This window comes from Aeromonas sp. QDB30 (assembly GCF_027707645.1).
Taxonomy (GTDB): Bacteria; Pseudomonadota; Gammaproteobacteria; order Enterobacterales; family Aeromonadaceae; genus Aeromonas; species Aeromonas caviae.
On the sequence record NZ_JAPCIY010000004.1, the window covers coordinates 1 to 56,416 of the forward strand.

General features: G+C 60.8%; 55 protein-coding genes, 2 tRNA genes and 1 pseudogene (1 of these 58 cut by a window edge). 35 read left to right on the top strand and 23 right to left on the bottom strand.

The window, feature by feature from the left end; translation table 11 throughout:
* Positions 1 to 155 precede the first annotated feature (155 nt).
* The 3 genes from PG896_RS01930 to PG896_RS01940 form a co-directional block, all read right to left on the bottom strand.
* The gene (locus tag PG896_RS01930; RefSeq protein ID WP_010675413.1) at positions 156 to 704 is read right to left on the bottom strand and encodes a sugar O-acetyltransferase; all 549 of its coding nucleotides are present in this window, start codon (positions 702 to 704) and stop codon (positions 156 to 158) included.
* A 422-nt stretch (positions 705 to 1,126) separates the two neighbouring features.
* Entirely contained in the window at positions 1,127 to 2,005 is an 879-nt protein-coding gene (prmA, locus tag PG896_RS01935; RefSeq protein ID WP_270835332.1) for a 50S ribosomal protein L11 methyltransferase, read from the bottom strand.
* 531 nt (positions 2,006 to 2,536) lie between these two features.
* The gene (locus tag PG896_RS01940; protein WP_270835333.1) at positions 2,537 to 3,553 is read right to left on the bottom strand and encodes a zinc-binding alcohol dehydrogenase family protein; all 1,017 of its coding nucleotides are present in this window, start codon (positions 3,551 to 3,553) and stop codon (positions 2,537 to 2,539) included.
* 100 nt (positions 3,554 to 3,653) lie between these two features.
* Here PG896_RS01940 and PG896_RS01945 point away from each other — a divergent pair, with 100 nt between their 5' ends.
* A complete protein-coding gene (locus PG896_RS01945) occupies positions 3,654 to 4,526 on the top strand; it encodes a LysR family transcriptional regulator (RefSeq protein WP_270835334.1) in 873 nt (290 codons plus the stop codon).
* On the opposite strand, the gene PG896_RS01950 is transcribed toward PG896_RS01945, so the two are convergent.
* The 11 genes from PG896_RS01950 to PG896_RS02000 form a co-directional block, all read right to left on the bottom strand.
* On the bottom strand, positions 4,527 to 5,951 hold the full coding sequence (locus tag PG896_RS01950) for a PTS transporter subunit EIIC (RefSeq protein WP_262000101.1): 1,425 nt from the start codon (positions 5,949 to 5,951) through the stop codon (positions 4,527 to 4,529). It lies immediately after the preceding gene.
* Between the two features lie 87 nt (positions 5,952 to 6,038).
* On the bottom strand, positions 6,039 to 7,496 hold the full coding sequence (gene panF / locus PG896_RS01955) for a sodium/pantothenate symporter (RefSeq protein ID WP_043153258.1): 1,458 nt from the start codon (positions 7,494 to 7,496) through the stop codon (positions 6,039 to 6,041).
* The gene (locus tag PG896_RS01960; protein WP_039040309.1) at positions 7,486 to 7,734 is read right to left on the bottom strand and encodes a YhdT family protein; all 249 of its coding nucleotides are present in this window, start codon (positions 7,732 to 7,734) and stop codon (positions 7,486 to 7,488) included. The genes panF and PG896_RS01960 overlap by 11 nt, the downstream gene beginning before the upstream one ends.
* A gap of 266 nt (positions 7,735 to 8,000) precedes the next feature.
* Entirely contained in the window at positions 8,001 to 9,341 is a 1,341-nt protein-coding gene (accC, locus tag PG896_RS01965; RefSeq protein ID WP_010675406.1) for an acetyl-CoA carboxylase biotin carboxylase subunit, read from the bottom strand.
* Positions 9,342 to 9,356: 15 nt separating this feature from the next.
* Entirely contained in the window at positions 9,357 to 9,818 is a 462-nt protein-coding gene (gene accB / locus PG896_RS01970; protein ID WP_201872017.1) for an acetyl-CoA carboxylase biotin carboxyl carrier protein, read from the bottom strand.
* A gap of 36 nt (positions 9,819 to 9,854) precedes the next feature.
* Positions 9,855 to 10,304 carry a type II 3-dehydroquinate dehydratase gene (aroQ, locus tag PG896_RS01975; RefSeq protein WP_039040307.1) on the bottom strand — a complete coding sequence of 150 codons (450 nt, stop codon included), beginning with the start codon at positions 10,302 to 10,304 and terminating at the stop codon, positions 9,855 to 9,857.
* Between the two features lie 283 nt (positions 10,305 to 10,587).
* Complete coding sequence (gene acs, locus PG896_RS01980) at positions 10,588 to 12,534, bottom strand: acetate--CoA ligase (protein ID WP_039040306.1); 1,947 nt, start codon at positions 12,532 to 12,534, stop codon at positions 10,588 to 10,590.
* Between the two features lie 175 nt (positions 12,535 to 12,709).
* On the bottom strand, positions 12,710 to 14,497 hold the full coding sequence (locus PG896_RS01985) for an EAL domain-containing protein (protein ID WP_223920453.1): 1,788 nt from the start codon (positions 14,495 to 14,497) through the stop codon (positions 12,710 to 12,712).
* A gap of 106 nt (positions 14,498 to 14,603) precedes the next feature.
* Positions 14,604 to 14,972, bottom strand: coding sequence for a hypothetical protein (locus tag PG896_RS01990; RefSeq protein ID WP_223920452.1), 369 nt, complete (start codon positions 14,970 to 14,972; stop codon positions 14,604 to 14,606).
* 7 nt (positions 14,973 to 14,979) lie between these two features.
* On the bottom strand, positions 14,980 to 15,648 hold the full coding sequence (gene torD, locus PG896_RS01995; RefSeq protein WP_104452429.1) for a molecular chaperone TorD: 669 nt from the start codon (positions 15,646 to 15,648) through the stop codon (positions 14,980 to 14,982).
* A 150-nt stretch (positions 15,649 to 15,798) separates the two neighbouring features.
* On the bottom strand, positions 15,799 to 16,086 hold the full coding sequence (locus tag PG896_RS02000) for a hypothetical protein (protein ID WP_069652090.1): 288 nt from the start codon (positions 16,084 to 16,086) through the stop codon (positions 15,799 to 15,801).
* Positions 16,087 to 16,427: 341 nt separating this feature from the next.
* On the opposite strand from PG896_RS02000, the gene glyA reads away from it, so the two are divergent.
* From glyA to PG896_RS02070, 14 genes are all read left to right on the top strand, one after another.
* Complete coding sequence (gene glyA / locus PG896_RS02005) at positions 16,428 to 17,681, top strand: serine hydroxymethyltransferase (protein ID WP_010675397.1); 1,254 nt, start codon at positions 16,428 to 16,430, stop codon at positions 17,679 to 17,681.
* Between the two features lie 87 nt (positions 17,682 to 17,768).
* Positions 17,769 to 18,203, top strand: a complete 435-nt coding sequence (locus PG896_RS02010) for a hypothetical protein (protein WP_052224829.1) — start codon at positions 17,769 to 17,771, stop codon at positions 18,201 to 18,203.
* A 134-nt stretch (positions 18,204 to 18,337) separates the two neighbouring features.
* Positions 18,338 to 18,787 carry a transcriptional regulator NrdR gene (nrdR, locus tag PG896_RS02015; protein ID WP_010675395.1) on the top strand — a complete coding sequence of 150 codons (450 nt, stop codon included), beginning with the start codon at positions 18,338 to 18,340 and terminating at the stop codon, positions 18,785 to 18,787.
* Positions 18,788 to 19,064: 277 nt separating this feature from the next.
* Entirely contained in the window at positions 19,065 to 20,174 is a 1,110-nt protein-coding gene (ribD, locus tag PG896_RS02020; RefSeq protein ID WP_270835335.1) for a bifunctional diaminohydroxyphosphoribosylaminopyrimidine deaminase/5-amino-6-(5-phosphoribosylamino)uracil reductase RibD, read from the top strand.
* Positions 20,175 to 20,229: 55 nt separating this feature from the next.
* Positions 20,230 to 20,883, top strand: coding sequence for a riboflavin synthase (locus PG896_RS02025; RefSeq protein ID WP_039040359.1), 654 nt, complete (start codon positions 20,230 to 20,232; stop codon positions 20,881 to 20,883).
* A gap of 137 nt (positions 20,884 to 21,020) precedes the next feature.
* Positions 21,021 to 22,130: a bifunctional 3,4-dihydroxy-2-butanone-4-phosphate synthase/GTP cyclohydrolase II gene (gene ribBA, locus PG896_RS02030; RefSeq protein WP_039040299.1), complete on the top strand. Its 1,110-nt coding sequence runs from the start codon at positions 21,021 to 21,023 to the stop codon at positions 22,128 to 22,130.
* A 133-nt stretch (positions 22,131 to 22,263) separates the two neighbouring features.
* The gene (gene ribH / locus PG896_RS02035; protein ID WP_010675391.1) at positions 22,264 to 22,734 is read left to right on the top strand and encodes a 6,7-dimethyl-8-ribityllumazine synthase; all 471 of its coding nucleotides are present in this window, start codon (positions 22,264 to 22,266) and stop codon (positions 22,732 to 22,734) included.
* Between the two features lie 14 nt (positions 22,735 to 22,748).
* Positions 22,749 to 23,162: a transcription antitermination factor NusB gene (nusB, locus tag PG896_RS02040; RefSeq protein WP_010675390.1), complete on the top strand. Its 414-nt coding sequence runs from the start codon at positions 22,749 to 22,751 to the stop codon at positions 23,160 to 23,162.
* A gap of 57 nt (positions 23,163 to 23,219) precedes the next feature.
* Positions 23,220 to 24,179, top strand: coding sequence for a thiamine-phosphate kinase (thiL, locus tag PG896_RS02045; protein WP_043153245.1), 960 nt, complete (start codon positions 23,220 to 23,222; stop codon positions 24,177 to 24,179).
* Entirely contained in the window at positions 24,176 to 24,664 is a 489-nt protein-coding gene (locus PG896_RS02050) for a phosphatidylglycerophosphatase A family protein (RefSeq protein ID WP_171864898.1), read from the top strand. The genes thiL and PG896_RS02050 overlap by 4 nt, the downstream gene beginning before the upstream one ends.
* Before the next feature lie 647 nt (positions 24,665 to 25,311).
* Positions 25,312 to 27,036, top strand: coding sequence for a dipeptide ABC transporter ATP-binding protein (locus tag PG896_RS02055; protein WP_010675387.1), 1,725 nt, complete (start codon positions 25,312 to 25,314; stop codon positions 27,034 to 27,036).
* A 58-nt stretch (positions 27,037 to 27,094) separates the two neighbouring features.
* Complete coding sequence (locus PG896_RS02060) at positions 27,095 to 28,651, top strand: ABC transporter substrate-binding protein (RefSeq protein ID WP_161469848.1); 1,557 nt, start codon at positions 27,095 to 27,097, stop codon at positions 28,649 to 28,651.
* A gap of 96 nt (positions 28,652 to 28,747) precedes the next feature.
* A complete protein-coding gene (locus PG896_RS02065) occupies positions 28,748 to 29,722 on the top strand; it encodes an ABC transporter permease (RefSeq protein ID WP_039040297.1) in 975 nt (324 codons plus the stop codon).
* Positions 29,723 to 29,725: 3 nt separating this feature from the next.
* On the top strand, positions 29,726 to 30,667 hold the full coding sequence (locus tag PG896_RS02070; protein WP_029314771.1) for an ABC transporter permease: 942 nt from the start codon (positions 29,726 to 29,728) through the stop codon (positions 30,665 to 30,667).
* A gap of 221 nt (positions 30,668 to 30,888) precedes the next feature.
* Here PG896_RS02070 and dxs read toward each other — a convergent pair whose 3' ends face one another.
* The 3 genes from dxs to xseB are packed head-to-tail and all read right to left on the bottom strand — an operon-like array spanning position 30,889 to position 33,918.
* Complete coding sequence (gene dxs, locus PG896_RS02075; RefSeq protein WP_270835336.1) at positions 30,889 to 32,754, bottom strand: 1-deoxy-D-xylulose-5-phosphate synthase; 1,866 nt, start codon at positions 32,752 to 32,754, stop codon at positions 30,889 to 30,891.
* Positions 32,755 to 32,775: 21 nt separating this feature from the next.
* Positions 32,776 to 33,666 (bottom strand): (2E,6E)-farnesyl diphosphate synthase, encoded by an 891-nt coding sequence (ispA, locus tag PG896_RS02080; RefSeq protein ID WP_041215676.1) that lies wholly within the window; start codon positions 33,664 to 33,666, stop codon positions 32,776 to 32,778.
* The gene (gene xseB / locus PG896_RS02085) at positions 33,667 to 33,918 is read right to left on the bottom strand and encodes an exodeoxyribonuclease VII small subunit (protein ID WP_010675381.1); all 252 of its coding nucleotides are present in this window, start codon (positions 33,916 to 33,918) and stop codon (positions 33,667 to 33,669) included.
* A gap of 234 nt (positions 33,919 to 34,152) precedes the next feature.
* Between xseB and pomA the strand changes: the two genes are divergently transcribed.
* The 3 genes from pomA to greA all read left to right on the top strand — a co-directional run bounded on the left by pomA (position 34,153) and on the right by greA (position 36,437).
* The gene (gene pomA / locus PG896_RS02090; protein WP_029314770.1) at positions 34,153 to 34,911 is read left to right on the top strand and encodes a flagellar motor protein PomA; all 759 of its coding nucleotides are present in this window, start codon (positions 34,153 to 34,155) and stop codon (positions 34,909 to 34,911) included.
* A 10-nt stretch (positions 34,912 to 34,921) separates the two neighbouring features.
* Positions 34,922 to 35,815, top strand: a complete 894-nt coding sequence (locus tag PG896_RS02095; RefSeq protein WP_042878323.1) for a flagellar motor protein MotB — start codon at positions 34,922 to 34,924, stop codon at positions 35,813 to 35,815.
* A gap of 145 nt (positions 35,816 to 35,960) precedes the next feature.
* Positions 35,961 to 36,437, top strand: a complete 477-nt coding sequence (gene greA / locus PG896_RS02100; protein ID WP_010675378.1) for a transcription elongation factor GreA — start codon at positions 35,961 to 35,963, stop codon at positions 36,435 to 36,437.
* Positions 36,438 to 36,484: 47 nt separating this feature from the next.
* Here greA and PG896_RS02105 read toward each other — a convergent pair whose 3' ends face one another.
* Both PG896_RS02105 and yhbY read right to left on the bottom strand, forming a co-directional pair.
* Positions 36,485 to 37,078, bottom strand: a complete 594-nt coding sequence (locus PG896_RS02105; RefSeq protein ID WP_161469850.1) for a PilZ domain-containing protein — start codon at positions 37,076 to 37,078, stop codon at positions 36,485 to 36,487.
* Positions 37,079 to 37,183: 105 nt separating this feature from the next.
* Complete coding sequence (gene yhbY / locus PG896_RS02110; protein ID WP_010675376.1) at positions 37,184 to 37,480, bottom strand: ribosome assembly RNA-binding protein YhbY; 297 nt, start codon at positions 37,478 to 37,480, stop codon at positions 37,184 to 37,186.
* 97 nt (positions 37,481 to 37,577) lie between these two features.
* Between yhbY and rlmE the strand changes: the two genes are divergently transcribed.
* The 16 genes from rlmE (at position 37,578) to PG896_RS02190 (ending at position 54,575) form a co-directional block, all read left to right on the top strand.
* Positions 37,578 to 38,207, top strand: coding sequence for a 23S rRNA (uridine(2552)-2'-O)-methyltransferase RlmE (gene rlmE / locus PG896_RS02115; protein WP_010675375.1), 630 nt, complete (start codon positions 37,578 to 37,580; stop codon positions 38,205 to 38,207).
* Positions 38,208 to 38,252: 45 nt separating this feature from the next.
* Entirely contained in the window at positions 38,253 to 40,205 is a 1,953-nt protein-coding gene (gene ftsH, locus PG896_RS02120; RefSeq protein WP_039040290.1) for an ATP-dependent zinc metalloprotease FtsH, read from the top strand.
* A gap of 84 nt (positions 40,206 to 40,289) precedes the next feature.
* Positions 40,290 to 41,135: a dihydropteroate synthase gene (gene folP, locus PG896_RS02125; protein WP_161469851.1), complete on the top strand. Its 846-nt coding sequence runs from the start codon at positions 40,290 to 40,292 to the stop codon at positions 41,133 to 41,135.
* Positions 41,136 to 41,153: 18 nt separating this feature from the next.
* The gene (gene glmM, locus PG896_RS02130; RefSeq protein ID WP_069652095.1) at positions 41,154 to 42,488 is read left to right on the top strand and encodes a phosphoglucosamine mutase; all 1,335 of its coding nucleotides are present in this window, start codon (positions 41,154 to 41,156) and stop codon (positions 42,486 to 42,488) included.
* Between the two features lie 131 nt (positions 42,489 to 42,619).
* Positions 42,620 to 43,384, top strand: a complete 765-nt coding sequence (gene tpiA, locus PG896_RS02135; protein ID WP_227263461.1) for a triose-phosphate isomerase — start codon at positions 42,620 to 42,622, stop codon at positions 43,382 to 43,384.
* The gene (gene secG / locus PG896_RS02140) at positions 43,385 to 43,711 is read left to right on the top strand and encodes a preprotein translocase subunit SecG (RefSeq protein WP_010633113.1); all 327 of its coding nucleotides are present in this window, start codon (positions 43,385 to 43,387) and stop codon (positions 43,709 to 43,711) included.
* Positions 43,712 to 43,718: 7 nt separating this feature from the next.
* Positions 43,719 to 43,803 (top strand) — tRNA-Leu (locus tag PG896_RS02145).
* A 91-nt stretch (positions 43,804 to 43,894) separates the two neighbouring features.
* Positions 43,895 to 43,971 (top strand) — tRNA-Met (locus PG896_RS02150).
* Positions 43,972 to 44,137: 166 nt separating this feature from the next.
* A complete protein-coding gene (gene rimP, locus PG896_RS02155) occupies positions 44,138 to 44,596 on the top strand; it encodes a ribosome maturation factor RimP (RefSeq protein WP_010675370.1) in 459 nt (152 codons plus the stop codon).
* Between the two features lie 14 nt (positions 44,597 to 44,610).
* Positions 44,611 to 46,113: a transcription termination factor NusA gene (gene nusA, locus PG896_RS02160; protein WP_010675369.1), complete on the top strand. Its 1,503-nt coding sequence runs from the start codon at positions 44,611 to 44,613 to the stop codon at positions 46,111 to 46,113.
* Positions 46,114 to 46,133: 20 nt separating this feature from the next.
* Positions 46,134 to 48,836, top strand: a complete 2,703-nt coding sequence (infB, locus tag PG896_RS02165; RefSeq protein ID WP_029314767.1) for a translation initiation factor IF-2 — start codon at positions 46,134 to 46,136, stop codon at positions 48,834 to 48,836.
* A gap of 55 nt (positions 48,837 to 48,891) precedes the next feature.
* On the top strand, positions 48,892 to 49,326 hold the full coding sequence (gene rbfA / locus PG896_RS02170) for a 30S ribosome-binding factor RbfA (RefSeq protein ID WP_010675366.1): 435 nt from the start codon (positions 48,892 to 48,894) through the stop codon (positions 49,324 to 49,326).
* Position 49,327: 1 nt separating this feature from the next.
* Positions 49,328 to 50,278 (top strand): tRNA pseudouridine(55) synthase TruB, encoded by a 951-nt coding sequence (gene truB, locus PG896_RS02175; protein WP_010675365.1) that lies wholly within the window; start codon positions 49,328 to 49,330, stop codon positions 50,276 to 50,278.
* 135 nt (positions 50,279 to 50,413) lie between these two features.
* Positions 50,414 to 50,683 (top strand): 30S ribosomal protein S15, encoded by a 270-nt coding sequence (gene rpsO, locus PG896_RS02180; RefSeq protein ID WP_010675364.1) that lies wholly within the window; start codon positions 50,414 to 50,416, stop codon positions 50,681 to 50,683.
* Between the two features lie 180 nt (positions 50,684 to 50,863).
* On the top strand, positions 50,864 to 53,002 hold the full coding sequence (gene pnp, locus PG896_RS02185; protein WP_029314766.1) for a polyribonucleotide nucleotidyltransferase: 2,139 nt from the start codon (positions 50,864 to 50,866) through the stop codon (positions 53,000 to 53,002).
* 361 nt (positions 53,003 to 53,363) lie between these two features.
* The gene (locus PG896_RS02190) at positions 53,364 to 54,575 is read left to right on the top strand and encodes an MDR family MFS transporter (protein WP_201955643.1); all 1,212 of its coding nucleotides are present in this window, start codon (positions 53,364 to 53,366) and stop codon (positions 54,573 to 54,575) included.
* Positions 54,576 to 54,578: 3 nt separating this feature from the next.
* Here PG896_RS02190 and PG896_RS02195 read toward each other — a convergent pair whose 3' ends face one another.
* Positions 54,579 to 54,932 carry a DsrE/DsrF/TusD sulfur relay family protein gene (locus PG896_RS02195; RefSeq protein ID WP_010675361.1) on the bottom strand — a complete coding sequence of 118 codons (354 nt, stop codon included), beginning with the start codon at positions 54,930 to 54,932 and terminating at the stop codon, positions 54,579 to 54,581.
* Positions 54,933 to 55,092: 160 nt separating this feature from the next.
* On the opposite strand from PG896_RS02195, the gene PG896_RS02200 reads away from it, so the two are divergent.
* Positions 55,093 to 55,485 (top strand): DUF1090 domain-containing protein, encoded by a 393-nt coding sequence (locus tag PG896_RS02200; protein WP_039041125.1) that lies wholly within the window; start codon positions 55,093 to 55,095, stop codon positions 55,483 to 55,485.
* Between the two features lie 85 nt (positions 55,486 to 55,570).
* Here PG896_RS02200 and PG896_RS21130 read toward each other — a convergent pair.
* The 3 genes and pseudogenes from PG896_RS21130 to trhP all read right to left on the bottom strand — a co-directional run.
* Positions 55,571 to 55,674 (bottom strand): annotated as a pseudogene (locus PG896_RS21130) (YfhL family 4Fe-4S dicluster ferredoxin); the annotation flags it as partial.
* Between the two features lie 249 nt (positions 55,675 to 55,923).
* A complete protein-coding gene (locus tag PG896_RS02205) occupies positions 55,924 to 56,172 on the bottom strand; it encodes a YfhL family 4Fe-4S dicluster ferredoxin (RefSeq protein WP_041212510.1) in 249 nt (82 codons plus the stop codon).
* A 1-nt stretch (position 56,173) separates the two neighbouring features.
* Positions 56,174 to 56,416, bottom strand: the end of a protein-coding gene (gene trhP, locus PG896_RS02210; RefSeq protein ID WP_010675357.1) for a prephenate-dependent tRNA uridine(34) hydroxylase TrhP. It continues 1,122 nt past the right edge of the window; only the last 243 of its 1,365 coding nucleotides appear in the window; the start codon falls outside the window, past its right edge; its stop codon occupies positions 56,174 to 56,176.

The following is a 56,416-nucleotide window of genomic DNA, read 5'->3' on the forward strand; positions in this document are numbered from 1 at the left end:
CTGCGCGAGCAGCTATCACCCAGTAATGGGAATCCCCCTCCTGTGACGCGAAGCGCTAAGGTGGGGGAGGATGTCAAGGAAAACGCCAGCATGCAGGTGGTGCACTGCATCGACCGCTTGCTGGAAAGCGCCTGAGCGAGCCTCTGGCCTTCCGCTCAACCTTTGACTGGCAGCAGCCGTGCCGGGTTGCCTGCCACCCTGGCACCGGCCGGTACATCTCTGGTCACGACCGAGCCCGCACCCACGACGGCTTCCCGCCCTATGGTGACGCCGGGAAGCAGAATGGCGCCGCCGCCTATCCAGACCCTGTCTTCGATGGTGACCGGCAGCGCCGTCTCAACCCCCTGAATGCGCTCATCGGCGTCCAGCGCATGGGCGGCGGTGTAGATCTGCACGTTCGGCCCAATCATCACCTCGGCACCGATGTGAATGGGGGCATTGTCCAGCAGGGTGGCCCCCATGTTGATGTAGCTGCCCTTGCCAAGGTGGATGTGGCGGCCATAGGTGCAGTAGAGGGGCGGGCAGATGAAGGCACCCTGGGCCAGCTCGCCGACGATCTGCTGCAGCAGTGCCAGTTGTTCATCCTCCTCGTCGCTGCGATTGAAGCGGCGGTACAGGAGGGCCGTCTCCCGGCGCAACAGATCCAGCTCTGGTGCCATGCAGTTGTAAGGCTGGCTGGCGATCATCTTCTCGTATTCGGTCATGACTGGGCCTCGATGGGGTGGAGGAAGAGAGGATAAGCCATCGGGGGGGCAGAGAAGCGTGAGGCTCTCCCCAGAGTGGGCAGAAGGAGAACGGGCGTCCGGAAACGACAAGGGCACCCTGGGGTGCCCTTGTCGTTCAACGACCTAAGTGTTGCCGCTGTGGCCTGTCAGCCGAGTGTGTGGCCAATGGGTTGGCAACTGCCGTGGCTTGTTGTTTATCAGCCGAGTGTGCGGCCGATGGGTTGGCAGCCACCGTGGCTTGTTGCTTATCAGCCGAGTATGCGGCCGATGGGTTGGCAACTGCCGTGGCTTGTTGTTTATCAGCCGAGTTTGCGGCCGATGGGTTGGCAACAGCCATGGCTTGTTGCTTATCAGCCGAGTGTGCGGCTGATGGGTTGGCAACTGCCGTGGCTTGTTGCTTATCAGCCGAGTTTGCGGCCGGAGAGGCGGCACCACTCTTCCTTCACCGCAGTCGGGTCCATCTCGAACCACTGGCGGTAGATGGTCTCCAGCTCCGGCGCCTGGCTTTCCAGCACGCCGGAGAGGGCCATCAGGCTGCCCGCCTTGCCGTGGCCGGCGATAAGCGGCGCCAGCTCCCGCAGCGGGCCGGCCAGGATGTTGGCGACCACCACGTCTGCTTCGACGTCTTGCGGCTGATCCGCCGGCAGGTAGAGTTCGATCTGGTCGGCTACGCCATTTCGCTCGGCGTTGTCACGGCTGGCCTGGATGGCCTGAGGATCGATGTCGATGCCGATGACCCGGGCTGCCCCCAGTTTCAGGGCGGCGATGCCGAGGATGCCGGAGCCGCAACCAAAGTCCACCACGGTTTTGCCGGCCAGATCCAGCCCGTCCAGCCACTGCAGGCAGAGCGCCGTGGTGGGGTGGGTACCGGTGCCGAAGGCCAGGCCCGGGTCCAGCATGACGTTGACCGCATCGGGGTTCGGCACGTCGCGCCAGCTCGGGCAGATCCAGAGCCGCTCGCCGAACTGCATGGGGTGGAAGTGATCCATCCATTCGCGCACCCAGTCCTTGTCTTCCAGCTGCTCGACCTTGTAGCCCACGTCTTCACCGAAGATCTGCTGGAAGAAGGCGATGGTGGGAGCCGGATCGGTTTCGGCGTCGAACAGTCCCATTACTTCGGTCTCGCCCCAGAGCGGGGTTTCACCGGGCATGGGCTCATAGACGGGCACATCCTTGGCATCCATAAAGGTCACCGCCTGGGCCCCACGCCCCAGCAGCATGTTGCTCACCTTGTCTGCGGTCTTGGCAGTGGCGTTGATTCGAATTTGTATCCAGGGCATGGCGTCGGCTCTTCATAAATGTGAAACCGCGGGATTCTATCATCATGGGCCCGTGCTGTCGTGGTTTGACCATGACCTCATGGAGAAGGGAGGCCACCCTGCCAAGTTGGCACGGTTAATGTATTCCTTCATGGGTGACGGGAAGCAACTTGTTCCCGCTGAATGCTTTGCTCTATGAAGTTCCGTCATCTTTTTTCAGCCACCTTCGGGTGGCTTTTTTTATGCCGGTGCGCTGAAAAACGGTTAATTGGGAGGAAAAAGCAGAGATTGGCACGCTATCTGCAAAGTTACAGATGTCCTGCATAAGGATATGTGTGTGATTGTTACCCCAACGTTCAGGTTTTTAGGGCCATCCCGACGGGATGGCCTCTTTTTTATGGTTTTTTCGGGGGAGATGCCCCGTCAGGGACAAAGGTCACCTGTGGGGCTGTGCACTCTTGGGGCTTGTCACTGGTGATTTCACCCCATGATGGTGCATTTATTTACCTACAAGGGAATAGGCTGGACGGTAAGGCCCGCTTGGGCTGTGCCTCAGCGATGGAAGCCGCTCATGTCGATCACCAGCTTGCCCACCATGCGACCCGCTTCCAGCTCGGCATGAGCCCGGGCCAGGGTGAGGGGCGTCAGTTCGGGCACCACCTTGCTGAGGGTGGTCTTGAGCACCCCTTCATCGATCAGGGCCGCGACCCGGCCGAGCAGGTTGTGCTGCTCGATCATGTCCGGGGTCTGGAACAGGGAGCGGGTAAACATGAACTCCTGGCTGAAGGTGACGCTCTTGGGTTTGAGCAGACCCAGATCCCAGGGGTCACTGGACTCGGCGATGGTGCAGATGTGACCAAACGGACGGATGAGGCTGGCCATGGTGTTCCAGTGCTGCTCGGTGGCGTTGGTGCAGAAGATGGCATCCACCTCGCTGATGCCGAGAGCCTTGAGCTCCGCCTGCAGATGGTGATGGCTCACCACCTGGTGGGCCCCCATGTCCAGGCACCACTCCCGGGTTTCGGGGCGCGATGCGGTGGCGATCACCTCCATGCCGGTGAGCTGGCGGGCCAGCTGGATGGCGATGGAACCGACCCCGCCGGCGCCCCCGATGATCAGCAGTCGCCCGGTGCTTTCGCGGGTAAGGCTCATACGCTCGAACAGGGTTTCCCAGGCGGTGATGGCGGTGAGCGGCAGGGCGGCGGCTTCCAGATCGGTCAGGGTGACTGGGGCGATGGCGGCGATGCGCTCGTCCACCAGTTGCAGGGCGCTGTTGCTGCCCGGGTGGCTGATGTCGCCGGCATACCAGACCCTGTCACCGGCCTTGAACAGGGTGACGTCGCTACCGACGGCGATCACCTCGCCCACGGCGTCCCAGCCCAGCACGCGGGGGCTGCTTTCGACTTTGTCCTTGGGGGCGCGTACCTTGGTGTCGACCGGATTGATGGAGGTGGCGTTGACCCGTACCAGCAGATCCCGCGGGCCCGGTGTCGGATCGGGCAGATCGCTCTCGATAAAGCAGTGGGGGTGGTTGCTTGGCAGATAGTGAGTCAGGGCGATGGCTTTCATGGCTTTTCCTTTCAAATAGCAGTGTTCGGGATTGCCACTCACTCTAGTCTGGATGATTATCAAGATTAAGATGGGTAATTGGTAAAGACTGTTTGAATATATGAACAATGTCGAACTGGAGTTGATGGGGCTGTTCGCCACCGTGGTGGAGCAGGGGAGCTTCACCGGGGCGGCCGAGGTGCTCGGCATGCCCAAGTCCTCGGTGAGCCAGAAAATCTCGCGCCTTGAATCCCGGCTCGGGGTGAGGTTGCTGCAACGCACCACCCGCAGGCTCAGCCTGACGCCTCAGGGGGAGGTCTATGTGGCCCATTGTCAGGAGCTGCTGGCACTGGCGCGCAGCGCCAATCTGGCGATGGCGCGGTTGCGCGCGTCTCCTGGAGGGCGGGTGCGGATCACTGCTCCCGAAGCCACGGGAACCTTGCTGCTTGGCCGGATACTGGCCGAATTTCGCGCCCTCTATCCCGCGGTGGTGCTGGAGCTGACCCTTTGCGATGAACAGCTGGATCTGGTGGGGGAAGGTTACGATCTGGCGCTGCGGGCGGCGCCGCTGAAAGATTCCAGCCTCATCTGTCGGCGCATCGGCCAGGTGGCGCGCCATCTGGTGGCATCTCCCGGTTACCTGGCGGCCAACGGGACGCCGCTCCAGCTCTCGGATCTGGCCGGACACGCCTGCCTGGTACATGGCTCCTTGCCGGTGTGGCCATTGCAGGAAGGGGGCTGGCGCCCTCGCGGGGCCTGCCAGAGCAACAGCCTGCTGGCGCTGCGGGAGCTGGCACTCCATGACGGGGGGATTGCCCTGCTGCCGGCCCATGTCTGCGGCGACGATCTGGCGGCGGGGCGACTGCTCAAGGTGCTGCCGGATCTCCTGGTTCCGGTGAACCCCTTCTATCTCATCTACCCGAGCCGGGAACACCTGGCCCCCGCCCTTCGCAGCCTGATGGACTTCGTGGCCGAACGTCTTCCCTTTGCCTGATCACTGGTGCTGGCCAAGGGGAGCCTGAGCAGGTTCGAGACCGAGCGGGACCGACTGGCGTTCCGCCAGCATGCGGATCTGCCCTTCGATGAGGCCAGCATGGGGGCCGAGCACCAGCACTAGCTGATGTTCGTTCAGCACGACCCAGGAGAGGCAGCCCAGTCTGGCCAGGCAGGATTGATCCACCAGGGCCATGTCGCGAACCCGCAGGCTGAGGCGGGTCAGGCAGACGCTCATGGCCTGCAGGTTGTCCATGCCCCCCAGCATCTTGAGGTACTGGATAGCCAGCATCTGGGGATCGGTGGGGGCCACGGTCGCGAGCCGGGAGAGATCCTCGGCCATGGGTTTGCCCGGCAGACTGAGGGGGGCGTGTTCCAGCAGCCGGGAGAAGAGCAGGGCATAGACGACGAAGAAGAGGATGCCCAGGGGGATGAGCCAGAAGCTGTGCAGACCGGCGTGGTAGCTCAGCACCAGATCCAGCAATCCGGCAGAAAAGTAGCTGCCCACCTGGATGTCGAGCCCGCTGCAGATGGCCAGCGACAGCCCGGTCAGCAGGGCATGGGCCAGAAACAGCCAGGGAGCGGTGAAGGCAAACAGGAACTCGATGGGCTCCGTGATGCCCACCAGTGCCGAGGTGAGCGCCAGGGTGAGCAGCAGCCCCCCCTGGGGCAGTTGCTGCATCCGCTGGCGATGGATCCAGATGGCAAAACAGGCACCGGGCAGGCCGAACATGATGACCGGATAGAGCCCGGCCACATAGCCTTCATGAAGCGGCTGGGCGGTCGAGAGGGCTTGCAGATTGCTCTCCCCGAGCCCGATGAGGCTGCCCAGCACCTGGTGCAGGCCGAGGGGGATCAGCAGTCGGTTCAGCACGCCGTAGCAGAAGGCGCCAAAGGGCGTGGTGAGCAGATCGGAGGCGAGCAGGGTGAGCCCCTGTTCCAGCAGCGGCCAGAGGATGGAGAGGGGGAGCACCAGCAGCAGGCAGGCCAGCGCCGAGAGCAACATGCCCGGCAGATCTTCCTGCAGGGGGCGCAACCAGCCCGGCAGCCGCAGAGTGCGGGCCCGGGAGCAGACCATGGCGGTGACGAGCCCGGCCAGCAGGCCGCAGATCATGTCCGCATGCAGCCCGGGCACCAGGGTGCCCAGCGCCGAGCTCAGCAGCAGGAAGTTGACCGCACCGGCGAGCGCCTGGGCTCCTTGCCCCTGGCGACTCAACCCGAAGGCGATGGCCACCGCATAGATGAGCGGCATCTGGCTGAAGAGGGCGCGACCGGCGAGGGAGAGCACGGCGAGATCCAGCACGTCCGGTTGGCCGAGCCGGTGGAGCAGGGCGGCCAGGGGCAGGATGGAGACGGGCAGCAACAGGGCATAGCCGAGGCGCTGCAGGGACTGGGTCAGGATCTTTCTGGCGTTCTGGACTGGCATGGGGGCACGGTATTTGTGACGTGGCGCACATTTTACCCGTGAGCCCCCATTTGGGAATAGGCGAGCCTTCCTTTATTGATCCTTTTCTTAATTTTGATCAAACAATCGACGGACACGCTGATCCGGGGCAGGAGTGAGCAGGCTGACCAGGACAAAGGCCGCCAGGCCAAGGGCCAGGCTCGGGACGATGGCGTGCAGACCGGCCAGCTTGATCCCCCACTGGCTCAAGGTGCCGTAACAGAGGATGCCGCAGACCATGCTGGCCAGGGCTCCCGGGCCGTTGGCCCTGGACCAGTAGAGGCCGAGCACCAGGGGCCAGAGGAAGACCGCCTGCAGGCCGCCGAAGGCGAGCAGGTTGAGCCAGATGATCATCTCGGGGGGCTGGAGCGCCGCCAGCAGTACCAGGGTACCCAGGATCAGGGTGCAGAGCAGGGAGAGGCGCGGCACCCGGACCTCCAGCTTCTCCTGCCTGGGATTGAGGTAATTGAGGTAGAGATCTTTCACCAGGGTGGCGGAGGCCTGGATCAGCTGGGAGTCGATAGTGGACATGATGGCCGCCATGGGGGCCGCCAGGAAGACCCCGGCCAGCCAGGGGGGGAGCACCTCCATCATCAGGGAGGGCATGATCTTGTCAGGGCTGTCCATGCCGGGCAGGATGGCGCGGCCCAGTGCCCCGGCCAGGTGCATGCCGAACATCAGCAGGGCGCAGACGATGGTGCCGATGAGGATCCCCCGGTGCAGCGCCTTGCTGTCCCGGTAGCCAAAGCAGCGCAGCGCCGAGTGGGGCAAGCCCACCACCCCGATGCAGACCAGCACCCAGAAGCTCAGCATGAAGGGCTGGGTCAGCATGTCGCCGGCCCCCTGGGGGCTCACCAGCTTGGGATCTATCTCCTTGAGCTGGTGGACAAGATTCGGCAACCCGTCACCGGCGATGAGGATGCCCGCCAGCAGGGCGCCAGTGCCGATGAGCATCACAATGCCCTGCAGGGCATCCGTCATCACCACGGCGCGAAAGCCGCCGATCACCGTGTAGAGCAGCACGCAACTGGCAAACAGAAAGAGTCCCTGCTGATAGCTGAGGCCGGTCGCCGTTTCCAGGAGGCGGGCGCCGCCGATGAACTGCACCACCATGGTGGCGATGAAGGCGAGGATGATGGTGACTGAACCCAGCACGACCACCGCCCTGCTCTGGTAGCGGGCCCACAGCATGTCGTTGATGGTCACCGCATTGACCCGGCGGGCGATGATGGCGAACTTCTTGCCAAGCACCCCCAGGGTGAGCCAGACAGTGGGCAGCTGGATCATCGCCAGTAGCACCCAGCCGAGGCCGACCTTGTAGGCGGCCCCCGGCCCGCCGATGAAGGACGATGCAGAGGTATAAGTGGCCACCAGGGTCATGGCCAGCACCAGGCCCCCCATGCTGCGGTTGCCGATGAAGTACTCCTGCATGAAGTTGCCGCCGGTCCGGTGGCGACTGGCCCAGAAACCGACCCCCAGTACCAGCACAAGATAGATGCAGAGCGGCAGCATCAGCTCAAGATTCATGGGGTGGTACCTCGCTATCCAGGGGAATATCGACGAACAGGCGATCCACCATGAGGGCGCAGAGGCCGATGAACAGCAGGGGCATCAGGATGCAACTGAGCAGGAACCAGAGGGGCAGGTCCCACAGCTCGAGATCCTCGGGTATGAAATAAGCCGAGCCATACCAGGCGACAAAGTAGAGCAGGGTCAGCAGCAGGCAGAAGGCTGCTTCCCGACGGGCGAGTGCGAAACGGTTCACTGTGGCCTCCGACGAGTGAGCGGGGCGCAAGAATAACAAAAAGCCATGTCGCCATGGCCCTTTTTTACGTTGGCGATCCGGGTGGATCGCGCAATATCCCGATGAAAGGGGTCTTTGCAGACCCGACTTCTTGTGCTGGGAGTGGCTGCTCATGCGGCCACCATTGCTCAATGGGTCGGGCCTCAAGCCATTACAGACCCGACTTCTTGTGCAGGTGGTGGCTGTTCTGTGCTGCCACCGTGCTCAATGGGTCGGGCCTCAAGCCATTACAGACCCAACTTCTTGTGCAGGTAGTGGATGTTGGTGCCACCGTGCTGGAAGTTTTCGTCCTTCATGATCTCTTTTTGCAGGGCGATGTTGGTCTTGATCCCTTCCACCACCAGCTCGTCGAGGGAGTGGCGCATGCGGGCGATGGCCACGTCGCGGTTCTCCCCGTAGCAGATCAGCTTGCCGATCATGGAGTCGTAGTAGGGGGGGACCTTGTAACCCGCATAGATGTGGGATTCCCAGCGCACGCCCAGGCCGCCCGGCGCGTGGAAGCGCTGGATGAGACCGGGAGAGGGCAGGAAGGTGGCCGGATCTTCGGCATTGATCCGGCACTCGATGGCGTGGCCACGGATGCGGATGTCCTGCTGGGTGATCGACAGGGGCTGACCGGCGGCAATGCGCAGCTGCTCCTTGATGAGGTCGACGCCGGTGACCATCTCGGTGACCGGATGCTCCACCTGGATACGGGTGTTCATCTCGATGAAATAGAACTCGCCGTTCTCGTACAGGAACTCGAAGGTACCCGCACCGCGGTAGCCGATCTCGAGACAGGCGCGCACACAGCGCTCACCGATGAACTTGCGCATCTCGTCGGTGATGCCGGGGGCCGGCGCCTCTTCCACGACCTTCTGGTGACGGCGCTGCATGGAGCAGTCCCGCTCACCCAGATAGAGGGCGGTACCCTGACCGTCAGCCAGCACCTGGATCTCGATGTGGCGCGGGTTCTCCAGGTACTTCTCCATGTAGACCATGTCGTTCTTGAAGAACTGGCCCGCTTCGGATTTGGTCAGCGCGATGGCGGAGGCCAGTTCGGCCTCGTTGCGCACCACGCGCATGCCGCGACCACCACCGCCACCGGCGGCCTTGATGATCACCGGATACCCGATCCGCTTGGCGATGGCGGCGTTGCGCTTGGCATCGTTGTCCACCGGGCCGTCGGAGCCGGGTACGCAGGGCACGCCCGCCTTCTTCATCGCCTCGATGGCGGAGACCTTGTCACCCATCAGGCGAATGGTCTCGGCGCGCGGGCCGATGAAGATGAAGCCGGATTTCTCGACCACTTCGGCGAAGTCGGCATTCTCGGAGAGGAAGCCGTAGCCCGGGTGGATGGCGACGGCACCGGTCACCTCGGCGGCGGCGATGATGGCCGGCACATTTAGGTAGGACTCACCGCTGGCAGGCTTGCCGATGCAGATGGTTTCGTCCGCCAGGAGCACATGCTTGAGCTCCCGATCGGCAGTGGAGTGAACGGCCACTGTCTTGATCCCGAGCTCTTTGCAGGCGCGCAGGATCCGCAGGGCAATTTCACCGCGGTTGGCGATGACTACTTTGTCCAACATGGGTGGCATTTTCCCTTATTCGATGATGAACAGCGGCTCGTCAAACTCGACGGCCTGACCATTTTCAACCAGGATTGCTTTGATCACGCCGACCTTGTCAGACTCGATTTGGTTCATCATTTTCATGGCTTCGACGATGCACAGGGTGTCGCCGACATTGACGTGCTGACCGACTTCCACGAACGGCTTGGCTTCCGGGCTGGAGGAGCGGTAGAAGGAGCCCACCATGGGGGAGCGCATCAGATGACCGCTCGGGGCGGCATCGGCAGCAGGTGCAGCGGCGGCTGCCGGAGCAGCGGCAACCGGTGCGGCAACCTGAGCCGCGGCCTGGGGCATGATCATCTGCGGGGCAACGCTAACCTGGCCGGAGAAATTACGGCTGATGCGAACGGACTCTTCCCCTTCGGAGATTTCCAGCTCGGCGATGCCGGACTCTTCAACCAGTTCAATCAGCTTCTTGATTTTGCGGATATCCATTAGCATTCTCTTTCTTCTTTATCTGATCAGTGATTATCAAGCCGCGCGCAACTGATGCACGGCCGCGGTTAAAGCGAATTGGTAACCATCGGCACCCAACCCGCAGATCACCCCCTTGGCGACATCAGACAGATAGGAGTGATGACGGAAGGGCTCCCTGGCATGAACGTTTGACAGGTGAACCTCGATAAAGGGGATGGCCACACCCAGCAGGGCATCGCGCAGGGCAACGCTGGTATGGGTGAAGGCGGCGGGATTGATGATGATGAAATCCACCTGGCCCATGGCCTGATGGATGCGGCCGATCAGCTCGTGCTCGGCATTGGATTGCAGATGTTCCAGGGTGACACCGAGTTCGCTGGCGCTGCGCGTCAGATCGGCGACGATCTCATCGAGCGTCTTGCTGCCGTAGATTCCCGGTTCCCGCTTGCCCAGCAGATTCAGATTGGGGCCGTTAAGCAGGAGGATTCGGTGATGTTGCGACATATTGAGTACATCCTCGATGATTATGCTGCTATCTATCAGCTATCTTTGGACTACCAAAAACCTAGCCAATTTTTGCACAAATCGGTGTGCCCTGACACACAGATTTCGCAATTATATTGATTTCGTGAAAATTAGCAGCATTTTACTGGTCTAATCTCTACATCTGGCTATTTATTGGCCTGGTTTGCCCGCAAGCCCTGCCTGCCACCGAACTCTGCTCTGTCCGGATCCCGAAGACAACAAAGCCGGCACGTGGCCGGCTCTGTTGACGTGGGGAAGAGACTCACGCCGCTTCCGACTTCTCGCGGATCAGCTTGTCCACGACCCCCGGATCCGCCAGGGTGGAGATATCCCCCAGGCTGTCGGTTTCGCCGGTGGCGATCTTGCGCAAGATACGCCGCATGATCTTGCCGGAACGGGTCTTGGGCAGCCCCTCGGCCCAGTGGATCACGTCCGGGGTCGCGATGGCGCCAATCTCCTTGCGCACCCATTCCTTCACTTCCTTGTGCAGCTCGCGGCTCGGCTCCTCCCCGGCGATCAGGGTGACATAGGCGTAGATGCCCTGTCCCTTGATCTCGTGGGGAACGCCCACCACCGCCGCTTCGGCGATTTTCGGATGGGCCACCAGAGCGGACTCGATTTCGGCGGTACCCATGCGGTGGCCGGAGACGTTGAGTACATCATCCACCCGGCCGGTGATCCAGTAGTAGCCGTCCTCGTCGCGACGGGCACCGTCGCCGGTGAAGTAGCGACCCGGGAAGGTGGAGAAGTAGGTCTGCTCGAAGCGCTCGTGATCGCCGAACACGGTACGCATCTGGCCGGGCCAGGAGTCGGTGATCACCAGGTTGCCCTCGGTGGCGCCTTCCAGCGGCTCACCCAGGTTGTCCACCAGAGCAGGCTGTACTCCGAAGAAGGGACGAGTGGCCGAGCCGGGCTTGAGCGCGGTGACGCCGGGCAGCGGAGTGATGAGGATGCCGCCGGTCTCGGTCTGCCACCAGGTGTCGACGATGGGGCAGCGCTCGTCGCCGATGGTGCGGTAGTACCACTCCCAGGCTTCCGGGTTGATGGGTTCACCCACCGACCCCATGATGCGCAAGCTGGTGCGGGAAGTGCCTTCGACAGCCTCCTTGCCCTTGGCCATCAGTGCGCGAATGGCGGTGGGGGCGGTATAGAGGATGGTGACCTGGTGTTTGTCCACCACCTGGCTCATGCGGTTGGTAGCCGGGTAGTTGGGCACCCCTTCGAACATGACGGTGGTGGCGCCGTTGGCCAGCGGCCCGTAGACCAGATAGGAGTGACCGGTGACCCAGCCCACATCGGCGGTACACCAGTAGATGTCCTCTTCGTGGTAGTCGAACACGTATTTGAAGGTGAGGGCGGCATAGACCAGATAGCCGCCCGTGGTGTGCAGCACACCCTTGGGTTTGCCGGTGGAGCCGGAGGTGTAGAGCACGAACAGGGGATCTTCGGCGCCCATGGCTTCGGGCGGACAATCCGGGCTGGCGGCGTTGACCGCATCATGCCACCAGATGTCTCTGTGCTCGTGCCAGGCCACGTTGCCACCGGTGCGCTTGAGGACGATCACCTTGCTGACCTTGGTATCCGGGTGGGTAAGGGCCTCATCCACGTTCTTCTTGAGGGGGATGGGGCGACCGCCTCGCAACCCCTCATCGGCGGTGATGACGACGGAGGCGCCGGAGTCGATGATGCGGCCCGAGAGCGCCTCCGGCGAGAAGCCGCCGAAGACGATGCTGTGCACGGCCCCGATGCGGGTACAGGCCAGCATGGCGATGGCCGCCTCCGGCACCATGGGCATATAAAGGCAGACCATGTGGCCACGCTTGACCCCCTGGGCTTTGAGCACGTTGGCAAACTTGCACACTTCGGCGTGCAGTTCGCGATAGGTGATCTTGCGATCTTCAGCTGGGTTGTCCCCTTCCCAGATGATGGCGACCTTGTCGCCGCGCTCGCTCAGATGACGATCCAGGCAGTTGGCCGAGACGTTGAGCAGACCATCCTCATACCACTTGATGGAGACGTGGCCCGGATCGTAGGAGGTGTTCTTGACGCGGGTGTAGGGGGTCATCCAGTCAAGGATCTTGCCCTGCTCCCCCCAGAAGGCGTCCGGATCCTGCACCGACGCTTGATACATGGCTTCATAACCTTCCTTGTCCAGCAGGGCGCCGTTGCCGATGTGGGCCTTGACCGGGTAGACCTTGCTCTCGCTCATCTCTCACTCCTGTGAATACATTTTCTTAATGATTGAGTAACAACTTATACCTTTGGTTCCCGAGGGCAATTAGACTTTTGGATAGCGACGAAGTTAGCAGGTGAGAGGACACGTTGAGGGCAAAGAAGGGAGCCATGGGCTCCCTTCTTTGCTTTCGTGGTGGCGCGGCCAAGGCTCAATGGCGGAGGGGGAGCAGGGGAGGCAGGCTGGGTTCTGGCAGGGGATGGCTGAACAGGTAGCCCTGTCCCTCTTCGCAACGCAGGGATTGCAGGAACTGGCGCTGGGGCTGGGTTTCTATCCCTTCCGCCGTAACGGCCATGCCGAGGGAGGTGGCCAGCTGGACTATGGTACGGCACAGCTCGCGGCTGTGCTTGTCGTCGGGCAACGCCTGGACGAAGGCCCTGTCTATCTTGATGCGATCGATGGGCAGGCTCCTGAGCAGGCTCAGGGAAGAGAAACCGGTGCCGAAGTCGTCGATGGCGATCTGTACCCCCAGCGCCTTGAGGCGGGTGAAGAGCCGCAGACTGTGATCCACGCTCTGGATGATGCTCTCGGTCACCTCGATCTCCAGCCGCTCGGCAGGAAAACAGGTCTCGGCCAGAATGGCTGTCACCCGCTCCACGTAGTCGTGGGAGCGCATCTCCCTGACCGACACATTGACCGAGAGCCTGGGCACGGCGAGCTCTTCGGCCAGCCACTGCTGCCCTTGCCGGCAGGCGGTGCGCATCACCCATTCGCCCAGCGGTTCGATGAGACCGCACTCCTCTGCCACCGGAATGAAACGGTCCGGGGATATCATGCCAAGGCTGGGATGCTGCCAGCGGATCAGGGCCTCCAGGCCGCTGAGATGACCATCCGCCAGATCCGTCATGGGTTGGTAGAGCAGGCGGAACTGTTGCTGCTCAATGGCCTTGAGCAGTCCCTGCTCCAGCAGCATCCGCTCCCCGGTCTGTGCCGTGATGTCGGGGGAGTGGAACAGATAGCCGTTGCGGCCACGGCGCTTGGCTTCATGCATGGCGTTGTCCGCCGCGCTGATGAGGCTGTCCGGGGTCTGGCCATGCTCCGGATAGAGGGAGACGCCGATGCTGGCGGAGAGCCTCACCCGCTCCTGGCCGATGTCGGCGGGATCGTGCAGCCTGCGTTGCAACCCCTCGATGAGACCCAGCAGATCCTGGGTCTCCCTGATGGCGGGCAGCAACACCAGAAATTCGTCTGCCCCCAGCCGGATGGCGATGTCTCCGGGGCGCAGACAGTGGCGAATGCGGTCTGCCGACAGCTTGAGCAGCAGATCGCCGGCACTGTGCCCCAGGTTGTCGTTGATGAGCTTGAAGCCGTCGAGATCGATGAACAGCAGCGCCAGGACGTGGTGGTTCACCCTGGCCGTCTCTATCTCCAGGGTGAGGCGCTCTTGCAGCAGATGGCGATTGCCGAGATCGGTGAGGGGATCGTAATAGGAGAGGTGCTGCAAGCGGGCTTCGGCCTGATAGAGACGCAGTGCATGGCGGTGGGTCATCTCCTGCAGGCCGGGTGACGCGGGTGCGTCGAGGTGGGGGCCTGTCTGCGCGGATTCCCTCATCACGAGGAAGATGCCGCTGAAGGAGCCGTCCTCATCCAGCACGGAGCTGACGCTCACTTGCCAGCGTGCGGGGGAGGCCGCGCGGGAGAGACCGACCGTCTCCACCTCAAATGCGCATCGGGGGGCCCCTTGTCGCAGTTGTTGAAACAGCGGGAGCAGCTGGGGAGTCTGGGCAGGGACAATGTCGAACAGCGTCTTGCCCGGGTGCTCTGCCCGCGCGAGGCCGGTCAGTTCGGCAAAGCGTCCGTTGACGTCGCGGCACCTGAATTCGTGATCGAAGACTCCAATCCCGACGGGCGCCTGGGCGAACAGTTGTTGCAACTCGTAGGGAGAGAGCGGGCCTGACAAATGCCGTGTCGGAACCGATTCGGGTAGCACTTTTTCCATGGAGGCTCCTGAATTGATTGCTTTGTCATTTGGACGACTGTGTCAGTATGGCAGGAAGTGTCAGGAGAGAAAGAAAGTGTGAGAAGGGTGTGAAATCAACGAGATGTCAGCCTTTCTGGCGGCCAAACGCCTGGATCCCGCGAACAAATACCAGCCAGCCCACCAGATGAAACGGCAACGCCATGGCGTAGAGCACCAGCCAGTGGCTCTCGGTGCCGCTGCTGTTGATGAAATCTGTCCAGGCGGCGAGCAGGGCCAGCATGCCCGCTATCTGGAAGCGGCGACGCAGCACCACTTCCACCCCGAGATTGGCGAGGTAGAGGGTCAGCAGGATGCCGGCAAAGCCGGTGAGCTGGGCGGTGCCGTAGAGCGCGCGGTCCGGGTTGAACAGCAGCGCCACGAGGGGAGTGAGACCCTGATCCAGCGGGATCAGGGCCAGCAGCCAGCATGCGATAAGAAGCAGGGCTGTCTTCATGCCGGGCTCAGTCGGCGGACGGTGCCGGTTTGACCAGGGAGAGGTAGTTGGCGTCCATCTTGAGGAACACCCCCAGCAGGCGGGCACTGGCACCGTAGAAGCCAAACTTGTCGGCGGCCCGGCAGGCCTGCTCGAAGCGCTCGAACCAGCCCAGCAGGTGACCGTGCAGCAGGGACTCCTGCTCGCCAAGCCACGCCTCGCGCTGGTCGGCGGTGGTCGACTCGGCGGCGCGGATGATGAGGCTGCCCATCAGATCCAGCTCGATGGCCAGATGATCGGCAGGCTCATTGTACTTGTCGCTGACATTAATGCCGAGGCGATCGAGGCGTGCCTGCATCTCGGTCATGGGGGCCTGCATCAGCTGCTTGCCTTCGCCCCGGTAGAGGGATTCGTAGGGCAGGGCACCCTGCCCGGGAGCGCTCAGGAACAGGCCGGCGAAGTCGGCGGCCAGGGCCGTCTGGCGCTCGGGGCGCACCAGCAATCGGGCGATGGCGTCGTTGAGCTCGGCCACGGCTTCGCGCATGGGGTCGAGAGTAGAGAGGCTCTTCAAGAAGCTGCGCACGTCATAGGTGTCGTATTCAGCGATCTGTGCATCACTGAGTTCGGCAGCAAACAGGGTGGAAAACCACCAGTAAAGCTCGGCCCGGCGTTCGCTGGTCGCCATGAATTCCTGCATTTTTCCTCCGTGGATGACAATCGGGAGCCTTGATGGCCCCCGATTCTAACGACTTTAAAAATAAAGGAAACTCATGGGGCCTTTTGGCCGGATAGCGCCAGGCGAGGGGGTCGCATTCGCGGGATCGCCGTGGGCGACGAGGAGGCCGACCTACTCCTCGACGCGATAGAGCACCTGCTTGCAACGGGGGCAGATGTGCTGGCGGCGGTAATCCATCTGGTGCACCAGGCCGACCTCCCGCTGCTGATGGTGACCGCAATGGATGCAGAAGATGAGATCCCCGTCGGCGGCGCCGGGATGGGCCGCCAGGTACTGCTCCCGGGTGGGAAGTGTCTCCCAGTTGGCGGTGCAGGCACCCTTGCGGCTGCCGGTGTAGTAGACCCAGTAGAAGAGAGCGAAGACCGCGACAATCACGAACAGCATCAGATGATCCATCATGGCGTTTCCCCTTGTGTTCCGGGATGGCAGGGAGCGACACCCGCTCGTGCAGATGTCCCATGGCCTAAAGATGTTATCTGTTAGTAAATGCTATATCCATGATCTGGCTCTGGTTTTCATCGCCTTGCCCGGGAAGCGGGGACGATGGCTGGAGCCGGATTGCTGGTGTGGGGAGGCCGGGGGGATGAGCGAAGCCAGGGGGCGGGATTCGAAATTTGCGACGTATTTTACATTTTATAAACAATTTTTTGGGTGGTTGGACTGTCTCTTTGATCCAGCTCACGTTACAATGCGCGGGCCCACTTCACCTATCGCGCAAACGATTTTCAGGAGATAAACGGATGTTGAAACGTGACATGACCATCGCCGGCTATGATCCAGAGCTGTGGCAGGCCATCACAGACGAGACCCGTCGTCAGGAAGAGCACATCGAGCTGATTGCGTCCGAGAACTACACCAGCCCCCGCGTCATGGAAGCCCAGGGCTCCCAGTTGACCAACAAGTACGCCGAAGGCTACCCGGCCAAGCGTTACTACGGCGGTTGCGAGTATGTGGATGTGGTTGAAACCCTGGCCATCGAGCGCGCCAAAGAGCTGTTCGGTGCCACCTACGCCAACGTGCAGCCGCACTCCGGCTCCCAGGCCAACAGCGCCGTCTACATGGCCCTGCTGCAACCAGGCGACACCGTGCTCGGCATGAACCTGGCCCACGGCGGTCACCTGACCCACGGCTCCCCCGTCAACTTCTCCGGCAAGCTGTACAACATCATCCCCTACGGCATCGACGAGTCCGGCAAGATCGACTACGACGAGATGGAGCGCCTGGCCGTTGAGCACAAGCCGAAGATGATGATCGGCGGCTTCTCCGCCTACTCCGGCATCGTCGACTGGGCCCGCATGCGCGAAATCGCCGACAAGATCGGTGCTTACCTGTTCGTGGACATGGCCCACGTAGCCGGTCTGATTGCCGCCGGCGTCTACCCGAACCCGGTGCCCCACGCTCACGTGGTCACCTCCACCACCCACAAGACCCTGGCCGGTCCGCGCGGTGGTCTGATCCTCTCCGCCGCCGACGACGAAGATCTGTACAAGAAACTGAACTCCGCCGTCTTCCCGGGTGGTCAGGGCGGCCCGCTGATGCACGTCATCGCCGGCAAGGCCGTGGCCTTCAAGGAAGCGCTGGAGCCCGAGTTCAAGACCTACCAGGCCCAGGTCGTCAAGAACGCCAAGGCCATGGCGGCGACCTTTATCGAGCGCGGCTACAAGATCGTCTCCGGCGGTACCGACAACCATCTGATGCTGGTTGATCTGATCGGTCGCGAGCTGACCGGCAAAGATGCCGACGCAGCCCTCGGCAAGGCCAACATCACCGTCAACAAGAACTCCGTACCGAACGACCCGCGTTCCCCGTTCGTGACCTCCGGCGTGCGTATCGGCACCCCGGCCATCACCCGCCGCGGCTTCAAGGAAGCCGAGTCCATCCAGTTGGCCAACTGGATCTGCGACGTGCTGGACAGCCACGACAACGAAGAAGTGCTGGCGACCGTGCGCGAGAAGGTGCTGGACATCTGCCGCCGCTTCCCGGTCTACGCATAATCAGCCTGACCTTCAGGTTGAAGACCAATGCCACCCTCGGGTGGCATTGTTTTTTGCAGCGTCTGGCAAGATGAGACAGAGGTGATCATGTGCGATGACATGGAAGAGGACGTGCTGGAGGCGTCACTGCGGCAGACGGTTCGCGCCCAGTACCACTTTCGCGCCAGCGAACAGGGGCTGCTGGCCTGGGATGTGCGCCGCTTGATCCGGCTGAGCCGCAACCTGCCGGTGCAGGCGGTGGCACTCGGCGAGATTGCCGAGCTTGACCGCGACCACTGGTACGGCCATGGCGACGCCACGCCCACGGTGCGCAGCGTGGTGGCGCATTGCCAGCTCATGATGGCGGCGGATCTCGCCTATCCCATCCTGCTGGACAGCGCCGGCCGGGTGATGGATGGCATGCACCGGGTGGGCAAGGCGCTGATGCTGGGTCACAGCCATGTGGCTGCTCGCCGGTTCGCGGCGGATCCTGCCCCCGATTACCAGGATTGCGACCCCGAGGCGTTGCCCTATGACGACTGAGTCCTGCCCGAAGGTCTGGCTGGTTGTCCCTTGTTTTCATGGGCTTTTACCGGTTCTGGATGGCCGTGTTACACTGGCCGGCCTAGCGCCAGCCCCCGGGGCCCGCGCCCATTTTCATCCACGCCGGAGGTCAGATGCATTGCCCTTTCTGTAGTGCCGTTGATACCAAGGTGATCGATTCCCGTCTGGTGGCCGAGGGCCATCAGGTGCGCCGCCGTCGCGAATGCCTGCTCTGTCACGAGCGTTTTACCACCTTCGAAATGGCCGAACTGGTCATGCCCCGCGTCATCAAGTCCAACGGCTCCCGCGAGCCCTTCAACGAAGACAAGCTGCGTGCCGGCATTCTGCGGGCGCTGGAGAAGCGGCCGGTGAGCATGGAGGCCATCGAGAAGGCGGTCAACCACATCAAGTCCCGCCTGCGGGCCACCGGTGAGCGGGAGGTGGCCTCCCAGCTGGTGGGCAATCTGGTGATGGATGAGCTCAAGAGCCTGGACAAGGTGGCCTACATCCGCTTTGCCTCCGTCTACCGCAGCTTTGAAGACATTCGCGAATTCGGGGAAGAGATCGCCAAGCTGGAGAAGTAACGTCGGCCTGTCGCTCCCTATGTGAATAAGAGAGGGGCTGCCGTTGCGGCAGCGCCAGTTGTTACACCAGTGAGACATCCAGATAGCGCATCGTTGCACTGGTGAAAAAGTATGAGGGCGTGCGGCCGCATCCTGCGATGTGTGTGCCCGTCGCCATGGCGTCAGATGCCATGGCCGATCTGCCCGAGAAGGCGTGCTGCAAGCGCGTACACCCTATTTTCTTGTCCCATCGGATGGCCGTGCCACGGGGGACAGGTTGCTGGACACAGGAGCCCGGATGTTTAGTCAAGACGATTACCAATGGATGAGCCGGGCCCTCGAACTGGCCCGGTGCGGCCGTTACACCACGGCCCCCAACCCCTGCGTCGGCGCCGTGCTGGTGAAGGCCGGCGTGGTGGTGGGGGAGGGCTGGCACAAGCGGGCCGGTGAGCCCCATGCCGAGGTCTATGCTCTGCACGCGGCAGGGGAAGAGGCCCGCGGTGCCACCGCCTATGTGACCCTGGAGCCCTGCTCCCATCATGGTCGCACGCCCCCCTGCGCCGAGGCGCTCATCAAGGCCGGGGTGACCCGGGTGGTCGCCGCCATGGTGGATCCCAATCCCCAGGTGGGCGGGCGTGGCCTGCGGATGCTCTCCGAGGCGGGGATCAAGACCGATTTCGGCCTGCTGGCCGCAGAAGCCGAGGCCCTCAATCCCGGTTTCTTCAAGCGGATGCGCACCGCGTTTCCGCTGGTGACGGTCAAGCTGGGGGCGAGCCTGGATGGTCGCACCGCCATGGCGAGTGGCGAGAGCCAGTGGATCACCTCTGCGGAGGCGCGCCGGGACGTGCAGCGGCTGCGGGCCCGTTACGATGCAGTCCTCTCCAGCGCCGAAACCGTGCTGGCGGATGGCGCCTCCCTCACCGTGCGCTGGGACGAGCTGCCCCCCTCGGTCAAGGCGGTCTATCCCAAAGAGACCCTGCGCCAGCCACTTCGAGTCATCGTGGATTCGCAAAACCGGCTCACCCCGGATCTGCCCCTGTTCCAGAGCGAGAGCCCGGTACTGCTGGCCCGCCACAAGGCATCCGGTGAGTGGCCCGCCTGGGTGCAGCAGCTGGAGGTGCCGCTGCTGGATGGCAAGCTGGATCTGGTCAGTCTGTTCATGCTGCTGGCCAAACAGAACGTCAACTCGGTACTGGTGGAGGCGGGGCCGCGGCTGTGCGGCGCCCTGCTGGAGAAGGGGCTGGTGGACGAGCTGGTGCTCTATCAGGCGCCCAAACTGATGGGGGATGAGGGGCGCGGCCTGTTCCATCTGCCGGGGCTGACCCGGCTGTTCCAGGCTCCCAAACTCAACCTCAAGGATGTGCGCATGCTTGGCCAGGATATTCGCATCACTGCGAAAATAGCCTGATTTTTCAATGTTCACGGGGGCATCCATCGCCCCCGTCATCAGCAAGGTGATCTGCATGTTTACCGGAATTATCGAAGCGGTGGGAACCCTGGCCGAGCTGCGTCGCCAGGGGGAGGACATGGCCCTCACCGTGCACGCGCCGACCCTGGACTTCAGTGACGTCAAGCTGGGCGACTCCATCGCCACCAACGGCGTCTGTCTCACCGTGGTGGCGCTTGGGGATCACAGCTATACCGCCGACGTCTCCCTGGAAACCCTCTCCCGCACCGGTTTTTCTGCCGCCAAGGTGGGGGATCCGGTCAACCTCGAGAAGGCGTTGATGCCCACTTCCCGCCTCGGCGGCCACCTGGTCTCTGGCCACGTGGACGGCATCGGCGAGGTGAAGAGCAAATCGTCCAGCGGCCGCGCCATCGAATACTGGATCAAGGCGCCGGGGGAGCTCTCGCGCTACATCGCCGAGAAGGGCTCCATTGCAGTGGATGGAATCAGCCTCACCGTCAATGCGGTTCAGGGGGATCTGTTCCGGCTGACCATCGTGCCCCACACCGCCCAGGAGACCACCATCGCCCGCTGGAAACCCGGCTACCGGGTCAACCTCGAGGTGGACCAGATAGCCCGCTATCTGGAGCGGCTGATGACGGGCAAGCGCGAGGAGAGCAGTGCCTCTACCCTGACCCTGGAGAAGCTGGCCCAGTCCGGATTCTTGTGAGCCGTTTTGACGGGAAAACGCGGTTCTGTGATCCCGCGCGGATTGAAACGGGGCCGCGTGCCCCCATCTAGAGCACAATACGCAGTATCAAGTCGAGCCGACTGGCTCAATCCCCAAGCATGTTGATGGAGTAGCCCATGGCGCTGAGCACGACCCAGGAAATCATTGCCGATATCAAGGCTGGCAAGATGGTGATCCTGATGGATGACGAAGACAGGGAGAACGAAGGGGACCTGATCATGGCCGCCTCCTGTGTCCGCCCGGAAGACATCAACTTCATGGCGCGCTACGGTCGTGGCCTCATCTGCCTGACCCTGACCCGGGATCGCTGCAAGCAGCTGGCGCTGCCGCTGATGGTCGATCGCAACAATGCCCAGTTCTCCACCGCCTTCACCGTCTCCATCGAGGCGGCGGAAGGGGTGACCACCGGCATCTCCGCCGCCGACCGCGCCGTCACCGTGCAGGCTGCGGTGGCGCCCCATGCCAAGGCCGCCGATCTGGTGCAGCCCGGCCACATCTTCCCGCTGATGGCGCAGGATGGCGGTGTGCTGACCCGCGCCGGCCACACCGAAGCGGGCTGCGATCTGGCCCGGCTGGCCGGCTTCGAGCCTGCCTCCGTCATCGTCGAGATCCTCAACGAAGACGGCACCATGGCCCGGCGCCCGGATCTCGAGATCTTCGCCGAGCAGCACGGCATCAAGCTCGGCACCATTGCCGACCTTATCGAATACCGCAACCAGCACGAGACCACGGTAGAGAAAGTGGCCGAGTGCAAGTTGCCCACCGAATACGGCGAGTTCGACCTCGTCACCTTCCGAGACACCATCGACAACCAGGTGCACTTCGCCCTGAAGAAAGGGGACGTGAAGGCCGACCAGCCGACCCTGGTACGGGTGCACCTGCACGACGTGCTGAGCGATCTGCTGCTCACCGACCGCCACAGCGCCCGCAGCTGGCCGCTGCCCAAATCCATGGCCCGCATCGCCGACGAGGGCGGGGTGCTGGTGATCCTGGGGGCGGAAGCCCATGGCGCCGAGCTGCTGGCCAGGGTCAAGGGTTTTGAAGCCGCCGACAAGGGGCTGGCGCCGGAAGGGGCCAAGTGGCAGGGCACCTCGCGCCGGGTCGGCGTCGGTTCCCAGATCCTCAAGGCGCTGGGGGTCGGCAAGATGCGCCTATTGAGCTCTCCCAAGAAGTACCATGCCCTCGGTGGCTTTGGTCTGGAAGTGGTGGAGTACGTCGGCGAGTAAGCGCTGCGTACGGTTGAATTCATCACCATGGCCGCCCGTTGCGGCCATGGTTTTTTGTCGCGGCTCTGTTGTGCTAGAATGCGTGCACTTTTGAGCCCGGCCCCTAATTGATTGCACAGAGACAGGATTTCCAATGAAGATTATCGAAGGAAATATCGCCGCTCCCGAGGCGCGTGTTGCTATTGTCGTTGCCCGTTTCAACAGCTTCATCAATGACAGCCTGGTGAACGGCGCGCTGGACGTGCTGAAGCGTCAAGGTCAGGTCCAGGAGAGCAATCTGACCCTGGTGCGCGTACCGGGGGCCGTCGAAATTCCCCTGGCGGCCAAGAAGCTGGCCAAGAGCGGTCAATACGACGCCATCGTCGCACTCGGCACCGTCATCCGCGGCGGTACCTACCACTTCGAACTGGTAGCGAGCGAGAACGGCAAGGGTCTGGCCCAGGTGATGATGGAATACGACATTCCCGTTGCCTTCGGCGTGCTGACCACCGAAAACATTGAACAAGCCATCGAACGCGCCGGTACCAAGGCGGGTAACAAGGGTGCAGAGGCTGCACTGAGCGCGCTCGAAATGATCAACGTCCTGAAACAACTGGACGTGTAACGAGGAGAAATGCATTGAAACCGTCCGAGCGCCGTAAGGCCCGCCATTGCGCCACCCAGGCCATCTACCAGTGGCAGATGACCCAGGCCAACGTGGGCGACATCGAAGAGCAGTTCAAGATCGATCAGGACACCAAGGGTGTGGACCTGAACTATTTCCGCGATCTGCTGTTCGGGGTAGCGGTCCACTGCAACGAGCTGGACAAGGTGTTCGCGCCTTTCCTCTCCCGTCCGCTGGAAGAAGTGGACATGGTGGACAAGGCGATCCTGCGTCTGGCGACCTACGAGCTGACCCGTCGTGAAGATGTGCCGCCGCGCGTGGTGATCAACGAAGCGATCGAGCTGGCCAAAGCCTTCGCCGCCGATGACAGCCACAAGTTTGTCAACGGCGTCCTGGACAAGGTGATCAAGACGCTGCCCAAGCGCTGATCCTGCTGTCCGTCAGCAATTAAGAGAGGAGCCAGCTTATTGCTGGCTTTTTACTGTATGGGTGAATTTGAGCTGATTGAGAAGTACTTCAAGGTCCCCCACGCCCGCAAGGACGTGGTGATGGGCCCTGGAGATGACTGTGCCCTGCTGACCCTGCCCCCCGACGCCCAGTTGGCGGTGAGCACGGACACCCTGGTGAGCGGCGTGCACTTCTTCCCCGACATGGATCCGGTGGATCTCGGCTACAAGGCGTTGGCGGTCAATCTCTCCGATCTGGCCGCCATGGGTGCCGAGCCGCGCTGGGTCTCCCTGGCCCTGACCCTGCCCGCCATCAACGAGCGCTGGGTCGCCGGTTTCGCCGAAGGGTTCCTCGAGCTCGCCGAGTACTACAACGTGGCGCTGGTGGGGGGAGACATGACCCGCGGGCCCCTCTCCATCACCGTCTCGGTGAAAGGATCGGTCCCGGCAGGTCGCGCCCTGCTGCGCAGCGGCGCCAAGGCCGGTGACGGGGTCTACGTGACCGGTACCCTGGGAGATGCCGCCCTGGCGCTCTCCCACCTGCTGGGCAAGCGCACCCTCAACGAGAACCAGCTGGCGGCCGTGCTGCCGCGCCTCGACCATCCCCATCCCCGCATCCTGGCCGGTCAGGCCCTGCGCGGGCTGGCCAGCAGCGCCCTGGATCTCTCCGACGGCCTGGCGTCTGATCTCGGCCACATCCTCAAGGCGTCCGGCGTGCGGGCCCAGATCGATCTCAATCTGCTGCCCCTCTCCCCCGTGTTGCAGGATGCGGTGCCGGCCATGGATGCCTGGCAGCTGGCCCTGGCCGGGGGCGACGACTACGAGCTCTGCTTCACCGTGCCCCAGGAGCACCACGGCGCCCTGGACACGGCGTTGGCCAATTGTGGCGTGAAGTTCACCCGCATCGGTCGCATCCTGGCCGGGGAGCCTGGCATCGACTACCTGCAGGACGAACAACCCGTCGAACTGCACCTCAAGGGCTGGGATCACTTCGCATGATATCTTTCAAGATAAAGCCCGAACTGACGCGGCTGAACCTTAAAAACCCGCTCCACTTCCTGGCGGTGGGCTTTGGCTCCGGCCTCTCCCCCAAGGCGCCGGGCACCATGGGGACCCTGGCAGCCATCCCGCTCTATCTGTTGGTGAGCGGGCTGCCGACCTCCTGGTTCATCGCCCTGCTGGTGGTGGGTTTCGTGGCGGGCATCCGCATCTGCCAGAGCGCCACCGACGCCATCGGGATGCCGGATCACGGGGCCATCGTCTGGGACGAGGTCATCGGATTCGGGGTCACCATGATTGCGGCCCCGGCCGGCTGGGAGTGGGTGCTGGCGGGCTTCGTGCTGTTCCGGGTGTTCGACATCCTTAAGCCCTGGCCCATCTCCTGGTTCGATCGCCGCATTCACGGCGGGCTTGGCATCATGCTGGACGATCTCATCGCCGGCCTGTTCGCCCTGGCCTGCATGCAACTGCTTGCCCACTGGTGAGGGGAGGCGGCTCCCGAACGCCCGTCTCGCTGTTTTTTCACTGCTCTCCTCTTGCAAAGAGGCCGGATATACCGCACACGCAGGCCCTGAGGGGCCTGCGTTTTTTTGTATGCAATCCCTCCCGGCTTGCCGTGCCGGCGGGCCTGTGGCCCAGGTTGATCCTTCTGCATTGTCCCTATTTAGCTCTGCCTATTTTTCCTTACTCCAGATATGCTGCCGTCAAAAAATCATTTCACATAAATATTCACTACTCATTCGAAGCTGGTCAGCATAATGCTGATAGTGAATAAGATGGTTTGTTGCTATTTTGTTGAAACATAATTGGTTGATGGTCTCGCATTGCCAGCGTAATCTCTGGTAATGTGACTTTTATCGACATTTTAACCCCAGGGTGTCGGCATTCTCTGGGCAAAGTATTGCGAAATTGTATAACTGGATCATTTACACCCGCGGGCAAACCGACTAACTTACTCGCGGGTTATTCCAAAAAAATGCAAAAAACCCGCCCGGATCGCTGGTTTGGCTGCCTCATGGATTGAGCGTTAATTACACAACAACGGCTCTCGAGCAGTACCAAGGCACAACCAGCATCTGCGGCTGATTTACGGACGAATTATTTGGGACGGATGTCCCCCGCAGAGGTAACCATGTCCTTGCTTGAAGTCAAAAACTTGCGGATCGAGTACCCCTCCCGCTACGGGGTGCTTGCCGCGGTCAAGGATCTCTCTTTTTCTGTTGAAAAGGGCGAGATCGTCGGCGTCGTCGGTGAGTCCGGCGCTGGCAAATCCACCATCGGCAACGCCGTCATCGATCTGTTGAGCCCGCCCGGTCGCATCGCCCGTGGCGATATCTACCTGAACGGCGAGCTCATCTCCGGCAAGAGCCAGAACGAGATGCGGGCCATTCGCGGCTCGCGCATCGGTTTCATCTTCCAGGATCCCATGACCTCCCTCAATCCGCTGTTCACCGTGGAGCAGCAGCTGGTGGAGACCATCCTCGCCAACACCGACCTGTCCCGCGAGGCGGCCTTTGCCAAGGCCCTCGAGCTGATGGGGGCGGTGGGGATCCCGAACCCGGACGTGCGCATCAAGCAGTATCCTCACCAGTTCTCCGGTGGCATGCGCCAGCGGGTGGTGATCGCCATCGCCCTCTCCGGGGATCCCGAGCTCATCATCGCCGATGAGCCGACCACGGCGCTGGACGTCTCCATCCAGGATCAGATCCTCCAGCTCATCCGCAACCTGTGCAAAGAGCGCCAGGTAGGCTGCATGCTGGTGACCCATGACATGGGGGTGGTCTCCAACGTCACCGACAAGGTGGCGGTGATGTACCGCGGCGATCTGGTGGAGTTCGGCACCACGGAACAGGTGCTGGGCCGCCCCAATCACCCCTATACCCGCAGCCTCATCTCGGCGGTGCCCCGCTCGGATGTGAAGCTGGTGCGCTTCCCCCTGGTCTCCTATATCGAGGATGCCGGTGCGGCGGATACCAGCATCGATCTCAAAACCCACTGGCTCGGCCAGAGTCAGGACGAGCGCACCTATGAAGGCGCGCTGTTGCGGGTGGAGAACGTGGATCTGAAGTTCGTCACCAAGGATTCCATCTTCCCGAGCCGCCGCCAGTACGTGCGCGCCTGCAACAACATCAGCTTCGAGATCTTCGAGGGTGAGACTTTCGGTCTGGTGGGGGAGTCGGGCTCCGGTAAATCCACCATCGCCCGTGCCATCACCGGGCTCTATCCGCCCGACACCGGCAAGATTGTCTTCGAGGGGATCGATCTCACCGCCCTGAAAGGGGAGCACGAGCGTCGCCCCCTGCGCCGCCAGATGCAGATGGTGTTCCAGAACCCGTACTCTTCGATGAACCCGCGCATGAAGGTGCGTGACATCATCGCCGAGCCGATCCGCTTCCACCGCCTCGCCGAGAGCGAGCGGCAGATAGAGCAGATCGTCGGGGACCTGCTGGATCATGTGGGCCTGGGCCGCGGCGCCGGGGTCAAGTATCCCCACGAATTCTCCGGTGGTCAGCGCCAGCGCATCTCCATTGCCCGCGCCCTGGCGACCCGCCCGCGCTTCCTCATCTGCGACGAGCCCACCTCGGCGCTGGATGTCTCGGTGCAGGCCCAGATCCTCAACCTGCTCAAAGACTTGCAACAGGAGCTTGGGCTCACCATGCTGTTCATCAGTCACGATCTGCCGGTCATCCGCCAGATGTGCGACCGCATCGGTGTGATGCAGCACGGTCATCTGGTGGAAGTGGCCGAGACCGAGAAACTGTTCACCAATGCCGAGCATGAGTACAGCCGCAAGCTGATCTCCCTTATGCCGGAATTCAAGGGAATGTCCCGCGAGGGGCTGGAAATCGCAAGCTAGGAAAGCACCGGTTCGCCGGTTTGTCTGTCAATAAAAAGCCAAAAGCATGGAGAAAGACATGAAGAAAGGATTATCCAAGATCGCCATGGCGCTGTTCGCCGCTGGTCTCGCGTTCAACGTTTCTGCTGCCGACATCAAGGTCGCCGTCGCGTCCGACGCCACCTCTCTGGACCCGCAGGAGCAGCTCTCCGGTCAGACCCTGGAGATGTCTCACCTGGTGTTCGACCCCCTGATGCGTTACACCCAGGATCTGCAGTTCGAGCCGCGTCTGGCCGAGAAGTATGAGCGCATCGACGACAAGACCGTCCGTTTCCACCTGCGCAAGGGTGTGAAGTTCCACTCCGGCAACGACTTCACCGCCGATGACGTGGTATGGACCGTCAACCGTCTGAAGGCCTCCCCGGACTTCAAGGCGATCTTCGACCCCATCGCCGAAGCCAAGAAGGTGGATGATTTCACCGTGGATCTCGTCACCGCCAAGCCGTTCCCGCTGGTGCTGCAGACCGTCACCTACATCTTCCCGATGGACTCCAAGTTCTATAGCGGCAAGACCGAGGCGGGCAAGGACAAGGCCGAGATCGTGAAGAACGGTGACTCCTTCGCCTCCACCAATGTCTCCGGTACCGGTCCGTTCAGCGTCAAGTTCCGCGAGCAGGGCGTGAAGCTGGAATACGTGCGCAACGCCAACTACTGGGACAAGGCCTCCAAGGGCAACGTCGACAACCTGACCGTGGTACCGATCAAGGAAGACGCCACCCGTGTTGCAGCCCTGCTGGGCGGCGACGTGGACATGATCTACCCGGTTGCCCCGAACGATCTGGAGCGCGTGAAGAACGGCAAGGATTCCCAGCTGGTCACCCTGTCCGGTACCCGTGCCATCATCATCGAGCTGAACCAGAACACCAACCCGGCGCTGAAAGACAAGCGCGTGCGTCAGGCGATCAACTACGCCATCAACCAGGTGGGCATCGTCGACAAGATCAACAAGGGCTTCGGTACCCCGGCCGGCCAGCTGAGCCCGAAAGGCTACGCAGGCTACAACGAGGCGCTCAAGCCCCAGTATGATCTGGCCAAGGCCAAGGAGCTGATGAAGGAAGCCGGTTACGAGAAGGGCTTCAAGATGAGCTTCATCTCCCCGGCTGCCCGCTACGTCAACGACGTCAAGATTGCCCAGGCCGTCTCCGCCATGCTGTCCAAGATCAACATCAAGGTGGATCTGAAGACCATGCCGGTGGCCCAGTACTGGCCGGAGTTTGACAAGTGCGCCGCTGACATGCAGCTGATCGGCTGGCACTCCGACACCGAAGACAGTGCGAACTTCTTCGAGTTCCTGACCTTCACCAAGGATGCCAAGACCGGCATGGGTCAGTACAACTGCGGCGGTTATGCCAACGCGGAAGCTGACAAGATGGTGATGGAAGCCAACACCGAGACCGATCCTGCCAAGCGTGCCGCCATCCTGCAGAAGGTGGAAGCCATGCTGATCGACGACGCTGCCTATGTGCCGCTGCACTGGGAAGACCTGGCCTACGGTGCCAAGAAGAACGTCGACATCAAGCCGGTGGTCAACGTGATGAACTTCCCTTATCTGGGTGACCTGGTGGTCAACAAGTAAGCGAAGCGTTTAAGGAAGGACCCGGCGGGGCACCCATGGTTGCCCCGCCATTAACAGAAGCCTGTGCCAAGACACAGGCCACGTAGAAGGACAAGCATGTTTACATTCCTGCTGAAACGGTTCTATCAGGCCGTGATAGTGATGTTCGTCATCAGCCTGGTCGCCTTCTCCATCCAGGACAACCTGGGGGATCCGCTGCGCGAGCTGGTGGGACAATCCGTCTCCGAGTCCGTGCGCCAGGAGCTGCGCGACAAGATGGGACTCAATGATCCCTTCCTCGTGAAATACAGCCGCTTCTTGAAGAACGCGGTACACGGGGATCTGGGCACTTCCTATTTCTTCAAGCGACCAGCCCTCGAGGTTATCCTCGACAAGCTGGTGGCTACCCTTGAGCTGGTGTTTGCCGCCGCGCTCATCATCGTCGTGGTCTCCATTCCGCTGGGGGTTTATTCGGCGATAAGACCGCGCAGCATCCTCACCAAGGTCATCATGGCGGTGAGCAGCATCGGCATCTCGATCCCGGTCTTCCTGACCGCCATCATGCTGATGTACCTCTTCTCCATCCAGCTGGGCTGGCTGCCGGCCTATGGCCGTGGCGAGACCTACAACCTGCTGGGCTGGGAGTCGGGCTTCTTTACCTGGGACGGTATCCTGCACCTGGTGCTGCCTGCGGTCTCCCTCTCCTCCATCATGCTGCCGCTGTTCATCCGGCTGGTGCGCTCGGAGATGCTGGAGCAGCTCTCCTCCGAGTACGTCAAGTTTGCCCGTGCCAAGGGGCTGGACAACAACAAGGTCTACTACCAGCACGCCCTGAAGAACACCATGCTGCCGGTCATCACGGTGGGCGGTGTGCAGATCGGGACCATGGTGGCCTACACCATCCTGACCGAGAGCGTGTTCCAGTGGCCGGGGACCGGCTTCCTCTTCCTTGAGGCGATCCACCGGGTCGATACGCCGCTGATCACCGCCTACGTCATCTTCGTCGGCCTCATTTTCGTGGTGACCAATACCCTGGTCGACCTGCTCTACGGGTTGATCAACCCGACCGTCAACCTGACCGCCAAGGGGTAACAGATGACTAATGCTGTAACTGCAAGCCCAAGCCGTTGGGCACGCTTCAAAAATTCCGACATCGTCTACTACTTCCTGCGGGACAAGGTAGCCATGTTCAGCTTTGCGGTGTTTGTGGTCTTCGTGCTGGCGGCCCTGCTGGCACCCTGGATCGCACCGCACAACGTCTATGACCAGACCAGCTTCGATCTGATGGATGCGGAGCTGCCCCCCTCCTGGCTGGAAGGGGGCGAGGCCCGCTTCTGGCTCGGGACCGACAACCAGGGGCGCGACATCTGGAGCACCATCCTCTATGGTGCCCGCATCTCGCTGACCATTGGTCTGTTCGCGGTGGGGCTGCAGCTGGTGCTCGGTATCGTCATCGGTCTGATGGCCGGTTACTTTGGTGGTCGCATCGACAACCTGTTGATGCGCTTTGCCGACGTGCAGCTGTCGTTCTCCACCATGATGGTGGCGATCATCATCTCCGCCATCTTCCAGGCGACCTTTGGCTCCGAGTTCTACTCGAAGTTCGCCATCCTGATGCTGGTGGTGATCATCGGTATCGCCGAGTGGCCCCAGTATGCCCGGACGGTGCGCGCCTCCGTGCTGGCGGAGAAGAAGAAGGAGTATGTGGAAGCGGCTCAGGTGATGGGGTTCCGCGCCCCGCGCATCATGTTCCGCCACATTCTGCCGAACTGCCTGTCGCCCATCCTGGTCATCTCTACCGTGCAGGTGGCGAACGCCATCATGAGCGAGGCTGCCCTCTCCTTCCTGGGTCTGGGGATGCCGGTTGATCAACCGTCCCTGGGGTCGCTCATCAGCGTGGGCTTCAACTACATCTTCTCCGGGTCCTGGTGGATCACCGCCTTCCCGGGCCTCTGCCTGGTGGTGCTGGTGCTGGTGATCAACCTGCTGGGTGACTGGCTGCGGGATGTGTTCAACCCGAAGATCTACAAGGGCTGATAAACCTTTCCACGAACTGGCTGCGAGGCCGTGATCAAGGTTCAAGTGCTGCCCGCTTATGTGGAACCAAGGAGTGTTCAGGTATGTCTCGGTTCCTGAGCGGCTTGTAACCTTGTTGACGGCCTTCTCGCGACAGTATGTGAACAGGGTTGGTCTGGCACAGTGAATAACAAAAAAGGGCGCCATAAGGCGCCCTTTTTTATTGCTTGCGATAACCCTTGTCAGGCCTGCAGCCAGCTCTCGATGCGGGTCTGAATGCCCACGCTGTCCAGCCCCAGCAGGGCGTAGATCTCATTCTGGGTGCCCTGCTCGATGAAGCGGTCCGGCAGGCCGAGGTTGAGCACCGGTTTGCACTGCTTGCAGCCCATCAGCAGCTCGTTCACCGCAGAGCCTGCACCGCCCATGACGGCGTTGTCCTCGAGGGTGACGAACTGATCGTGGGAGGCGGCCAGAGAGAGCACCAGCGCCTCGTCCATGGGTTTGACGAAGCGCATGTCCACCAGGGTGGCATCCAGCGCCTCGGCGGCTGCTCTGGCCTGTTGCAGCAGGGTGCCGAACGCCAGGATGGCGGTCCCCTTGCCCTCGCGAACGACGCGTCCCTTGCCGAGGGGCAGGGCCTGCATCTCGCTCTCGGCCTGGATACCGGTGCCGCTGCCACGGGGGTAGCGCACCGCCACTGGCCCGTTGCACAGATAGCCGGTGTAGAGCATCTGGCGGCACTCGTTCTCGTCGGACGGGGTCATCACCACCATGTTGGGCACGGTGCGCAGGAAGCTGATGTCGAACGCCCCCTGATGGGTCGGGCCGTCGGCCCCCACCAGACCGGCCCGGTCGATGGCGAAGAGCACCGGCAGGTTCTGCAGCGCCACGTCGTGGATCAGCTGGTCATAGGCCCGTTGCAGGAAGCTCGAATAGATGGCGACCACGGGTTTCTGGTCGGCGATGGCGAGACCGGCGGCGAAGGTGACCGCATGTTGCTCGGCGATGGCCACGTCGAAGTAGCGATCCGGATATTGCTGGCTGAATTTCACCAGACCGGAGCCTTCGCGCATGGCGGGAGTGATGCCGACCACGCGCTCGTCCTTGGCGGCGATATCGCACAGCCACTGACCGAAGATGGCGGAGAAGGTGGGTTTGCCACCGGCACTCTTGGGCAGGGCACAGTCATCCGGGTTGAATTTGGGGACGGCGTGATAGCCGATGGGATCTTTTTCCGCCGGCTCGTAGCCCTTGCCCTTCTTGGTCTTGACGTGCAGCAGCTGGGGACCCTTGAGATTGCGCATGTTGCGCAGGGTTTCGACCAGGGCATGGATGTCGTGACCGTCGATGGGGCCGATGTAGTTGAAGCCGAACTCCTCGAACAAGGTACCCGGTACCACCATGCCCTTGAGGTGCTCCTCGGCCCGCTTGGCGAGCTCCTTGACCGGCGGCAGCCCCGCCAGCACCTTCTTGCCCCCCTCGCGAATGGTGGTGTAGAGCTTGCCGGACATCAGCCTGGCGAGGTGATTGTTCAGGGCCCCCACGTTCTCGGAGATGGACATCTCGTTGTCGTTGAGCACCACCAGCATGTCCTTGTGGACGTCGCCGGCGTGATTGAGGGCCTCGAAGGCCATGCCGGCGGTGATGGCGCCATCACCGATGACCGCGACCACCTTGCGGCCAAGCCCTTCGCTCTCGGCCGCCACCGCCATGCCGAGTGCCGCCCCGATGGAGGTACTGGAGTGGCCCACGCTGAGCACGTCGTACTCGCTCTCTTCCCGCCAGGGGAAGGGGTGCAGGCCATCTTTCTGGCGAATGGTGTGAATGCGCTCCCGTCGTCCGGTCAGGATCTTGTGGGGATAGGCCTGGTGGCCTACGTCCCACACCAGCCGATCGAAGGGGGTGTTGTAGACATAGTGCAGGGCGACCGTCAGCTCGACGGTGCCAAGGCCGGAGGCGAAGTGGCCGCTGGAGCGGCTCACCGAGCGCAGCAGATACTCGCGCAGCTCGTTGCACACCACGGGCAGCCGCTCGAAGGGGAGGGATCGCAAATCGACCGGCGTGTCCGCGAGGGCCAGGTTGGGGAAATCGCTAATATCAACGCTCATATTGTTACTGTTATCCAGCGTTTAGTGGGTTCGCTCGATGATGTAATCGGCAAACGCTTCCAGAATGTCGGTATTGTAGGGCAAGGATTGCAGGGCTGTTAAGGCCTTGTCATGCAGTTCGCGAGCCAGCTCACGGGCATTGTCGAGTCCGAGCAGGGCCGGATAGGTACTCTTTTCCAGCGCCAGATCCGAGCCTTGCGGCTTGCCCAGGGTGGCAGTATCGCCCGTGATGTCGAGGATGTCGTCCTGCACCTGGAAGGCGAGTCCGATGGCGGCGGCATAGGTTTGCAGGGCGGTGAGGGTGGCGGGTTCCACGTCAGCCTTGCACAGGGCGCCGAGGGTCACGGCGCACTCGATGAGGGCCCCTGTCTTGTGGCGGTGCACCTGCTCCAGCTCGGCGAGGCTGATCCGGCGCCCTTCGGCGTCCAGATCCAGTGCCTGACCGCCGCACATGCCTAGATAGCCGGACGCGCGGGCCAGGGCACTCAGCATCCGCACCCGGTTGGCCATCAATGTATCGGGCATGGGGTGGTCGGCCAGAATGGAAAACGCCAGGGTCTGCAGGGCATCGCCCGCCAGGATGGCTGTGCCTTCATCGAAGGCCTTGTGTACGGTGGGCTGACCACGACGCAGGTCGTCGTCATCCATGGCGGGCAGGTCGTCGTGCAGGAGGGAGTATGCGTGAATGCACTCCACGGCGGCGGCGGGGCCATCCAGCAGTTCGCTCTTGACGCCCAGCATCTCGCCGACGGCATAGACCAGGAAGGGGCGCACCCGTTTCCCACCGAGCAGCAGGCCGTATTTCATCGCGTCCCGCAGACGTGGCGCCATGGCGGGCAGGGCGTCAAGCTGTGCCGAGAGGCAGTCGTCGATGCGGCGCCGATGCAGGCGGGAGAAATCGTCCAGGGTCACTCACTCCTCTCCTTGTTCTGCTCGAAAGGGGACCGCTTGCTCGCTGCCATCGGCCTGGGTCAGGAGGATCTGGATCTTCTGCTCGGCCTGTTCCAGCTTCTGCTGGCCGGCGCGCACCAGATGGATGCCCTGTTCGAATTGTTTGAGTGCCTCCTCGAGGGGGAGCGAGCCCTGTTCGAGTTGATGCACTATGGTTTCCAGCTCTTCCAGGGTGGCATCAAAACTCAGACGGTCGATTTTTTTACTGGCCATGTCCATCCTCGGGGATTGAAAAAAACGGCTCATCTTAACATCGACCGGCCACAGGGGGGAGGCAGAAAAACGCGGCGTCCTCAAACTATCCTGACCATGGCCGATAAGAACGGGCATGCAACCACGCATTGCCGATCGGCGATTGCGGTGTACCGGGCTTGCTGCCGGGGGCGCAATAGCAGAAAATTCAACGCAATATAATTAGACGGCACGTTCGGCGACAGGAGTAGGGATGTGGATTTAGGGAGTCTGATAGGCTTAGTGCTGGGGTTCGGGGTCGTGGTGTACGGCATGTTGCTGGGCGGCCCCATGAGCATGTATGTGGACATGCCATCGGTCTACATCACCATACTGGGGTCCGTGTTCATCTGCATGATGAAGTTCAACCTCGGTCAGTTTCTGATGGCCTTCAAGGTCGCGGGCAAGGCCTTCATGTACAAGGGGGACAAGCTCGACGATCTCATCACCAAGGCGGTGGAACTGGCGGATGCGGCCCGCAAGGGGGGCTTTCTGGCTCTGGAGGCGGCGGAGATCCCCAATACCTTCATGAAGAAGGGCATCGACATGCTGGTGGACGGCCATGATGCCGACGTGGTGCGTGCGGTGATGGAGAAGGACATCGAACTGACGTCCGAGCGTCACGCCACGGCCATCAAGGTGTTCCGCTCCCTGGGGGATCTCGGTCCGGCCATGGGCATGATCGGTACCCTGGTGGGGTTGGTGGCCATGCTGGCCAACATGAGCGACCCCAAATCCATCGGTCCGGCCATGGCGGTGGCCTTGCTGACGACCCTGTATGGCGCAATCGAGGCCAACATGATTGCCATCCCCATCGCGGACAAGCTGGAACTGCGCAGTGGCGAGGAACAGTTGAGTCGCACCCTGATCCTCGACGCCATCATGGGGATCCAGGATGGACAGAACCCGAGGGTGATCCAGGCCATGTTGCAGAACTACCTGAATCAGTCCAAACGCAACAACGGGACCGAATAGGAGCGCACAGATGGCAAAGTGCAAGTGCCCGCCTCCCGGATTGCCCGGTTACATGGGAACCTTCGCGGATCTCATGTCTCTGCTGATGTGCTTCTTCGTGCTTTTGCTCTCCTTTGCCGAGATGGATGTGCAGAAGTTCAAGCAGATCGCCGGTTCCATGGAGAAGGCGTTCGGGGTACAGAACATCCTGGAGGTCAAGGATATCCCCAAGGGAACCTCGGTCATCGCCCAGGAGTTTCGTCCTGGTCGCCCCGAGCCGACGCCTATTGACACCATCATGCAGCAGACCATCGACATGACCCAGACCGAGCTGGATTTCCAGCCTGGGGATGCGGACAAGGCGGGTGGACATGACAAGACCGAAGGCCAGCAGAGCGGTGGCGATACCGCCCAGGAGGCCCAGAAGGCGCAGGAACAGTCCAACACCCTGGCCAAGGCACTGGCGGAGCAGATGCAGGCCCAGATCCAGGATGGGGCCATCGAGATAGAGGCGCTGGGTCAGCAGATCATCATTCGCATTCGCGAGAAAGCGGCGTTCCCGGCGGGATCCGCCTTCCTGCAACCCCAGTTCTGGCCGGTGATCCGCAAGGTGGCTGCGCTGCTCAAGGATGTGCCGGGGGAGATCACCGTCTCCGGCCACACCGACAATGTGGCCACCGAGGACGAGTTGTTCCAGTCCAACTGGGAGCTTTCGTCCCAGCGGGCGGTGGCGGTTGCCCACCAGATGATCAAGGTGCCCGGTTTTGACGGCAATCGTCTGGTGGTGCAAGGGATGGCGGATTCCCAGCCGCTGGTGCCCAACAACAGCCCGGAGAATCGGCGCATGAATCGACGTGTCGAGATCGCCATCATGCAGGGCAAACCGACGGTGTCGGCTCCGCTTGGCGTCTCGGAATCCAAGTAACGCTGGCCCAAAGCGGGATCCCGCTCGCAGGGGCTGACATGGATTTTGTGGCGGCTTCATATTAAGATGCCCCATCCGAACCGACAGCTGCGGCTCTCTTTTGATTGCCGCAGCTTCTCTTTATAAAGCAACCCAGGTTTCGACTATGAATCATACTCCGATGACTGTTCGCGGCGCTGAAAAGCTGCGTCAAGAGCTCGATTATCTCAAGACCGAGCTGCGTCCCCAGATTATCGAAGCGATTGCTGATGCCCGTGAACATGGCGATCTGAAAGAAAATGCCGAATACCATGCCGCCCGCGAGCAGCAGGGTTTCTGTGAAGGCCGCATTCAGGAAATTGAAGGCAAGCTCTCCAATGCCCAGATTATCGATGTCACCAAGATTGCCAACAATGGCCGCGTCATCTTCGGCGCAACCGTGACCCTGCTCAAAAGTGAAACGGAAGAGGAAGTGGTCTACCGCATCGTGGGAGACGACGAGGCGGACATCAAGCAGAACATGATCTCTGTGAACTCCCCCATTGCCCGTGCCCTGATCGGCAAGGAAGTGGATGACGTTGCCATCGTCAAGACGCCGGGTGGCGATGTGGAGTACGAGATCCTGGAAGTTGCCTATCTCTGATTGAACGTCGGGGAAAGAGACAGGGGAGCCGGGCTCCCCTGTTGTCTTTAGTCACCCTGATAGGCCTGGACGAAGGCGTCCTGGTGGCGCTGGAAGAGCCAGTCCCGCAATTGTTCCTGATCCTCCTTGCCCAGCCGGAACTGGACGGCCCAGTCATGGTGATGTTGATTGGCATCCACGTGCCTGACGAGGGTGCCTGTCATGGCCAAGGGAGGGAGATCCTCGATGCGAAGGTATCCGCCAAGTGGATCTCCCTTGGCAAAGGCGTCCGGCAAGCCGGCCACGATGAGACCGCCAAGGGAGAGGCTGTATACCTCGTACTCCGCGTCTTCGGTGCAGAGCACGGCCTTTTCGTCGAGTCGCCAGGCGCGCAGATGGGGCGAACCCAGCTCGGTAATGGTCGGCGCGGCGATGCGCAGCTCGGCGTGGCCCTCCTCTGCCTGGGTGCAGTGGAGCGGGAAACGCAATTGGTAGCCGGCGATGCGGGCTTCGAGTGTCAGAGGCTTGGCTCGCTGCAACAGGCTTTGGAGAGGAAGGGGCAGGGTGCCGCGCAGGTATTGGCTGGTGGCAATGTCTTCATCGTTTCCCAGGTCCCGCAGCATGGCCAGTTCTTCATCGGTGAGGAGCTGATGCTTGTCCATAGTGGGTGTCCACGGCTATTCATCGCAGGTTAAGGGCCTGGCAACTATTTTGGCAAGCGACTTGGGAAGAAGGGAAATGAAGGAAAGAGCGAATGCTCTTTCCTGTTACTTGCGCGGCAACTGGATCTTGGGCTCTTTGGCCTGACGGTAGATGGTCAGTACATGGCCCATGCTCTGTACCTTGATGGCGCCGGTCTCGCGAACGATGGCATCCATCACCAGCTGTTTCATCTCACGATCTTCAGACGCAACCTTAACCTTGATCAGCTCGTGGTGGTTCAGGGCCAGATCGATCTCGGCCAGCACCCCTTCGGTCAGACCGTGTTGTCCCAGCAGGACGACCGGCTTCAGACTGTGGGCCAGGCCCTTGAGGTACTGTTTCTGTTTATTGTTGAGAATCATGGCAATTTCTTCATAAGTCAGGGTTGAAAGGGGCGTATTCTACCCCCACTTAGCCCTTAATACTAATAACCCTTGTGGTTTTTTAAAGTCGACAATCATGACCCAGAAAAAACGTTCCCCCAGTTCAACCCGCTGGTTAAAAGAACATTTCGACGACCAATACGTCAAGAAAGCCCAGAAGTTGGGACTGCGCTCTCGCGCCGTTTTCAAGATCGATGAGATCCAGGGCAAAGACCGGCTGCTCAAGCCGGGGATGACGGTAGTGGACCTGGGGGCTGCTCCCGGTGGCTGGTCCCAATTTGCCATCGACCAGGTTGGTGACAAGGGGCGCGTCATTGCGTGTGATATTTTGCCGATGGATTCCATTGCCGGTGTCGATTTCCTGCAAGGGGACTTTCGGGAGGAAACTGTACTCGGCGCCTTGCTGGAGCGAGTCGGCCCCGACAAGGTGGATGTCGTCATGTCCGACATGGCGCCCAACATGAGCGGTACCCAGCAGGTGGATCAAGCCCGTGCCATGTACCTGGTGGAACTGGCGCTGGACATGTGCAATCAGGTCCTGAGCAGTAATGGCAGTTTTGTAGTCAAGGTGTTCCAGGGGGAAGGGTTTGATGCCTATCTCAATGAAATACGTAGACTTTTCTCTGTCGTCAAGATTCGAAAACCAGACTCGTCCCGTGCTCGTTCACGAGAAGTCTACATTGTGGCTACCGGTTTTAAACTGTAGTACCCTAACCCTCATCGTTAACTGTCAGTCTGCGAGGTCATTGATTTGAGTGACATGGCGAAAAACCTAATCCTGTGGCTGGTCATCGCCGTCGTGCTGATGTCGGTGTTCAATAGCTTCAGCCCCAGCGATACCACCAGTCGCCAGCTGGACTATTCCAGCTTCGTGAAAGAAGTGACCCAGGAGCAGATCCGTGAAGTGCGGATGGATGGCAAGGTCATCAATGGCGTCAAGCGCACCGGTGAACGTTTCACCACCATCATTCCTGCGCCGGATCCCCAACTGCTCAACGACATGCTCAACCATAACGTCAAAGTGATGGGTGAGAAGCCGGAAGAACCATCTCTGATCACGTCCATCTTCATCTCCTGGTTCCCGATGCTGTTGCTGATCGGTGTCTGGGTCTTCTTCATGCGTCAGATGCAGGGCGGCGGCGGCAAGGGTGCCATGTCGTTCGGCAAGAGCAAGGCTCGCCTGATGAGCGAAGATCAGATCAAGACTACCTTCGCCGACGTAGCTGGTTGTGACGAGGCAAAGGAAGAGGTCAAGGAGCTGGTCGACTATCTGCGTGACCCGACCAAATTCCAGAAGCTGGGTGGCAAGATCCCGACCGGCGTCCTGTTGGTAGGTCCTCCCGGTACCGGTAAGACCCTGCTGGCCAAAGCCATTGCAGGCGAGGCCAAGGTGCCGTTCTTCACCATTTCAGGTTCGGACTTCGTGGAAATGTTCGTGGGTGTCGGTGCCTCCCGGGTGCGTGACATGTTCGAACAGGCCAAGAAATCCTCCCCCTGCATCATCTTCATTGATGAGATCGATGCGGTCGGTCGCCAGCGTGGCGCCGGTCTGGGTGGTGGTCACGACGAACGTGAGCAGACCCTGAACCAGATGCTGGTTGAAATGGATGGTTTTGAAGGCAATGAGGGCATCATCGTCATCGCCGCCACCAACCGTCCCGACGTACTGGATCCTGCGCTGCTGCGTCCAGGTCGTTTCGACCGCCAGGTCGTGGTCGGCTTGCCGGATGTTCGCGGTCGTGAGCAGATCCTGAAAGTGCACATGCGCAAGGTACCGCTGGCGGATGACGTCAATCCGGCGCTGATTGCCCGTGGTACCCCTGGTTTCTCCGGTGCCGATCTGGCCAACCTGGTGAACGAGGCTGCCCTCTTCTCTGCTCGCGAGAGCCGCCGAGTGGTCTCCATGCTGGAGTTCGAAAAGGCGAAGGACAAGATCATGATGGGGGCGGAACGTCGCTCCATGGTGATGAAAGAGTCCGAGAAGGAGATGACGGCCTATCACGAAGCGGGTCACGCCATCATTGGTCGCGTGGTGCCGGATCATGACCCTGTCTACAAGGTCTCCATCATTCCGCGCGGCCGTGCGCTGGGTGTGACCATGTACTTGCCGGAGCAGGATCGCTGGAGCCACTCCAAGCAGCATCTGGAGTCCATGATCTCCAGCCTGTATGGCGGTCGTCTGGCGGAAGAGTTGATCTACGGTGCCGAGAAGGTATCGACCGGTGCATCCAACGACATCGAACGTGCCACCGACATCGCTCGCAAGATGGTCACCCAGTGGGGCATGTCCGAGCGTCTCGGCCCCATGCTTTACGCAGAAGAGGATGGTGAAGTCTTCCTCGGCCGCAGCATGGCCAAGGCCAAGCACATGTCTGACGATACCGCCCGCATCATCGATGCAGAGGTCAAGCAGGTCATCGATCGCAACTACGATCGTGCCAAGCAGATCCTGCTGGACAACATGGATGTGCTGCACACCATGAAAGATGCATTGATGAAGTACGAGACCATCGATGCCAAGCAGATCGATGATCTGATGGCGCGTCGCGAGGTCCGTGCTCCCAGCAACTGGCATGATGAGCATGGTGACACCCCGCAAGGTGGTGCCAGCGTGAACAACGGGCCGGAGGCCAAGGCGCCGACTGAAGAGGGCAGTGCACCTCTGAGTGACATCGACAAGGCGAACGATGTCCCGGCCAAATAAGTTGTCATGATACAAACCCCGGGCTTGCCCGGGGTTTTTCTTTGCACGAAGAGTTTGCCGCTCTTGTTGGAGGTAGTTGAAGCAATGCAGTTAATCAGCAAGGGACGTCCCCTTTCTCTCGACCGTCCCCATGTCATGGGCATTCTCAATGTGACGCCGGACTCCTTTTCAGATGGTGGCCGCTTCAAGCAGATCGATCTGGCGTTGAGTCATGCCCGCGACATGGTGGCCGATGGGGCCACCCTTATCGATATAGGTGGCGAGTCGACCCGCCCGGGCGCCCCCGACGTGAGCGAGCAGGAGGAGCTGGACAGGGTCATCCCCGTGGTGGAGCGCATGGTCGCCGAGCTGGATGTGATGATCTCCCTCGATACCTCCAAGGCGATTGTCATGCGGGAGGGTTGTGCTGCAGGTGGTCACCTCATCAATGATGTCCGCGCCCTGCAAGAGCCGGGAGCGCTGGGCGCGGCGGCCGAGGCTGGCGTACCGGTATGCCTCATGCACATGCAGGGGCAGCCCCGTACCATGCAGGTGGAGCCGCACTATGACGATTTGCTGGGGGAGGTGAGAGCCTTCTTTGACGAGCGGATTGCCGCTTGTCTGGGGGCCGGTATCCCGCGTGAGCATCTGGTACTGGATCCAGGCTATGGCTTTGGCAAGACGCTGGCGCACAACTATCAGCTGCTGGCACAGCAGGCGTCACTGCTCGATTACCAACTTCCGCTCTTGGTGGGCATGTCACGAAAGTCTATGATAGGCAACCTGCTTGACCGCCCGGTAGCCGAGCGGTTGGCTGGTAGTCTGGCCTGTGCCCTGATCGGGTTGCAACATGGCGCCAGGATCATCCGGGTGCACGACGTGCGGGCCACCATGGATGTCTTGCGTACAGGCTGGATGACCATGACGGGACAAGATTTCATATCCAAATAGAAAAACGAGAAACAGACAATGACCAGAAAGTACTTCGGCACCGACGGCGTGCGCGGCAAGGTGGGTGAATACCCGATCACCCCGGATTTCGTCATGAAACTGGGCTGGGCCGCCGGCAAGGTGCTCTCCAAGAAAGGGACCAAGAAGGTGCTGATCGGCAAGGATACCCGTATCTCCGGTTATATGCTGGAGTCGGCACTGGAGGCGGGGCTCTCCGCCGCCGGTCTCAAAGCCATACTGATGGGACCCATGCCCACCCCGGCGGTTGCCTACCTGACTCGCACCTTCCGTGCCGAAGCCGGCATCGTCATCAGTGCATCCCACAACCCCTATTACGACAACGGCATCAAGTTCTTCTCCGCCGACGGCACCAAGCTGCCCGATGATGTCGAGCTGGCCATCGAAGCCGAGCTCGACAACGAACTCAAGTGCGTGGAGTCCGCGGAGCTTGGCAAGGCGCAGCGCATTGATGATGCGGCTGGTCGCTACATCGAATTCTGCAAGAGCACCTTCCCCTCCAATCTGAGCCTGGAAGGGCTGAAAATGGTGGTGGATTGCGGTCATGGTGCCACCTACCACATCGCCCCTTCCGTCTTCCGCGAGCTGGGTGCCGAAGTCATCGCCATCGGCTGCAGCCCGGATGGGCTCAACATCAATGACGGTGTCGGTTCCACAGCACCGGAGGCGCTGGCCGCCAAGGTCCAGGAATGCAAGGCAGATCTCGGCGTCGCCTTCGACGGTGACGGCGACCGTCTGGTGATGGTGGACAGCACTGGTTACATCATCGACGGGGATGAGATCCTCTACATCATCGCCCGGGATGCCCTGCGCCATGGCCGCCTCAAGGGCGGTGTGGTGGGCACCCTGATGGCCAACATGGGGCTGGAGCTTGCACTTCAGACCCTGGGCATCCCCTTTGCCCGTGCCAAGGTGGGTGACCGCTACGTGCTTGAGATGATGAACGAGAAGGGCTGGCGCATCGGGGGCGAAAACTCCGGTCATATCATCTGCCTGGATCAGACCACCACGGGGGATGGTATCGTCGCCGCCCTGCAGGTGCTGACGGCCATGCGCAGTGCCGAGATGCCGCTGGCCAAATTGCGTTCGGGCATGAGCAAGTTCCCGCAAGTGCTGGTCAATGTGCGCTTCGCCGAAGGCAAGGATCCGCTGACCTCCGGTGCCGTTCAGCAGGAAGTGGCGGCAGTGGAGCAGGAACTGGCCGGCCGTGGCCGGGTGCTGCTGCGCAAATCTGGCACCGAGCCCCTGATCCGGGTCATGGTCGAAGGTGAACACGAACAGCAGGTGCGCGATATGGCAGAGCGCATCGCCAAACAGGTCGAGTCGGCGTTTTAATGAACAACCAAGGCGGCTTTTTAGTCGCCTTGGTTGTATCTTGTTCAAACGATTCGAAAATTTGAAAATAGCACTTGTCAGCTGAGCATCCTCTGGATATTATCAGCCCCGCTTTCGCAAGGGAGTTGCCGATGGGACATCGCAAGCCGTTTGTAGCAGCCAACTGGAAGTTACACGGTAGTAGGTCGCAGTTAGAGCAGTTTACGAGTCAGTGCACAGAGTGCATTGATGAAGACGTAGATGTGGTCTTGTGTCCATCCCATGTGCATCTCGGTTTCACAGCCGAACTGCTCGGTGAGCAGGGAAGAGTGAAGCTGGGGGCTCAGAACGTGAGCCAGCACAGACAGGGCGCTTATACGGGTGAAATCTCGTGTGAGATGCTGGTCGAGGCAGGTTGCCGATATGTACTTGTTGGCCACTCCGAGCGCAGGCGTCTCTTTGGTGAGACCAGTTTCATCGTCGCAGAGAAGTTTGCGGCAGTCAGAGCAGCAGGTCTGATACCCATACTTTGTCTGGGTGAGTCAGGCGCGGCGAGGCAGGCAAGAAGAACCTTTGAGGTGATTGCCGAGGAACTGGACATCGTCATAGAGAAAAATGGCGCGATGGCTTTCGATAATGCTATCATCGCCTACGAGCCAATCTGGGCTGTAGGTACAGGTAAATGCGCCACACCCGAGCAGGCACAAGAGGTTCATTCCTTTATTCGCGGTCGCTTGGCGGAGGATACTCCGGTAATAGGTGAGAAAGTCAGAATCATCTATGGTGGGAGCGTGACACCGGCCAATGCACAAGATTTGTTTTCGCAGCCCGATATTGATGGCGGTCTGATAGGCAGGGCAAGTCTTGATGGCGAGGCGTTTTTAGGAATAGTTGAAGCGGCAAAGGGTGCAAGTTAAATGTACGAGATTCTTTTGGTCGTTTATCTGCTGGTATCGCTGGCTCTGATTGGTCTGGTGATGATTCAGCAAGGTAAAGGGGCTGATATGGGCGCCTCCTTCGGCGCAGGGGCATCGAATACAGTGTTCGGCTCCGGTGGTTCAGGAAGTTTCCTGACCCGCACAACAGCGATTTTGGCTACTCTGTTTTTCTTGATTAGTCTGGTTCTGGGTTCCATGTCCAGCAACAAGGTCAAACAGGGTAGTGAATGGGAAAATCTGCAACAGACTCAACAAGTTGAGCAGAGCAAAGCGCCAGTGAAGAAAGATACTGACGTTCCCGAATAAGAGTTTTGCCGTGGTGGTGGAATTGGTAGACACGCTATCTTGAGGGGGTAGTGCTCTAGGGTGTGCGGGTTCGAGTCCCGCCCACGGCACCAATTAAGCAGTGAACCCGGGTAACCGGGATGTTATAGCCGCTGAGTCTTGTCTCACGAGAGTGAAGTGGCTATAATCTCGCACGATTTCGGACGCGGGGTGGAGCAGCATGGTAGCTCGTCGGGCTCATAACCCGAAGGTCGTCGGTTCAAATCCGGCCCCCGCAACCAAATTTCACGCATTTCCTACGCTCAGGAAGGCGGTCGCTGCGAGGCGACAATCAGGGTAAAGCGCCAAGCCCCGATTTGACATCGGGGCTTTTTGTTATGTGCAATTTACTCTGAATCTATTTCTATCTGGGCTATATGCCCTTTTTTCGTTTTTCGGAGGGTGACTTTGGCTACGTTGGAACAACGTTTGACCGATCTGCTCGAGGCTCCGGTCGTTGCCTTGGGTTTTGAACTGTGGGGTATCGAGTTTATCCGTGCGGGTAAGCACTCGACCTTGCGCGTTTTCATCGACTCGGAGCAAGGCGTGACGGTGGAAGACTGTGCCGAGGTGAGCCGCCAGGTCGGCGCCATCATGGATGTCGAAGATCCCATCACCGAGGAGTACTACCTTGAGGTGTCTTCCCCGGGTCTGGATCGTCCACTGTTCAAGGTCGCCCAGTTCGAAAAATACGTTGGCCAGGAGGCGGCGGTAACGCTTCGGATGGCAACAAACAACCGCCGCAAGTTCAAAGGCGTAATCAAAGCCGTGCAGGGGGACATGATCACTCTGACGGTAGATGGTAAGGACGAGGTGTTGGCTTTCACCAATATCCAAAAAGCGAACATAGTGCCGAACTTTGGTTAACGAGGCTATCGGATATGAATAAAGAGATTTTGCTGGTCGTTGACGCTGTGTCCAACGAGAAGGCTGTCCCCCGCGAGAAGATTTTCCAGGCTCTGGAGACTGCGCTGGCGACTGCGACCAAGAAAAAATACGAAGGCGAGATTGAAGTGCGTGTCGAGATCGATCGCAAGACCGGTGACTACGACACCTATCGCCGTTGGGTCGTGGTGGCCGATCAGGCTTCCATGGAGAACCCGTACGGGGAAATCACTCTCGAAGCCGCTCAGATCGAGCAGCCGGATATCCAGATCGGCGACTATGTTGAAGACCAGATTGACTCTGTGACCTTCGACCGTATCACCACCCAGACCGCCAAGCAGGTCATCGTGCAGAAAGTGCGCGAGGCTGAGCGTTCCCAAGTCGTTGACCAGTTCAAGGACAAGGAAGGCACCATCATCAGCGGCGTGGTCAAGAAGAGCAACCGCGACAACGTGATCCTGGATCTGGGCAGCAATGCCGAAGCCGTGATCTTCCGTGACGACATGCTGCCCCGTGAGACCTTCCGTCCCGGCGACCGTATCCGTGGCCTGCTCTACGCCGTGCGTCCGGAAGCCCGTGGTTCCCAGCTGTTCGTCAGCCGCTCCAGCCCGGACTTCCTGAAAGAGCTGTTCCGCATCGAAGTGCCGGAAATCGGCGAAGAGATGATTGAAATCATGGGCGCTGCCCGTGATCCGGGTTCCCGCGCCAAGATCGCGGTGAAGACCAACGATCGTCGTATCGACCCGATCGGTGCCTGTATCGGCATGCGTGGTGCCCGCGTTCAGGCCGTCTCCGCCGAGCTGAGCGGTGAGCGTGCCGACATCGTGCTGTACGATGACAACCCGGCCCAATACGTGATCAACGCCATGGCGCCAGCCGATGTGGCCTCCATCATCGTCGATGAAGACAACCACACCATGGACATCGCCGTGGAAGCCGCCAACCTGGCCCAGGCCATCGGCCGCAACGGTCAGAACGTGCGTCTGGCCTCCCAGCTGACCGGTTGGGAACTGAACGTGATGACCGTCGAGGACATGCGTGCCAAGCACCAGGCCGAGAACGACCGCATCATGAACCTGTTCACCAGCACCCTCGATATCGACGACGATTTCGCCGGCCTGCTGATGGAAGAGGGCTTCTCCACCCTGGAAGAGATTGCCTTCGTCCCGGTCAACGAGCTGCTGGCCATCGACGGTCTGGATGAAGACATGGTCGAAGAGCTGCGCAAGCGTGCCAAGGATGCCCTGACCACCAAGGCCCTGGCCAAAGAAGAATCCTTTGAAGGCGTCGAGCCTTCCGAAGAACTGCTCAATCTCTCCGGCCTCGGCCGTGAAATGGCCTATGCCCTGGCCGCTCGCGGTGTCGGCACCCTGGAAGATTTGGCAGAGCAAGGTATCGATGACCTTGCCGACATCGAAGAGTTGACCGCCGAGAAGGCAGGTGAGCTCATTATGGCTGCTCGCAATATCTGTTGGTTCGGAGAAGAGCAGTCTGAATAAGGTCAAACGGAGGAAAATGAATGGCAGAAGTATCAGTTAAGCAACTTGCCACTGACATCGACACGCCGGTTGATCGTCTTCTCCAGCAGTTTGTCGATGCCGGCATCGTGAAGAGCAAGGCCGACGACATGGTCAGCGAGTCTGAGAAACAGACTCTGCTGGCACATCTGAAGAAACAGCATGGAGGTGACGAGGTCACCGCACCTGCTCGCATGACCTTGCAGCGCAAGACCAAGAGCACCCTGAGTGTTCAGGGGACTGGTGGCAAGAACAAGGAAGTGCAGGTAGAAGTGCGCAAGTCTCGCACCTATGTAAGACGCTCGGCGCTGGAAGATGAACAGCGCCAGGCGGAAGCCGAGGAAACAGCGCGTTTGGAAGCAGAAGAAAAAGCTCGTCGCGAGGCCGAAGAGAAGGCCCGCCTCGACGCTGAAGAGAAGGCTCGCCGTGAGGCTGAGCAGGCTCGTCGTGAAGCTGAGGAAAAGGCGCGGATCGAGGCACAACAGAAGGCTCGACAGGCTCAACAGCCCGCCAAAGCAGCCGTTAGCACAGCTCAGCAAGAGGCAGAAAAGATGGCCAAGCGCGAAGCAGAAGAACTGAAGCGCCAACAGGAACAGACAGCTTTGCAAAAAGCTGAAGAACTCGCCGCGAAGAAAGCCGAAGAGGCTCGCATCATGGCGGAACAGAATGCGGCCCGCTGGGCTGAAGAAGAAGCGGCTCGCGCCAAAGAGAGCAGCGATTACCATCTGACCACCAACAAGCACGCGCAAGCGGCCGAAGATGAGTTGGATCGTAAGGAAGAGACCAGCCGTCGCACGGCTGCCGCTGCCAAGGCGCCGAAGAAGGTCGGCCGTCGCGAAGACGACCGCAATGACCGCAACTCCCGCGATCCCCGTGCCCGCAAAGGCAAGCGTGGCAAGATGGCCATGCCGAACGCCATGAAACACGGCTTCAACAAGCCGGCTGCCGTGGTCAACCGTGACGTCGTCATCGGCGAGACCATCACAGTGGCGGAGCTCGCCAACAAGATGGCCGTCAAGGGCGTTGAAGTCATCAAGGTGATGATGAAGATGGGTGCCATGGCCACCATCAACCAGGTGATCGACCAGGAGACCGCTCAGCTGGTCGCCGAGGAGATGGGTCACAAGGTAGTGCTGCGCCGTGAGAACGAGCTGGAAGAGGCGGTACTTAGCGATCGTGACGAGACCTCCGAAGCCAAGCCGCGTGCGCCGGTCGTGACCATCATGGGTCACGTCGACCACGGCAAGACCTCGCTGCTGGACTATATCCGTAAAGCCAAGGTCGCCGCAGGCGAAGCCGGTGGCATTACCCAGCACATCGGTGCGTACCACGTACAGACCGACAGCGGCATGATCACCTTCCTGGATACCCCGGGTCACGCGGCGTTTACCTCCATGCGTGCTCGTGGTGCCAAGGCGACCGACATCGTTGTGCTGGTTGTTGCAGCTGACGACGGCGTGATGCCGCAAACCATCGAAGCTATCCAGCACGCCAAGGCGGCCGGTGTGCCGCTGGTTGTTGCGGTGAACAAGATCGACAAGCCTGAAGCGGATCCGGATCGCGTCAAGACCGAGCTGGCCCGTTACAACGTCATGTCCGAAGAGTGGGGTGGCGATTGCCAGTTCGTGCACGTCTCCGCCAAGTCTGGCGAAGGCATCGACGACCTGCTGGAAGCCATCCTGATCCAGGCCGAAGTCCTGGAGCTGAAAGCGGTGGTTGACGGCATGGCCAACGGCGTCGTGATCGAATCCTTCCTGGATAAAGGTCGTGGTCCGGTTGCCACCGTGCTGGTACAGGAAGGCACTCTGCGTCAGGGCGACATTGTGCTGTGTGGTCTTGAGTACGGCCGGGTTCGCGCCATGCGTGACGAACTGGGTCGCGAGATCAAGGAAGCAGGTCCCTCTCTGCCAGTGGAAATTCTGGGTCTGTCCGGCGTTCCCTCTGCCGGTGACGAAGCCACGGTCGTGCGTGACGAGAAGAAAGCCCGTGAAGTGGCGCTCTACCGTCAGGGCAAGTTCCGCGAAGTCAAGCTGGCTCGCCAGCAGAAGGCCAAGCTGGAAAACATGTTTGCCAACATGACTGAGGGCGAAGTGTCCGAAGTGAACGTGGTGATCAAGGCCGATGTACAAGGCTCTGTGGAAGCGATCTGCGATGCGCTGGTCAAACTCTCCACCGACGAAGTGAAGGTGAAGATCGTGGGTTCCGGCGTAGGTGGCATCACCGAAACCGACGCGACCCTGGCCGCGGCTTCCAGCGCCATCCTGGTGGGCTTCAACGTCCGTGCCGACGCTTCTGCGCGCAAGGTCATCGAATCCGAGAGCCTGGATCTGCGTTACTACTCCGTCATCTATGACCTGATCGACGAAGTGAAGCAGGCCATGAGCGGCAAGCTGGCTCCTGAGTATCGTCAGGAGATCATCGGTCTGGCTGAAGTGCGTAGCGTCTTCAAGTCGCCGAAGTTCGGCGCCGTTGCCGGCTGTATGGTTACCGAAGGTGTGGTCAAGCGTTCCAACCGCATTCGCGTTCTGCGTGACAACGTGGTTATCTATGAAGGCGAGCTGGAATCCCTGCGCCGCTTCAAGGATGACGTCAACGAAGTTCGCAACGGCTACGAGTGTGGTATCGCGGTCAAGAACTACAACGACGTGCGTGAAGGCGACCAGATCGAGGTGTACGAGACCGTTGAAATCCAGCGGACTCTGTAAGCCGAGCGTTAGACAAAATAGGGGGCCGCGGCCCCCTTTTATCGCAGGATAGAATATGGCCAGAGAATTCAGCCGGACCCGTCGGGTCGGGCAGCAGATCCAGCGTGAAATCGCGCTGATCCTGCAGCGCGAGGTGAAAGACCCGCGCATCGGCATGGTGACCGTCTCCGACGTGGAGGTCTCCAAGGACCTCAACTATGCCAAGGTTTATGTCACCTTCTTGCAACTGGAGAATGACGCCGAGCGCATCAAGGAAGGGCTCAAGGGCCTGACCGAGGCTGCCGGTTACATCCGCAGCCTGCTGGGCAGCGCCATGCGTCTGCGGGTGGTGCCCGAGCTGCGTTTCTACTACGACCAGACCCTGGTCGAGGGGATGCGCCTCTCCAACCTGGTGACCAACACTGTGCGTGAAGACAAGCGTCGCATGACTGAAGCCGGTCGTGACGAAGAGCAATCCGCACCGGATGACACGACTGAGGATAACGCCTGAGATGTCTCGTAGACGTCGTTTCAAAGGCCGTGACGTACACGGCATCCTGCTGCTGGACAAACCGACCGGCCTGACTTCCAACGATGTGTTGCAGAAGGTCAAGCGGATCTACAACGCCGCCAAGGCTGGCCATACCGGCGCCCTGGACCCCCTGGCCACCGGCATGTTGCCGATCTGCCTCGGGGAGGCCACCAAGTTCTCCCAGTATCTGCTGGAAGCGGACAAGCGCTATGAGGTGACCGCCAAGCTGGGCGAGCGCACCAATACCAGTGACTCCGACGGCGAGGTGGTTTCCACCCGCCCGGTGAACGTGGCGGTGGGCACCCTGATCGAGGCGCTGGACCAGTTCCGCGGCCCCATCATGCAGGTGCCGTCCATGTACTCCGCCCTCAAGCACAACGGCCGCCCGCTCTACGAATATGCCCGTGAAGGGATCGAGATCGAGCGGGAAGCCCGTCCCATCACCATCTTCGAACTCAAGCTGCTCGGCTTCGAGGGGGACGAGGTGAAGCTGGAAGTGCATTGCAGCAAGGGTACCTATATCCGCTCCCTGGTAGACGATCTGGGGGAAGTGCTGGGCTGTGGCGCTCACGTCACCCAGCTGCGTCGCACCCAGGTGGCGAGCTACCCCTACGAGCGGATGCTGACCCTGGAGCAGCTCGAGTGTATCTTCGAGCAGGCCAAGGCCGAAAGCATTCCGCCACGGGAGCAGCTGGATCCCCTGTTGCTGCCGATGGACACCGCTGTGGCCTCTCTGCCCGAGGTGAACATGCTGGTCGCCGTGGCCGCCTATGTGAACCAGGGTCAGGCCGTGCAGGTGGCAGGTAGCCCCCAAAGTGGCCAGGTCCGCATGACGGTTGGCCCGGAGCGCGAATTCATCGGGGTTGGCGAGATCGATGACGAGGGGCGCGTGGCGCCCAAGCGTCTGGTTCGCTACCATGACGAGGAGTGATCCTCAGGTGGTATCGGTCTGTCACGCGTCTTTCCCGTTGCGAAAAGGGGCCGGGACGATTATGATACCGCCCTCATTTCACGGCTGAATTAGAGATTGGCTGTGAACCTTTAAACACTCTACTGGAGTAATACCATGTCTCTAAATGCTGAGATCAAAGCTCAAATCGTTGCCGACAACGCTCGTGGCGCCAACGACACCGGTTCCCCCGAAGTGCAAGTTGCCCTGCTGACTGCCCAGATCAACCATCTGCAAGGTCACTTCAAGGAGCACGCCAAGGATCACCACGGTCGTCGCGGTCTGCTGCGCATGGTTTCCCAGCGTCGTAAGCTGCTGGACTACCTGAAGCGTAAAGACGTTCAGCGCTACGCTGCTCTGATCGCCAAGCTGGGTCTGCGTCGTTAATCGACCATCAGATTTCGCAAAAAAGGGGAACCGCGAGGTTCCCCTTTTTTATTGCCCGTTTCAAACAGGATGCAGGCCGTTGCCTGCCTCACAGAATTGACGTCCGCGCTTACCTTTTGATGCGAATCAAGTATACTTGCACGCGAATTTAAAGCGCCAAATTGTTAAAAGGAAATTCACGTGAATCCTATTGTAAAGTCATTCCAGTACGGTCAACACACCGTCACACTGGAAACCGGTGTGATGGCCCGTCAAGCCACTGCGGCCGTCATGGTCAGCATGGACGATACCTGTGTCTTCGTGACTGTCGTTGGCAAGAAAGAGGCCGATCACGGCCGTGATTTCTTCCCGCTGACCGTCAACTATCAGGAGCGTACCTATGCTGCTGGTCGTATCCCGGGTGGTTTCTTCCGTCGTGAAGGCCGTCCGAGCGAGGGTGAGACCCTCATCTCCCGTCTGATCGACCGTCCCATCCGTCCGCTGTTCCCGGAAGGCTTCCTCAATGAGGTTCAGGTGGTTGCCACCGTCATGTCCGTGAACCCGGCCGTTTCTCCCGACATCGTTGCCATGATCGGTGCCTCCGCGGCCCTGGCCATCTCCGGCATCCCGTTCGGCGGCCCGATCGGTGCAGCCCGCGTGGGTTACATGAACGGCCAGTACGTGCTGAACCCGACCACCACCGAACTGCCCCAGAGCGATCTGGATCTGGTGGTTGCCGGTACTGCCAATGCGGTGCTGATGGTGGAATCCGAAGCGGCCATCCTCTCCGAGGAGGTGATGCTGGGCGCCGTGGTCTACGGTCACGAGCAGATGCAGACCGTGATCAACGCCATCAACGAATTCGCTGCCGACGTCGGTACCAAGCCCTGGGACTGGACCCCGCCTGCCGTCAACGAAGCGCTGAAAGCCAAAGTTGCCGAACTGGCCACCGCTGAACTGGGTGAAGCCTACCGTATCACCGAGAAGGCTGTTCGTTACGAAACCATCGCTGCCATCAAGGGCCGCGTGGTCGAGCAAGTCATCGCATCCGGCGTGGAAGAAGATGCCAAGAAGATCGGCGAAGAGTTCCACAGCCTGGAGAGCCGCATCGTCCGTGGTCGCGTCGTACGTGGTGAGCCGCGTATCGACGGTCGCGATCCGGAAATGATCCGCGCCCTCTCCGTCGGTACCGGCATTCTGCCCCGTGCCCACGGTTCTGCCCTGTTCACCCGTGGTGAAACCCAGGCCATCGTGGTCGCCACTCTGGGTACCGAGCGTGACGCCCAGAACATCGACGAGCTGACCGGCAACCGCGCCGATCGCTTCATGCTGCACTACAACTTCCCGCCCTACTGCGTCGGCGAGACCGGCATGATGGGCAGCCCGAAGCGTCGTGAGATCGGTCACGGCCGTCTGGCCAAGCGCGGCGTTGCTGCCGTGATGCCGAGCGCCGCCGAGTTCCCGTACGTGGTGCGCGTGGTCTCTGAAATCACCGAATCCAACGGTTCCTCCTCCATGGCGTCTGTCTGTGGTTCCTCCCTGGCGCTGATGGATGCCGGTGTGCCGATCAAGGCCTCCGTTGCCGGTATCGCCATGGGTCTGGTGAAGGAAGAAGAAGGTTTCGTCGTGCTGTCCGACATCCTGGGTGACGAAGATCACCTGGGCGACATGGACTTCAAGGTAGCCGGTACCAGCGAAGGTGTGACCGCGCTGCAGATGGACATCAAGATCGAAGGCATCACCAAAGAGATCATGGAGATTGCGCTGAAGCAAGCTCGTGGCGCTCGTCTGCACATCCTGAAAGTGATGGACGAAGCTATCCAGGCTCCCCGTGCTCAGATCTCCGATTTCGCACCGCGCATCCATACTATCAAGATCAATCCTGAAAAGATCAAGGACGTGATCGGCAAGGGTGGTTCCGTGATCCGCGCCCTGACCGAAGAGACCGGCACCAACATCGAGCTGGATGATGACGGTACCGTTCGCATCTCCGCCGTGGCCAACGAAGCCGCCATGGAAGCGATCCGTCGCATCGAGGCCATCACCGCCGAGATCGAAGTGAACCGCATCTACGAAGGCAAGGTCGTGCGCCTGGCTGACTTCGGCGCCTTCGTCAACATCCTGCCGGGTAAAGACGGTCTGGTGCATATCTCCCAGATCACCGATGCCCGCGTGCAGAACGTGGCCGACTTCCTGAAAATCGGCGACGTGGTGAAGGTGAAGGTACTGGAAGTGGACCGTCAGGGCCGTGTGCGTCTCTCCATCAAGGAAGCGAACGCACCGACCGAAGCGGCTGCTGCTCCTGCTGCCGTTGCCGTCGAAGAGCCGGCTGCCGAATAAGGCTGCCGTATGTGAAAGAGCCGACCCTTGGGTCCAATGCTGTTCACTTAAGAGAATTTGAGTTCCAGTCCACGTAGTATCAGGACAAAAAATCGAGGGAGGCATGATGCCTCCCTCTTTCTATTGCAAGCCCCGCTGGATAAAGGCTGGAGGAAGATCGACTGGACACAGCCTTGCCCCCTCAACTCAAATCCAATTTATGAATAATCAGTCAAAAAAGTGCTTATCTGAACAGCATTGCGACCCTTGGGTCGGCTTTTTTGTGCCTGTCGCCCGGCATGGCGCAGATTGTCTCCTTGTTCCTTTTGGCGCCCCTTGATATAAGGGACGATCCCGCTTCGTTGGCAAAAGGAATTGCAGCATGTCATGGGCCTACCTCAGGCAGTTTCCTTCCCTGGTCTGGAGCGTCATCCTGGGCACTTTCATGGTGCGTACCACCTTCTTCATGGTCTGGCCCTTTCTCTCCATCCTGCTCTACCGTGACTACGGACTTTCGGCGACCCTGATAGGCGCCATCCTGGGGGCCACGGCGGCGCTTTCCACTCTCGTCAGCTTCTATGGCGGCTGGCTCTCGGACAAATGGGGGCGGCGCAACATCCTGTTGTTCGGCTGCCTGGTGTCCGCCCTGAGCGTCGCCCTGCTCGGCCTCTCCCACCAGGTGGGCTGGCTGGCACTCGGGGTGATCGGCAGCGGACTCTCCTACGGACTCATCGACTCACCGGGCAAGGCACTGATGGCTGACAATCTGGCCGAGCCCAAAGCCCGTGAGCTGGCGCTGCACCTGCGTTATTTCCTGCTCAACCTGGGGGCGGCCATCGGTCCTCTGCTCGGCGTCACCTATGGCCTGAGCGCGCGTCAGGAGACCTTCCTGTTGCTCAGTGCCAGCTATCTGCTGCTTGGCATCGTCTTTGTCATCGGGTTCAGGCTGGCGGGTTGCCACACCAGCCAGGCGGCCGGGCCCGGCATGCGTGCCGTGCTGCGGGTGCTCTGGCAGGACAGGGGGTTTCTGCTGCTGATCATGGCCAATCTGCTGCTGATGCTGGTCTATGCACAGTTCGAGTCGCCCCTCATCCAGTATCTGACCCGCGCGGGGACGCCGGAGGTGGAGCGGCTCATCGGCTGGCTGGTGACGACCAACGCGCTGACCATAGTGATGCTGCAGTTCCCCCTGCTGCACCTGACTGCCCGCTGGTCCACGCGGCGCAAGCTGCAACTCGGGGTGGCGCTCTTTCTCGGCGCCCAGTTGCAGTTTGCGCTGGGGGATACCGCCATCTGGTGGCACTGGATAGTGGCGGTGATCCTCCTGAGCGTCGGGGAGTGCATCCTCTTCCCCTTGCTCAATGTGCTGATCGATCAGATGGCGCCTGGTCATTTGAAGGGGAGCTATTTCGGGGCGGCCTCCATCTCCGGACTCGGGGTGGCCATGGGGGCCTTGCTGGGAGGCTGGGTGCTGGCCCACTGGGGCGGGAGCTGGCTTTACGCCCTGATGGCGCTGCTCTGCCTGGTGATCCTGATGCTCTATGGTCTGAGTACCCGGACCTCGCGCCCTGCGCTGGCCCGGGTCGGGCCCTGACGGCTAGAAGGTCAGCACCTTGTCGGCGGCCAGAGTCCATTGGGCCAGCAAGGGGAGGGTGCCTATCTCTATGCCCTCGACAAGGGGTAGCGGGGTGATGCCGCGCGCATCGGTGCAGCTCTTGCAAAGCCGGATCCGGGTGCCCTGAGCCAGCAGTATCTCCAGCATCTGGCGCAGGTTGTAGCCCTCGGCCGGAGCCTGCCCGGCCAGAGCAGCAGTGACGGCATCCGACATCAGGAAGAGGTTGAGGTCTACCTTTCCCTCCTCTTTGAGGGCGATGCCGAGGCGCAGGGCATTGAACAGGGACTCGCTGCCATAGGGGGCGCCGTTGGCAATGATGAGAATGTGTTGGGTCATGTGGCTCTCCTGATTGAAAGGGCCATTGTAGCTTTGGCGAAAGCGGCCCGGCATGATGCAGAGCACACTCTGTCGTAGCCCGGCCCCGTGTGTCTTGACCTCACACAGGGAGTCAGGTCTCATGGACGGCCATCCAGTATGACAGAACAAAGAGGTTGTTATGTGGAAGATCGCCGGAATAGGCTTATTGTTGTTGGCCGGACAAGCCTATGGTAGTGAAAACATCGGCTGCAAGGCCAGACAGCAGGCCGTGACGGATCAGCTTGCGTTCGCCAGGGCGCACAACAACCAGGAGCAGGTAGCCGGCCTTGAGCGGGCACTGCGCAACCTGGAGGCCCATTGTACCGATGCCGGGCTCCTTGAGGAGCAGCAACGCAAGGTGGTCAAGCAGAGGGAAGAAGTGGAAGAGCGGCTGGCCGAGTTGCAGAGCGCACGGGTATCGGGCAAGCCGGACAAGATTGCCAAGAAGCAGTCCAAGCTGGAGGAGTCCCAGGCCGAGTTGCTGGAAGCCCAGCGCGAACTCGAGGCGCTGCAAAAACTGGTCAAACCCTGAGGGAAGGGCAGCGCAATAGAAAAAGCCGGGCATGCCCGGCTTTTTCTATTTTTGGATAATGCACTCCGCGCGTGTCAGACGCGGACTGCCTGTGCATCCGCACGAATTTCTCCATCAACTGATCTTCGGTTTCCACCCTATGGACGGGATCCCGGAGGATGCCGTCCATGGGGCGCAGACGCTGATACAGGCTTACTGCCTGTACATCCGCACGAACTTCTCTATCAACTGATCTTCGGTTTCCACCCTATGGACGGGATCCCGGAGGATGCCGTCCATGGGGCGCAGACGCTGATGCAGGTGCTACAGCTACTGCCTGTGCATCCGCACGAATTTCTCCATCAGCTGATCTTCGGTTTCCAACCTATGGACGGGATCCCGGAGGAGGCAGTCCCTGTAGAGCAGACGCTGATGCAGGTGTTACTGCTACTGCTACTGCTACTGCCTGTGCATCCGCACAAACTTTTCCATCAGCTGATCTTCGGTTTCCACGTGGGCGGGATCCCAGATGATGCAGTCGATGGGGCAGACGCTGATGCAGGTCGGCTTCTCATAGTGGCCGACGCATTCGGTGCAGCGATCCGGGTCTATCTCGTAGATCTTGCTCCCCAGGGCGATGGCCTGGTTCGGACACTCCGGATCGCACATGTCACAGTTGATGCACTTGTCGGTGATGAGCAGTGCCATCTCAGGCCGCCGAGTGAGGTTGACGGGTATCCTCGCGCTCGCCGAGGTTGCGCAGCAGGATGCCGTAATTCACGTCGATCTCCTTGGGAACCGGCACGTAGACCACGTGGCCGTTGCCCGGTGCGGTGTCGATGAGCTCGCCCTTGCGGTTCTGCATCTGCTCCAGGTTGAAGCTGAGGTTGCCCTGGGGGGTCATCAGCTCCAGGCTGTTGCCCAGCAGGAACTTGTTCTTCACCTCGACCTC

Excerpts from the sequence above, each read along its gene's own strand:
- PG896_RS01930 (WP_010675413.1), bottom strand. The coding sequence starts at position 704 with ATGACCGAATACGAGAAGATGATCGCCAGCCAGCCTTACAACTGCATG.
- prmA (WP_270835332.1), bottom strand. The coding sequence starts at position 2,005 with ATGCCCTGGATACAAATTCGAATCAACGCCACTGCCAAGACCGCAGAC.
- PG896_RS01940 (WP_270835333.1), bottom strand. The coding sequence starts at position 3,553 with ATGAAAGCCATCGCCCTGACTCACTATCTGCCAAGCAACCACCCCCAC.
- PG896_RS01945 (WP_270835334.1), top strand. The coding sequence starts at position 3,654 with ATGAACAATGTCGAACTGGAGTTGATGGGGCTGTTCGCCACCGTGGTG.
- PG896_RS01950 (WP_262000101.1), bottom strand. The coding sequence starts at position 5,951 with ATGCCAGTCCAGAACGCCAGAAAGATCCTGACCCAGTCCCTGCAGCGC.
- panF (WP_043153258.1), bottom strand. The coding sequence starts at position 7,496 with ATGAATCTTGAGCTGATGCTGCCGCTCTGCATCTATCTTGTGCTGGTA.
- accC (WP_010675406.1), bottom strand. The coding sequence starts at position 9,341 with ATGTTGGACAAAGTAGTCATCGCCAACCGCGGTGAAATTGCCCTGCGG.
- accB (WP_201872017.1), bottom strand. The coding sequence starts at position 9,818 with ATGGATATCCGCAAAATCAAGAAGCTGATTGAACTGGTTGAAGAGTCC.
- aroQ (WP_039040307.1), bottom strand. The coding sequence starts at position 10,304 with ATGTCGCAACATCACCGAATCCTCCTGCTTAACGGCCCCAATCTGAAT.
- acs (WP_039040306.1), bottom strand. The coding sequence starts at position 12,534 with ATGAGCGAGAGCAAGGTCTACCCGGTCAAGGCCCACATCGGCAACGGC.
- PG896_RS01985 (WP_223920453.1), bottom strand. The coding sequence starts at position 14,497 with ATGGAAAAAGTGCTACCCGAATCGGTTCCGACACGGCATTTGTCAGGC.
- PG896_RS01990 (WP_223920452.1), bottom strand. The coding sequence starts at position 14,972 with ATGAAGACAGCCCTGCTTCTTATCGCATGCTGGCTGCTGGCCCTGATC.
- torD (WP_104452429.1), bottom strand. The coding sequence starts at position 15,648 with ATGCAGGAATTCATGGCGACCAGCGAACGCCGGGCCGAGCTTTACTGG.
- PG896_RS02000 (WP_069652090.1), bottom strand. The coding sequence starts at position 16,086 with ATGATGGATCATCTGATGCTGTTCGTGATTGTCGCGGTCTTCGCTCTC.
- glyA (WP_010675397.1), top strand. The coding sequence starts at position 16,428 with ATGTTGAAACGTGACATGACCATCGCCGGCTATGATCCAGAGCTGTGG.
- PG896_RS02010 (WP_052224829.1), top strand. The coding sequence starts at position 17,769 with ATGTGCGATGACATGGAAGAGGACGTGCTGGAGGCGTCACTGCGGCAG.
- nrdR (WP_010675395.1), top strand. The coding sequence starts at position 18,338 with ATGCATTGCCCTTTCTGTAGTGCCGTTGATACCAAGGTGATCGATTCC.
- ribD (WP_270835335.1), top strand. The coding sequence starts at position 19,065 with ATGTTTAGTCAAGACGATTACCAATGGATGAGCCGGGCCCTCGAACTG.
- PG896_RS02025 (WP_039040359.1), top strand. The coding sequence starts at position 20,230 with ATGTTTACCGGAATTATCGAAGCGGTGGGAACCCTGGCCGAGCTGCGT.
- ribBA (WP_039040299.1), top strand. The coding sequence starts at position 21,021 with ATGGCGCTGAGCACGACCCAGGAAATCATTGCCGATATCAAGGCTGGC.
- ribH (WP_010675391.1), top strand. The coding sequence starts at position 22,264 with ATGAAGATTATCGAAGGAAATATCGCCGCTCCCGAGGCGCGTGTTGCT.
- thiL (WP_043153245.1), top strand. The coding sequence starts at position 23,220 with ATGGGTGAATTTGAGCTGATTGAGAAGTACTTCAAGGTCCCCCACGCC.
- PG896_RS02050 (WP_171864898.1), top strand. The coding sequence starts at position 24,176 with ATGATATCTTTCAAGATAAAGCCCGAACTGACGCGGCTGAACCTTAAA.
- PG896_RS02055 (WP_010675387.1), top strand. The coding sequence starts at position 25,312 with ATGTCCTTGCTTGAAGTCAAAAACTTGCGGATCGAGTACCCCTCCCGC.
- PG896_RS02060 (WP_161469848.1), top strand. The coding sequence starts at position 27,095 with ATGAAGAAAGGATTATCCAAGATCGCCATGGCGCTGTTCGCCGCTGGT.
- PG896_RS02065 (WP_039040297.1), top strand. The coding sequence starts at position 28,748 with ATGTTTACATTCCTGCTGAAACGGTTCTATCAGGCCGTGATAGTGATG.
- PG896_RS02070 (WP_029314771.1), top strand. The coding sequence starts at position 29,726 with ATGACTAATGCTGTAACTGCAAGCCCAAGCCGTTGGGCACGCTTCAAA.
- dxs (WP_270835336.1), bottom strand. The coding sequence starts at position 32,754 with ATGAGCGTTGATATTAGCGATTTCCCCAACCTGGCCCTCGCGGACACG.
- xseB (WP_010675381.1), bottom strand. The coding sequence starts at position 33,918 with ATGGCCAGTAAAAAAATCGACCGTCTGAGTTTTGATGCCACCCTGGAA.
- PG896_RS02095 (WP_042878323.1), top strand. The coding sequence starts at position 34,922 with ATGGCAAAGTGCAAGTGCCCGCCTCCCGGATTGCCCGGTTACATGGGA.
- greA (WP_010675378.1), top strand. The coding sequence starts at position 35,961 with ATGAATCATACTCCGATGACTGTTCGCGGCGCTGAAAAGCTGCGTCAA.
- PG896_RS02105 (WP_161469850.1), bottom strand. The coding sequence starts at position 37,078 with ATGGACAAGCATCAGCTCCTCACCGATGAAGAACTGGCCATGCTGCGG.
- yhbY (WP_010675376.1), bottom strand. The coding sequence starts at position 37,480 with ATGATTCTCAACAATAAACAGAAACAGTACCTCAAGGGCCTGGCCCAC.
- rlmE (WP_010675375.1), top strand. The coding sequence starts at position 37,578 with ATGACCCAGAAAAAACGTTCCCCCAGTTCAACCCGCTGGTTAAAAGAA.
- folP (WP_161469851.1), top strand. The coding sequence starts at position 40,290 with ATGCAGTTAATCAGCAAGGGACGTCCCCTTTCTCTCGACCGTCCCCAT.
- glmM (WP_069652095.1), top strand. The coding sequence starts at position 41,154 with ATGACCAGAAAGTACTTCGGCACCGACGGCGTGCGCGGCAAGGTGGGT.
- tpiA (WP_227263461.1), top strand. The coding sequence starts at position 42,620 with ATGGGACATCGCAAGCCGTTTGTAGCAGCCAACTGGAAGTTACACGGT.
- secG (WP_010633113.1), top strand. The coding sequence starts at position 43,385 with ATGTACGAGATTCTTTTGGTCGTTTATCTGCTGGTATCGCTGGCTCTG.
- nusA (WP_010675369.1), top strand. The coding sequence starts at position 44,611 with ATGAATAAAGAGATTTTGCTGGTCGTTGACGCTGTGTCCAACGAGAAG.
- infB (WP_029314767.1), top strand. The coding sequence starts at position 46,134 with ATGGCAGAAGTATCAGTTAAGCAACTTGCCACTGACATCGACACGCCG.
- rbfA (WP_010675366.1), top strand. The coding sequence starts at position 48,892 with ATGGCCAGAGAATTCAGCCGGACCCGTCGGGTCGGGCAGCAGATCCAG.
- truB (WP_010675365.1), top strand. The coding sequence starts at position 49,328 with ATGTCTCGTAGACGTCGTTTCAAAGGCCGTGACGTACACGGCATCCTG.
- rpsO (WP_010675364.1), top strand. The coding sequence starts at position 50,414 with ATGTCTCTAAATGCTGAGATCAAAGCTCAAATCGTTGCCGACAACGCT.
- PG896_RS02190 (WP_201955643.1), top strand. The coding sequence starts at position 53,364 with ATGTCATGGGCCTACCTCAGGCAGTTTCCTTCCCTGGTCTGGAGCGTC.
- PG896_RS02195 (WP_010675361.1), bottom strand. The coding sequence starts at position 54,932 with ATGACCCAACACATTCTCATCATTGCCAACGGCGCCCCCTATGGCAGC.
- PG896_RS02200 (WP_039041125.1), top strand. The coding sequence starts at position 55,093 with ATGTGGAAGATCGCCGGAATAGGCTTATTGTTGTTGGCCGGACAAGCC.
- PG896_RS02205 (WP_041212510.1), bottom strand. The coding sequence starts at position 56,172 with ATGGCACTGCTCATCACCGACAAGTGCATCAACTGTGACATGTGCGAT.